General features: G+C 62.7%; 51 protein-coding genes, 6 tRNA genes and 2 pseudogenes (1 of these 59 cut by a window edge). 23 read left to right on the top strand and 36 right to left on the bottom strand.

Going from position 1 to position 55885, the window contains the following annotated elements:
• The 3 genes in view from RYH74_RS12570 to greB (RYH74_RS12560) are tightly spaced (at most 29 nt apart) and all read left to right on the top strand, a layout consistent with a single transcriptional unit that may run on beyond the window.
• On the top strand, positions 1-1725 hold the 3' portion of the coding sequence (locus RYH74_RS12570) for a VPA1269 family protein (protein WP_110994340.1). Its footprint begins 2028 nt before the window's first position; only the last 1725 of its 3753 coding nucleotides appear in the window; its start codon lies beyond the left edge, outside the window; its stop codon occupies positions 1723-1725.
• A 4-nt stretch (positions 1726-1729) separates the two neighbouring features.
• Positions 1730-2320 carry a gamma-mobile-trio protein GmtX gene (gmtX, locus tag RYH74_RS12565; protein ID WP_135192570.1) on the top strand — a complete coding sequence of 197 codons (591 nt, stop codon included), beginning with the start codon at positions 1730-1732 and terminating at the stop codon, positions 2318-2320.
• A 29-nt stretch (positions 2321-2349) separates the two neighbouring features.
• Complete coding sequence (gene greB / locus RYH74_RS12560) at positions 2350-2853, top strand: transcription elongation factor GreB (RefSeq protein ID WP_110994341.1); 504 nt, start codon at positions 2350-2352, stop codon at positions 2851-2853.
• A gap of 147 nt (positions 2854-3000) precedes the next feature.
• Here greB (RYH74_RS12560) and greB (RYH74_RS12555) read toward each other — a convergent pair.
• From greB (RYH74_RS12555) to RYH74_RS12540, 4 genes and pseudogenes are all read right to left on the bottom strand, one after another.
• A pseudogene (greB, locus tag RYH74_RS12555) lies at positions 3001-3147 on the bottom strand (transcription elongation factor GreB); the annotation flags it as partial.
• An 11-nt stretch (positions 3148-3158) separates the two neighbouring features.
• The gene (locus RYH74_RS12550) at positions 3159-3467 is read right to left on the bottom strand and encodes a hypothetical protein (protein ID WP_075044540.1); all 309 of its coding nucleotides are present in this window, start codon (positions 3465-3467) and stop codon (positions 3159-3161) included.
• A 223-nt stretch (positions 3468-3690) separates the two neighbouring features.
• Complete coding sequence (locus tag RYH74_RS12545) at positions 3691-4128, bottom strand: DoxX family protein (protein ID WP_015269705.1); 438 nt, start codon at positions 4126-4128, stop codon at positions 3691-3693.
• Positions 4129-4241: 113 nt separating this feature from the next.
• Positions 4242-5648 carry a transglycosylase SLT domain-containing protein gene (locus RYH74_RS12540; RefSeq protein WP_317409490.1) on the bottom strand — a complete coding sequence of 469 codons (1407 nt, stop codon included), beginning with the start codon at positions 5646-5648 and terminating at the stop codon, positions 4242-4244.
• A gap of 159 nt (positions 5649-5807) precedes the next feature.
• Between RYH74_RS12540 and RYH74_RS12535 the strand changes: the two genes are divergently transcribed.
• From RYH74_RS12535 to RYH74_RS12525, 3 genes are all read left to right on the top strand, one after another.
• Positions 5808-6605: a TatD family hydrolase gene (locus tag RYH74_RS12535; RefSeq protein WP_317409489.1), complete on the top strand. Its 798-nt coding sequence runs from the start codon at positions 5808-5810 to the stop codon at positions 6603-6605.
• A 217-nt stretch (positions 6606-6822) separates the two neighbouring features.
• A complete protein-coding gene (locus RYH74_RS12530) occupies positions 6823-8301 on the top strand; it encodes a methyl-accepting chemotaxis protein (protein ID WP_317409488.1) in 1479 nt (492 codons plus the stop codon).
• 75 nt (positions 8302-8376) lie between these two features.
• On the top strand, positions 8377-8745 hold the full coding sequence (locus RYH74_RS12525) for an Mpo1-like protein (protein ID WP_038409214.1): 369 nt from the start codon (positions 8377-8379) through the stop codon (positions 8743-8745).
• 136 nt (positions 8746-8881) lie between these two features.
• On the opposite strand, the gene RYH74_RS12520 is transcribed toward RYH74_RS12525, so the two are convergent.
• From RYH74_RS12520 to RYH74_RS12510, 3 genes are all read right to left on the bottom strand, one after another.
• Positions 8882-9679, bottom strand: a complete 798-nt coding sequence (locus tag RYH74_RS12520; protein ID WP_025338423.1) for an acyl-CoA thioesterase — start codon at positions 9677-9679, stop codon at positions 8882-8884.
• A gap of 77 nt (positions 9680-9756) precedes the next feature.
• Entirely contained in the window at positions 9757-10536 is a 780-nt protein-coding gene (locus RYH74_RS12515) for a CHAD domain-containing protein (RefSeq protein WP_317409487.1), read from the bottom strand.
• Between the two features lie 17 nt (positions 10537-10553).
• On the bottom strand, positions 10554-10832 hold the full coding sequence (locus RYH74_RS12510) for a hypothetical protein (RefSeq protein WP_003259403.1): 279 nt from the start codon (positions 10830-10832) through the stop codon (positions 10554-10556).
• 178 nt (positions 10833-11010) lie between these two features.
• On the opposite strand from RYH74_RS12510, the gene RYH74_RS12505 reads away from it, so the two are divergent.
• Positions 11011-12051, top strand: coding sequence for a patatin-like phospholipase family protein (locus RYH74_RS12505; RefSeq protein ID WP_025338421.1), 1041 nt, complete (start codon positions 11011-11013; stop codon positions 12049-12051).
• Between the two features lie 177 nt (positions 12052-12228).
• On the opposite strand, the gene RYH74_RS12500 is transcribed toward RYH74_RS12505, so the two are convergent.
• From RYH74_RS12500 to RYH74_RS12470, 7 genes are all read right to left on the bottom strand, one after another.
• On the bottom strand, positions 12229-14100 hold the full coding sequence (locus RYH74_RS12500) for a SurA N-terminal domain-containing protein (protein WP_317409486.1): 1872 nt from the start codon (positions 14098-14100) through the stop codon (positions 12229-12231).
• 183 nt (positions 14101-14283) lie between these two features.
• A complete protein-coding gene (locus RYH74_RS12495) occupies positions 14284-14556 on the bottom strand; it encodes an HU family DNA-binding protein (protein WP_003259401.1) in 273 nt (90 codons plus the stop codon).
• A 152-nt stretch (positions 14557-14708) separates the two neighbouring features.
• Positions 14709-17105, bottom strand: coding sequence for an endopeptidase La (gene lon / locus RYH74_RS12490; protein ID WP_015269697.1), 2397 nt, complete (start codon positions 17103-17105; stop codon positions 14709-14711).
• A 163-nt stretch (positions 17106-17268) separates the two neighbouring features.
• Complete coding sequence (clpX, locus tag RYH74_RS12485) at positions 17269-18552, bottom strand: ATP-dependent Clp protease ATP-binding subunit ClpX (protein ID WP_025338419.1); 1284 nt, start codon at positions 18550-18552, stop codon at positions 17269-17271.
• Between the two features lie 108 nt (positions 18553-18660).
• Entirely contained in the window at positions 18661-19302 is a 642-nt protein-coding gene (gene clpP, locus RYH74_RS12480; RefSeq protein WP_003259400.1) for an ATP-dependent Clp endopeptidase proteolytic subunit ClpP, read from the bottom strand.
• 91 nt (positions 19303-19393) lie between these two features.
• On the bottom strand, positions 19394-20707 hold the full coding sequence (gene tig, locus RYH74_RS12475) for a trigger factor (RefSeq protein WP_317409485.1): 1314 nt from the start codon (positions 20705-20707) through the stop codon (positions 19394-19396).
• A gap of 247 nt (positions 20708-20954) precedes the next feature.
• The gene (locus RYH74_RS12470; protein WP_025338418.1) at positions 20955-21254 is read right to left on the bottom strand and encodes a DUF6388 family protein; all 300 of its coding nucleotides are present in this window, start codon (positions 21252-21254) and stop codon (positions 20955-20957) included.
• A 206-nt stretch (positions 21255-21460) separates the two neighbouring features.
• Between RYH74_RS12470 and RYH74_RS12465 the strand changes: the two genes are divergently transcribed.
• The gene (locus RYH74_RS12465; RefSeq protein ID WP_075044534.1) at positions 21461-21817 is read left to right on the top strand and encodes a type II toxin-antitoxin system RelE/ParE family toxin; all 357 of its coding nucleotides are present in this window, start codon (positions 21461-21463) and stop codon (positions 21815-21817) included.
• Positions 21814-22116, top strand: coding sequence for a Fis family transcriptional regulator (locus RYH74_RS12460; protein WP_317409484.1), 303 nt, complete (start codon positions 21814-21816; stop codon positions 22114-22116). Before RYH74_RS12465 ends, RYH74_RS12460 begins: the two co-directional genes overlap by 4 nt.
• A gap of 72 nt (positions 22117-22188) precedes the next feature.
• Here RYH74_RS12460 and RYH74_RS12455 read toward each other — a convergent pair.
• The 6 genes from RYH74_RS12455 to RYH74_RS12430 form a co-directional block, all read right to left on the bottom strand.
• Positions 22189-22264: transfer RNA gene (locus tag RYH74_RS12455), tRNA-His, on the bottom strand.
• Positions 22265-22308: 44 nt separating this feature from the next.
• Positions 22309-22393, bottom strand: a tRNA-Leu gene (locus tag RYH74_RS12450).
• A gap of 52 nt (positions 22394-22445) precedes the next feature.
• Positions 22446-22521: transfer RNA gene (locus RYH74_RS12445), tRNA-His, on the bottom strand.
• Positions 22522-22565: 44 nt separating this feature from the next.
• Positions 22566-22650, bottom strand: a tRNA-Leu gene (locus RYH74_RS12440).
• A gap of 52 nt (positions 22651-22702) precedes the next feature.
• Positions 22703-22778 (bottom strand) — tRNA-His (locus tag RYH74_RS12435).
• A gap of 41 nt (positions 22779-22819) precedes the next feature.
• Positions 22820-22896: transfer RNA gene (locus RYH74_RS12430), tRNA-Arg, on the bottom strand.
• Positions 22897-23167: 271 nt separating this feature from the next.
• Here RYH74_RS12430 and folD point away from each other — a divergent pair.
• Positions 23168-24022, top strand: a complete 855-nt coding sequence (gene folD / locus RYH74_RS12425; RefSeq protein WP_025338415.1) for a bifunctional methylenetetrahydrofolate dehydrogenase/methenyltetrahydrofolate cyclohydrolase FolD — start codon at positions 23168-23170, stop codon at positions 24020-24022.
• 186 nt (positions 24023-24208) lie between these two features.
• Here the strand turns inward: folD and RYH74_RS12420 are convergent, their stop codons facing one another.
• The 6 genes from RYH74_RS12420 to RYH74_RS12395 are packed head-to-tail and all read right to left on the bottom strand — an operon-like array spanning position 24209 to position 30140.
• Positions 24209-25948, bottom strand: coding sequence for an ABC transporter substrate-binding protein (locus tag RYH74_RS12420; protein WP_013971878.1), 1740 nt, complete (start codon positions 25946-25948; stop codon positions 24209-24211).
• A gap of 39 nt (positions 25949-25987) precedes the next feature.
• A complete protein-coding gene (locus RYH74_RS12415; RefSeq protein ID WP_075044532.1) occupies positions 25988-26260 on the bottom strand; it encodes a DUF2160 domain-containing protein in 273 nt (90 codons plus the stop codon).
• Between the two features lie 12 nt (positions 26261-26272).
• Complete coding sequence (locus RYH74_RS12410) at positions 26273-27073, bottom strand: carbohydrate ABC transporter permease (protein WP_013971876.1); 801 nt, start codon at positions 27071-27073, stop codon at positions 26273-26275.
• Positions 27074-27076: 3 nt separating this feature from the next.
• Positions 27077-27940: a carbohydrate ABC transporter permease gene (locus RYH74_RS12405; protein ID WP_013971875.1), complete on the bottom strand. Its 864-nt coding sequence runs from the start codon at positions 27938-27940 to the stop codon at positions 27077-27079.
• Entirely contained in the window at positions 27937-29046 is a 1110-nt protein-coding gene (locus RYH74_RS12400; RefSeq protein ID WP_317409482.1) for an ABC transporter ATP-binding protein, read from the bottom strand. The genes RYH74_RS12405 and RYH74_RS12400 overlap by 4 nt, the downstream gene beginning before the upstream one ends.
• Complete coding sequence (locus tag RYH74_RS12395) at positions 29046-30140, bottom strand: ABC transporter ATP-binding protein (RefSeq protein WP_317409481.1); 1095 nt, start codon at positions 30138-30140, stop codon at positions 29046-29048. The genes RYH74_RS12400 and RYH74_RS12395 overlap by 1 nt, the downstream gene beginning before the upstream one ends.
• Positions 30141-30364: 224 nt before the next feature.
• On the opposite strand from RYH74_RS12395, the gene RYH74_RS12390 reads away from it, so the two are divergent.
• The 7 genes from RYH74_RS12390 (at position 30365) to RYH74_RS12360 (ending at position 38813) form a co-directional block, all read left to right on the top strand.
• Positions 30365-32113 (top strand): sigma-54-dependent Fis family transcriptional regulator, encoded by a 1749-nt coding sequence (locus RYH74_RS12390; protein ID WP_317409480.1) that lies wholly within the window; start codon positions 30365-30367, stop codon positions 32111-32113.
• Between the two features lie 452 nt (positions 32114-32565).
• Entirely contained in the window at positions 32566-33630 is a 1065-nt protein-coding gene (locus RYH74_RS12385; protein ID WP_317409479.1) for an ornithine cyclodeaminase, read from the top strand.
• A gap of 182 nt (positions 33631-33812) precedes the next feature.
• Entirely contained in the window at positions 33813-34292 is a 480-nt protein-coding gene (locus RYH74_RS12380; protein ID WP_286101387.1) for an Lrp/AsnC family transcriptional regulator, read from the top strand.
• Between the two features lie 435 nt (positions 34293-34727).
• The gene (locus RYH74_RS12375; RefSeq protein ID WP_003260726.1) at positions 34728-36038 is read left to right on the top strand and encodes a C4-dicarboxylate transporter DctA; all 1311 of its coding nucleotides are present in this window, start codon (positions 34728-34730) and stop codon (positions 36036-36038) included.
• A 44-nt stretch (positions 36039-36082) separates the two neighbouring features.
• On the top strand, positions 36083-36787 hold the full coding sequence (locus tag RYH74_RS12370; RefSeq protein WP_025338408.1) for a FadR/GntR family transcriptional regulator: 705 nt from the start codon (positions 36083-36085) through the stop codon (positions 36785-36787).
• 16 nt (positions 36788-36803) lie between these two features.
• Entirely contained in the window at positions 36804-37472 is a 669-nt protein-coding gene (locus RYH74_RS12365) for a GntR family transcriptional regulator (protein WP_025338407.1), read from the top strand.
• Positions 37473-37739: 267 nt separating this feature from the next.
• Complete coding sequence (locus RYH74_RS12360; RefSeq protein WP_317409478.1) at positions 37740-38813, top strand: hypothetical protein; 1074 nt, start codon at positions 37740-37742, stop codon at positions 38811-38813.
• Between the two features lie 124 nt (positions 38814-38937).
• Here the strand turns inward: RYH74_RS12360 and RYH74_RS12355 are convergent, their stop codons facing one another.
• Positions 38938-39366, bottom strand: a complete 429-nt coding sequence (locus RYH74_RS12355) for a PACE efflux transporter (RefSeq protein WP_075044526.1) — start codon at positions 39364-39366, stop codon at positions 38938-38940.
• Between the two features lie 102 nt (positions 39367-39468).
• On the opposite strand from RYH74_RS12355, the gene RYH74_RS12350 reads away from it, so the two are divergent.
• From RYH74_RS12350 to RYH74_RS26495, 3 genes and pseudogenes are all read left to right on the top strand, one after another.
• Positions 39469-40347: a LysR family transcriptional regulator gene (locus tag RYH74_RS12350; RefSeq protein WP_075044525.1), complete on the top strand. Its 879-nt coding sequence runs from the start codon at positions 39469-39471 to the stop codon at positions 40345-40347.
• 97 nt (positions 40348-40444) lie between these two features.
• Positions 40445-41521 (top strand): annotated as a pseudogene (gene mcpA / locus RYH74_RS26500) (methyl-accepting chemotaxis protein McpA); the annotation flags it as partial.
• Between the two features lie 114 nt (positions 41522-41635).
• Positions 41636-42376, top strand: coding sequence for a methyl-accepting chemotaxis protein (locus RYH74_RS26495; protein ID WP_370290711.1), 741 nt, complete (start codon positions 41636-41638; stop codon positions 42374-42376).
• A gap of 112 nt (positions 42377-42488) precedes the next feature.
• On the opposite strand, the gene RYH74_RS12340 is transcribed toward RYH74_RS26495, so the two are convergent.
• The 3 genes from RYH74_RS12340 to RYH74_RS12330 form a co-directional block, all read right to left on the bottom strand.
• Positions 42489-43553, bottom strand: coding sequence for a hypothetical protein (locus RYH74_RS12340; RefSeq protein WP_075044523.1), 1065 nt, complete (start codon positions 43551-43553; stop codon positions 42489-42491).
• 243 nt (positions 43554-43796) lie between these two features.
• The gene (locus tag RYH74_RS12335; protein WP_075044522.1) at positions 43797-44174 is read right to left on the bottom strand and encodes a RidA family protein; all 378 of its coding nucleotides are present in this window, start codon (positions 44172-44174) and stop codon (positions 43797-43799) included.
• A gap of 12 nt (positions 44175-44186) precedes the next feature.
• Positions 44187-45323, bottom strand: coding sequence for an NAD(P)/FAD-dependent oxidoreductase (locus RYH74_RS12330; RefSeq protein WP_286101384.1), 1137 nt, complete (start codon positions 45321-45323; stop codon positions 44187-44189).
• A 114-nt stretch (positions 45324-45437) separates the two neighbouring features.
• On the opposite strand from RYH74_RS12330, the gene RYH74_RS12325 reads away from it, so the two are divergent.
• Together RYH74_RS12325 and RYH74_RS12320 are read left to right on the top strand one after the other, a co-directional pair.
• Positions 45438-46031: an XRE family transcriptional regulator gene (locus RYH74_RS12325; protein WP_317409477.1), complete on the top strand. Its 594-nt coding sequence runs from the start codon at positions 45438-45440 to the stop codon at positions 46029-46031.
• Between the two features lie 227 nt (positions 46032-46258).
• Complete coding sequence (locus RYH74_RS12320) at positions 46259-47044, top strand: sulfite exporter TauE/SafE family protein (RefSeq protein ID WP_013971855.1); 786 nt, start codon at positions 46259-46261, stop codon at positions 47042-47044.
• A 3-nt stretch (positions 47045-47047) separates the two neighbouring features.
• Here the strand turns inward: RYH74_RS12320 and RYH74_RS12315 are convergent, their stop codons facing one another.
• The 5 genes from RYH74_RS12315 to RYH74_RS12295 form a co-directional block, all read right to left on the bottom strand.
• Complete coding sequence (locus RYH74_RS12315; protein WP_274078724.1) at positions 47048-47587, bottom strand: histidine phosphatase family protein; 540 nt, start codon at positions 47585-47587, stop codon at positions 47048-47050.
• A gap of 99 nt (positions 47588-47686) precedes the next feature.
• Positions 47687-48019 carry a DUF3325 domain-containing protein gene (locus RYH74_RS12310; RefSeq protein ID WP_317409476.1) on the bottom strand — a complete coding sequence of 111 codons (333 nt, stop codon included), beginning with the start codon at positions 48017-48019 and terminating at the stop codon, positions 47687-47689.
• Positions 48016-49530 carry a PepSY-associated TM helix domain-containing protein gene (locus RYH74_RS12305; RefSeq protein WP_317409475.1) on the bottom strand — a complete coding sequence of 505 codons (1515 nt, stop codon included), beginning with the start codon at positions 49528-49530 and terminating at the stop codon, positions 48016-48018. Before RYH74_RS12305 ends, RYH74_RS12310 begins: the two co-directional genes overlap by 4 nt.
• Positions 49527-49814, bottom strand: coding sequence for an iron transporter (locus RYH74_RS12300; protein ID WP_075044517.1), 288 nt, complete (start codon positions 49812-49814; stop codon positions 49527-49529). Before RYH74_RS12300 ends, RYH74_RS12305 begins: the two co-directional genes overlap by 4 nt.
• A 356-nt stretch (positions 49815-50170) precedes the next feature.
• Positions 50171-52405 carry a TonB-dependent siderophore receptor gene (locus RYH74_RS12295; RefSeq protein WP_075044516.1) on the bottom strand — a complete coding sequence of 745 codons (2235 nt, stop codon included), beginning with the start codon at positions 52403-52405 and terminating at the stop codon, positions 50171-50173.
• 299 nt (positions 52406-52704) lie between these two features.
• Here RYH74_RS12295 and RYH74_RS12290 point away from each other — a divergent pair, with 299 nt between their 5' ends.
• Entirely contained in the window at positions 52705-53934 is a 1230-nt protein-coding gene (locus RYH74_RS12290; RefSeq protein ID WP_317409474.1) for an MFS transporter, read from the top strand.
• Here the strand turns inward: RYH74_RS12290 and RYH74_RS12285 are convergent.
• Positions 53931-55739, bottom strand: a complete 1809-nt coding sequence (locus tag RYH74_RS12285) for an ABC transporter ATP-binding protein/permease (RefSeq protein ID WP_317409473.1) — start codon at positions 55737-55739, stop codon at positions 53931-53933. The genes RYH74_RS12290 and RYH74_RS12285 overlap by 4 nt on opposite strands.
• Between the last annotated feature and the right edge of the window lie 146 nt (positions 55740-55885).

The following is a 55885-nucleotide window of genomic DNA, read 5'->3' as shown; positions in this document are numbered from 1 at the left end:
ACCCTAGTTTCGGTCCCCTCCAGAGGTAGACAAATTGCATACTGCGACTCAGGGGAAGGCGATGAGTACATCCCAATTCATAATGACTGCAAGGTTTTCTGGGCTAAAAATGAAGGTCCGCTTTCAGGCATAACAAAAAATCAAGGCTTCATAAAACGATATCCTGGCGATCAATGCGGAATGTTTGTTACTAGCAACAAGACCAGTATTGGGTATAGCGGCTACAGTGTGCCATGGATACCCCCTCATTTGCTCCCATGGATAATTAAGCTCCGTCAGTGGCAGGCAAAATATAACCCAATAATTCGCCCTATGCCATGGATTGAATGTATTCGCACCAACCTGAATGAAAGCCAGCGTCATGCCAAAGGTGCTAATTGCTTCTTGTTTCGTCTCTTCGGGGCTGAAGAACCTGGATCCCCAACAAATATACTAACCCCTCGACTCGCAGCCGCACTTTATTACTCACAACCTCGGGACTTACCATTAGCCACGCTGACAGGCCCCAGAGAGAAACTAAGTTGCTATTCGTCTATTTATACTCCACACAGCATGAGGGTAAGCCTTATCACGGCATACGTCCATGAGTTTGGGCTACCCATTGAAATCACCATGAAGATTGCTGGGCACAGTTCAATCGTGATGAATTTGTACTATGTAAAAATCGGAGGAATTGAATTACAACGTCGATTTTCAGAAGGTGAGAAGCGCGCGCTTCAGAATCAAGTATTTGTTGCACAGAGCATGATCGAACAGGGCAGAATCGATCAAATCCAAGGGCAATTAGTCGCAAACAACCAAGATGCCCTCGAGCTGATATATAGGCAAAAATCTCCGGGCAGCTATTTATTTCGAGACTACGGCTTTTGCCCATATGCAGGTGCTAGGTGTGATGACGGAGGATCGCTCGGTAAAGGTGATATTTGGTTGCCGGTGCCAGGCGGGTATCTAGGCAGTCAGAACTGCATAAGATGTCGCCACTTCGTAACCGGCCCTGCATTCATAGGTGGCCTGCTAGCTCTAGGTAATGAAATATCGCTAGAAGTAAATCTTCAATTCACAAAATACGACGAACTCCAAGCCAAAGCTGAAGAGTTAAGATCCGAAATTGACAGTCGGGATGAGCGAGAGTATGAATTAAGCAAGTACGGAAAAGACATTGAAGCCCGAGACCTAAGTCTAGAGGCTAAGCATCGAAAACTGCTAGCCGAAGCTGAGAGTGCAGCTAAAAAACTTGATGTATTGATTTGTGATGTGCAGGCTAGCGCAAGCCTAATAAAGCAAATCGAGCAGGCTACCCTTACAAAATCCAAGTCCGAGCCTCAAGACTCACTCATGCTTATTGTGCAAGAGGGTCATGAGCTTAGGCTCGCGCTAGAAGAAACCACTCACTTTCATCAGTTAAGCGAGGTATGTGAAAATGCCGAGATATATGAATGCGCTTCTGCCCACTCTGCCTTGGCCGCAAGATCCCAGCTGTTGGACAAAATGCTTGAAGACAATAATTCCCCGCAGCGAATGTTCAGGCTAAATAAGGAGCAGCAGCTTTTAGTTGGCAATCAGATCGCAAGACTCTTGATATCACGACTCAGAAGCTGGGAACGTATCGACTCACTAATTGAAGGGAAATTCAGGCTGGCCGAACTGGTTGGACTTGAGAGCATCTCTCTTAAAGAAATCAGCGATGCCTTTATAAATAACGCAAGAAACTTGCCTCAGGTTTAAAATCATGACGCCATCTGAAACCCTGAGTAAACTAAAGAAAAATTGCAGCTTAAAAAAACAGCATACTCTGGACGCAGTGTACGAGGTATGCAATGAGATGCTATCGAACGGCGAAAAGAACTTTTCATTTTCAGCCATTGCACGCCTAGGCATTGATTGTGGAGTACCAAACGCTCAAAGCATGCGAAATAGTTCGGGCCAAGCATATCGCGTGCTAATACAGGCATTCAAAGAGGCGGCAGGTCCGGCCCACCATGACCGAGCACCGTCAGATTGGATAGACGCGATAAAAGATGGTAAGGCTAAATTTTTGGCGCGAGCCCAAGAGGCTGAGAATCATCGCCTCCGAAGACTGCTGAGAGAAATTACGCCGCCCAATCTCGAAATCCGGGTTGATGATCGCACTCCGTTTTCATCCGAGAATAAATTATCAGAAATAGAACGCAGAGCTCTTTTGTATTTAATGTCAGAAGAGTTCAGGCTACAATGGGGCTGCACACTGGGCAAGCACGGCGACTTGATTGACAAGAAGGGAGCAAAGGTGTTTCGCCCAGGAACCCTTGATGCAATACAGAAGGCTCTCAGGGCATTGTGACCGCTCTTTGAATTAAAAACAGGCATAAAATGGCTACCAATCTCATTACTGAAGCTGGCTATCAGTCCTTGAAAGATGAACTAGATTGGCTCTGGCGCGAAGAGCGACCGGAGATTACCAGAAAAGTCACTTGGGCTGCGTCTTTGGGCGACAGAAGTGAAAATGCTGACTACCAGTACAATAAAAAGAGGCTAAGGGAAATAGATCGGCGCGTAAGATACCTCCGTAAGCGTATCGAAGACCTTCGGGTAGTCCCTTATTCCCCTACTCAGGAAGGCAAGGTATTTTTTGGAGCTTGGGTAACTATTGCCAACGAGGATGATACAAGCAAGAAATTCCGCATTGTAGGTGCTGATGAAATTTACGATAGGAAAGACTTCATCTCAATTGATTCCCCGATGGCACGCGCATGCATTGGCAAGTGTGCAGGTGATGAGATTGTTGTTCGGACTCCAACTGGCGATGCCTACTGGGAAGTCACCGAAATTGAGTACAGGGAGGCGGAAGACGCACCCCGGTTCATTAAACCCTGAGGTGCCTCCAAATCGGCCACCACTATGTCAAAACCAGCTACAGTGATGGCCGACAATGAATAGTACGACGCAAAAGTACAGTACTATTCCGAAAAACCAGCAAAATCAATGTGTAAGACCAAATAGTACACGAGCTTGGGGTTCTTCCTTCCAGTCGGCATTCTCGCTGCGGTCGCCCAGCGATGCCGCCCAGGTAACCTTCTGGGTAATCTCCGGGCGGTATACCCGCCACAGGTGGTCCAGTTCTTTCTTCAGCGCCTCATGGCCTTCCGTGGTGATGATGTTGGTACTCAACAGCGCGCTCCTCAGCGGCGGGTAATCAGGCCTTGGCGCGCGATACGGGTGAGGTGGCCGATGATTTCGGCGGCCTCGTCCGATGCCGGGGCCTGGATCACGGCCAGGTCGAAACGGTCATTGCCATACTGTGCGAGGTGGCAGCCGGTATCGGCGAACTGGATCAGAAATGCACGCGCCTGGCCCTTGCGCCGGGACAGGCCTTCAAGGTGACGTAAAAGAGTGGGTTGATGCTGGCCGCCGAGCAGGATGCGCGGTGTGCGGGACGCCTGGCTGGCAGGCAAGGGGCTCAAACAGACACTGGTACGTGGGCAACTCATGGAGCTTCTCTCCGCCTCGCGAATCCCGCTGGGCAGCGGTGGGAGGCGTCACCGAACCAGCGCTTTAGCGGTATTTCGGATGACCCGGAGAGGGGCTTTCCTGCGCCCCGCAAGTAGCTGTTTAAATCGGCGCAGACGGTATGCTAGAGCTACAAGCGGCAAGATACAAGCCTCAAGCCGAAAGTGATCGGCCTGAGGCTTGTATCTTGGCATTTGCGGTGTATCAGCGGGCGATCAGGCGGTCCAGCGAGAAGCGGCCAGCGCCTTCGATCAGTACCGCGACGGTGCCAGCCAGCAGGGCCAGGCCGAACTCATAGCCGTTGTTGGACATGAACAGGCCGTTGCCGATATGCACCGAGAGGATCGCCACCACCAGGGTCACCGCCAACACCAGGGCCGCCGGGCGGGCCAGCAGGCCGATCACCAGGGCCAGGCCGCCGAAGAACTCGGCACTACCGGACAACAGGGCCATCAGGTAACCCGGGGCCAGGCCGATGCTTTCCATCCACTGGCCGGTACCTTCCAGGCCATAGCCACCGAACATGCCGAACAGTTTTTGCGCGCCATGCGCAATGAAGATGATGCCGACCAGGATACGGATGACGCTCAGGCCAGCACCGGCGCGGGTGGAGAACAGAGCGTTGAGGGTAGCGTTGTTCATGTCGAAGACTCCTTGAAGCGGGGAAGTTGTGTTGGGATGGGCGCCATCATAATCGATTAGATAGATATTAAAATCGCAAAAAACCCAACATAACAATCGACAAAATCGATTTGTTAGCGTTTAGCCACACGCTCCAGCGCGGCACGCTCCCGGTTGAACGCTACAAAGTACTTGTTGACGCTATTGACGAAGTTGACTGGCCCCATGCCCACCTGCTCCATGGCGATACGTTCGGTCTGAAAGAACCACTGGTCGCCATTCAACCCGCGTCGCCGCGCTTCGGCGCGCATGGCCTGGACGCGCTCGGGGCCCAGGTTGTAGGCCGCCAGCACGAAGGCCATGCGCTCGCGCTCGTTGATCTTGGCGCTGGCAAAGAACTTGCGCCGGATCAGCGCCAGGTAACGGGCGCTGGCCTGGACATTGCCATCCACCGTGGCGGTGTTGCTCACCCCCACACGCTGCGCCGCCGAAGGGGTGATCTGCATCAGGCCATGGGCCCCTCCGGTGCCGCGCGCGGCCGGGTTGAGCGTCGACTCCTTGAAGGCCAGCGCGGCCAGGTTGAGCCAGTCGATCTGCTGCGCCTCACCGTGTTTCTGCAGCACCGCCCGCAGCGCGCTCAGGCGCTGGCGATTCTTGCTGGCCAAGGGGTCGTGCACCCGGTACTGGCGGCGGTAGATGCGCTCGAACGCGGCGTCCTGGTTGTCCGGCGCGCGGTAGCCCTGCAGAAAGCGATCGACCGTGGCCAGCAACTGCGGCGCATCGGGCCTCACATACCAACGCATGGCTTGCGGCGCCCCCAGTTTCACGCGGCTGTCCAGGCGCAGGCGCGGCATCACCCGGGCCCAGCGCCGGGCGATCGGCTGCTCGACCACGGTCAGGTGATAGATGCCGGCCTGGACCATTTCCAGCACATCCTCCACCGCCAGGGTCGAGTCGACCCACTCCACCTTGATCGGCGCGCGCTTGCGCAGCGCCAGCTGCTGGTTGACCTGCTGGATCAACGGGCCGGCGGCACTGGCGCTGGTCAGGGCCACGGTACGCCCGGACAACTGCTCGACATGGCTGAAGCTGCGTTCGCCCTTGCGCCCCACCAGCAGCAGCGGCACCTGGTCGAGCACCGGCGCGCTGCTACTGACCCCACGCACCACGGCGGGGTCGAGCAGTTCACCCGGCGCGGCCAGGTCACCCTCGCCCCGGGCCAGGGCGCCGAGCAACTGCTCCTTGGCCCGCGGGATCAGCTTGAGCTGGATCTCCTGGCCGTCGGCGGCGCGGGCATTGAGGTAATGCTCCAGGGCACGCAGGCGATAGTATTCGATACCGACCGGCTCGCCCTTGACCTCACCGGAGCTGTTGCGGCTCTGGTTGACCAGCACCCGCAGCACCTGGCTGGTGCGAATCTGTTGCAGGTCACGGACCTTGGCCGGCGCGATGTTCTGCTGCGGTCCCGGCACGCGCGCGTGGGCAGGCCCGGTCAAGGTCAGCCCAAGCGTCAGCAGGAAAATGGGCCAGCATCGCTGCATGCGAAAACGTGTCCGTGGTCGGTGGGCGGCATCCATGGGGTTGCACCGCCAAGAGAGAAATGACGGTAAAAGACCACGGCAACAGCATGAAGTTCTTGGTTTTTTTCAGAAAAACACGGTTTTTGCTATGCTGGCCGCCCCGCGGCACGAGATAGCACCATGCAACTGATCGATATCGGCGTCAACCTGACCAACAGCAGTTTCCACGACCAGCAGGCGGCAATCGTCGAGCGCGCCCTTGAGGCCGGGGTCACGCAGATGGTGCTGACGGGCACCAGCCTGGCGGTCAGCGAACAGGCGCTGGAGCTGTGCCAGCAACTGGATGCGAGCGGCGCGCACCTGTTCGCCACGGCAGGCGTACACCCTCATGATGCCAAAACCTGGGATGCCGGCAGCGAGCGCCAGTTGCGCCAGTTGCTGAATGAAACACGCGTGCGCGCCGTGGGCGAATGCGGCCTGGACTTCAACCGCGACTTCTCCCCTCGCCCGCTGCAGGAAAAAGCCCTGGAGGCACAGTTGGCACTGGCTGCCGAACTGCATCTGCCGGTGTTCCTGCACGAACGCGACGCCAGCGAACGCCTGCTGGCGATCCTCAAGGATTACCGCGACCACCTGACCGGCGCAGTGGTGCACTGCTTTACCGGCGAGCGCGACGCGCTGTTCGCCTACCTGGACATGGACCTGCACATCGGCATTACCGGCTGGATCTGCGACGAACGCCGCGGCACTCACCTGCACCCGCTGGTAGGCAACATTGCCGAGGGGCGGCTGATGCTGGAGAGCGATGCGCCTTACCTGCTGCCGCGCAGCCTGCGGCCCAAGCCGAAGAACGGGCGCAACGAACCAGCGTTCCTGCCAGAGGTGTTGCGTGAAGTAGCCTTGCACCGGGGCGAGTCGACCGAACAGACGGCGGCGCATACCACGGCAACGGCGCGGGCGTTTTTCCAGATATCCTGAAGCTGTAATGGCCCTATCGCCGGCAAGCCAGCTCCCACCTCGACTACATCGGCCTCGAGCCATACGCTACCCCCTGTGGGAGCTGGCTTGCCGGCGATAGGGCCATTACAGGCGGCGGAACTTTCTTGATGCACATCAAGAAAGGCCCTGGCTTGCGCAGGCACAATGATGGCACCTTGCCAATATTGTTCCCGCTCAACTCAGAGAAGACCTGCCCATGGGTGCCTGGCTTAGCAATGTTTCCCTGAAGTACAAGTTCTGGGCCGTCAACGCGGTGGCCTTTGTCACGACCTTGCTACTGGTGCTCTATGCCGTGCACCTGGAGCAGCGCGCCCGCGCCGAGGCCGCGCAGGCCCAGGCGGCCGCGCAGGCCCAACTGCTGGCTGCCTGGCCGGCCGGCCAGCCGCTGCCCCGCCCGGCCAACGTCATCAGCTGGTCAGCCGGGCAAACGCCCACCTTCGCGGGTGAACCCCTCGAGGCCCTGCGCAATGCCCAAGGCTGGGTCGAACTGCCCGCCGCCCGGCTCTTGGGCAACAACCCGCTACAGGGCGCGCAGGTGCTGCGCAACGGCGATCAGCAAATGGCCGTGCTGGCCCAGTCGCCCAGCCTGCGCCAGGTGTTCCTCGACCGCTTCAGCAACTACGCGGTATGCGTGCTGGTCCTGATGCTGGCCATGCTCGGCGCCTCGCAGCTGCTGATCCGCTTCCTGCTCAGCCAGCTCAACACGCTCAAGGACGTGATGTTGCACGTGGAAAAAACCGGCGACCTGTCGGCCCGCGTACCGCTGGCCTGTGGCGACGAGGTCGGCCAGATGGCCGGGGCCTTCAATGCCATGCAGGCGACCTACCACCGCGTGGTCAGTACCGTCGCCCACACCGCAGCGCAACTGGACTCCGGTGCCGCGCGCCTGGCTGCGAGCATGAGCGACGTGCGCCACGGCATGCTCGGCCAGCAGAGCGAGACCGACCAGGCCGCTACCGCCATCAACGAAATGTCGGCGACGGTGCACCACATCGCCCAGCACGCCGGCGCCACCCGTGACCTGTCACAAACCGCCGACACCCTGGCCGGTAGCGGCCAGGAGGTGGTCAGCCGGGTGCAGGACTCGATTTCCGGGCTGTCCAGCGGCGTTCAGCAAACTGCCGAGATGATTCGCCAGCTGGCCGAAGACAGCCAGAGGATCAATGGCGTGGTCAGTGTGATCCACAGCATCGCCGAACAGACCAACCTGCTGGCGCTCAATGCCGCCATCGAAGCAGCGCGCGCCGGCGACCTCGGCCGCGGCTTTGCCGTGGTGGCGGATGAAGTGCGCAACCTGGCCAAGCGCGTGCAAAACTCCACCGACGAGATCACCACCATGGTCTCGGCCCTGCAGTCGGGCACCCGCGATGCAGTGGATTTCATGCAGGAAAGCTCGTACAAGGCCGACGACTGCGTCAGGCAGGCCCAGGAGGCCGGCGAAGCACTGGCCGAGATTACCGGAGCCGTGGCGCAGATGCGCGAAAGCAACACCCAGATTGCCGTGGCAGCCGAGCAGCAAAGCCAGGTGGCCGAGGAAATGAACCGCGCCGTGGTGAGTATTCGCGATGTCACCGAACAGACCGTGCAACAGACCGTGGGCTCGGCGACCACCAGCAGCGAACTGGCGACCCTGGCCGGTGAACTGAACAAGGCCATTGGCCAGCTCAAGCTATAGTCACCATAGCCAGCCTCGATTGGCCCCCGCCTGGGGGGCGCACTAAGCTTTGGGCATGACCGAGAGGAAATGCCCATGAGCAAACGCCTGCCCAACCTGCCCGCCTGGCAATGGCGCGGCTACCACCACAACCACCGCCACCCGACCAACCTGGTGCTGCACCTGATCGCCGTGCCGTTGTTCATCCTTGGCGCGTTGCTGATTCTGTCCGGCCTGTTCGGCCTGGATCTGGGCCAGATTGCCGTTGGCATCATTGCCTTGATCGCCGGCCTGGGCCTGCAGCGCCAGGGCCATCGCCTGGAAGCCGAGCAACCCGAGCCCTTCGCCAACCGCAAGGATGCCGTGCAACGTCTGCTGACCGAGCAGTTCATCACCTTTCCGCGCTTCTTGCTGAGTGGGGCCTGGTGGAAGGCCTGGCGGGAACGACACAAGCATCGGCGCTGATGCCATTGGGGCTGCTCTGAAGCCCAATCGCGACGCAAGGCCGCTCCCACAAGAACCGCGCATGTCCTGAAATTTACGCGATCCTGTGGGAGCGGCCTTGTGTCGCGATAGGAGCGCAACGCGCTCCCAGGCTCGGTCAGGCAAACACGGTAACCGTCTGCCGGCTCAAGGCCAGCAATTCGCCCTGCGCCGTCCTCAACGCAGCGGCAGCGTGCCCGTAACCATCCCGCGCATGCTCGGTTTCCACGCAATAACGGCACCAGTCCAGGGTCGACAGCTGCGCCCTGGGCTGCATGAATTCGATGGTCCAGGTCAACGTGCTGCCGGCAGCCGGCTGCTTGAGAAACGGCATCAGGCTCGGTGGCCAGGCATCGACCAACGCCAGCAGGTGCGCCTCGTTGACCGGCTCTTCCTCCACCCCGCGCAAACGTACCCAGCCGCCCATCTGGCGCGACTGATTGCCACTGAACGGCAACCCACCCACCGCCCAGCGCAAGGCCACATGCTGCATGAACTCCGGGGTAACGCCTTTGATATGGGGCAACTCGGGGGCTGCGTCTTCGAGCGCTTTCATTTCCGTGGCCGGCAACGCCGGCACATCGACCACCGATGGCCGCCCCGCACCGAAATTGCCCTGCACCAGGGTCACCACCTGGCCGTCTTGAACGGCACGGCCCAGCAAGGTGCTGACTGCCTTGCCTTCACGCAGCACCTCCACGTCGAAGCGGATTGGCACATCCGCCGCGGCCGGCGCCACAAAGCTGATGGCCAGCGAACGCACGGGGCGGTCATCGGAGATTTTCTGGCGCATGGCTTCATACACCATGGCCGCCATTAGCCCGCCAAAGGCGGCGCGACCCTGGGCCCAGCTTGGCGGGACGCTCACCGCTTCGGGGTTGGCCCGCACGGCGTCAAGCAGTTGGTTGAAATTCATTGGCCGGCTCCTGCCTGCAGCGAAAAAGGTCTGTCCATCCTAGCCAGCAACCCCCTGTCGATCAGCCCGCATATCGGTCATTTTTCGGGCTTTCGCCGCGCCAGCGCCTGCTGCAGTGCATCCAGCGTCACATCCGAATGGCGCTCGGCCTCGTGCAACTCCTGCTCCCAGGCGGCCTTGCACGGTGCCAGGTCGGCATGGTCGCGCGCCTGCAACAGCCATTGCAGGCGGTCATGCCAGTCACCCAGGTCGCCCTGGGCCTGCTTCAGCAAGCGCCGCAACTGCTTGCCCGCATGGTCGAGCTGCGGGTATGCCTCATCACCGTAGCGCGCACGCTTGATCAGCAAACGCAGGCGGTGGCGGTCGTGGGCCGGGTCCTGCAGCGCTTTGTGCAACTTGCGCCACTGTTTGACCAAGCGTTTGTCGATACGCTTTTCCAACGCCTTGACCAGGCCCTCGCGGCCAGCTGCACGCAGGAACAGCGGAAACGCGTCGACAATCGCCAGCACCCGGGTCAGCTGCGGGCTGGCGGCAACACTGGCAAAGGTACTGCCACGCCCTTCCAGGCGCCGCTGCCCGGCCTCGGCAAAACCACGCCCGATCAGTTCGGCCGCCAGCACCTCACGGTCACGCAACGGCGTGGTCAGTGTACCCAACGACTTGGCGGCGTCCTCCAATTGCTCCACCCCCGGCAGCCCACGCAGCGGCCGCAGCAGGCTGCGCAGGCGCCGCAGGGTGGTGCGCAGGTCATGCAAGGCCTCACTGTCGGTATCGGCAGCCAGGCGCTCGCGGCAGGCCAGCAGGCGCACCTGCAAGGCCACTATCTGGGCAACCACATGATCGAGCATGGCAGACATCGAAAGACGCTCCTTGGTCAGCGCCCGGCGCGAGACTCACGAATGTAGAAACGGGCCTTTTCGGCTTTTCTGGTACAGCTTTCATAACCTTCGAACTGCTGCTGGGTCTTGGCCCCGGTCAGCAATGACAAGGCCTTGGAGTAGCTCACGGCACCGGCAAAGCCTTCGGCCTTGGCCAGGTCCAGTTCCTTCCAGGCGGCATCCAGTTGGGTCGCGCAACTCTCGCGGTAGGCCGTCTTGCCCGCGCAGCCAGCAAGGGCCAAGGCGATCAAGGGAAGGCAGATCCAGGCTTTCATCGGTAATACCTCAAAAGAAAAAACGTTGGCTTTTTGACGCCTCGGCAGCTGAAAAGTGCCCTGCCCAGCCAGCTTGGCCCAGCCAGTTTTATTACAGTAGCTCAGCGCGATGCACATTGAAGCACAGGTGGCGATGGGTGCATTGTAGGACCATGGTTGCACTGGCCGGGGAATGTTCATGAGCAAACGCGTGGCACTGGTACTGGGATCCGGCGGAGCCCGGGGGTATGCACATATCGGGGTGATCGAGGAAATCGAGCGCCGTGGCTACGACATTGCCTGCATCGCCGGCTGCTCCATGGGCGCGGTGATCGGCGGCATCTATGCCGCCGGCAAGCTGGAAGACTACCGCAACTGGATCGAGAGCCTCGACTACCTGGATGTGTTGCGCCTGGTCGATGTCAGCTTTCGCCTCGGCGCAATTCGCGGCGACAAGGTGTTCGGGCAAATCCGCAAGATCGTCGGCGAGATCAACATCGAGCAATTGCGCATCCCCTACACGGCGGTTGCAGCCGACCTCACCAACCAGCAGGAAATCTGGTTCCAGGAGGGCTGCCTGCACCAGGCCATGCGCGCCTCGGCGGCCATCCCCAGCCTGTTCACCCCGGTGATGCAAGGCAACCGCATGCTGGTCGACGGCGGCATCCTCAACCCGCTGCCGATCGTGCCGGTGGTGTCCAGCCACTGCGACCTGATCATCGCGGTCAACCTCAACGCCACCAACCAGAAGCAGTACCAGTTACCGGTGATCGAACGCCCGGCGGCGTTCAAGATGCGGTTCGATGCCCTGCTCAGTTCGCTGGGCTCGCGCTTGCCGTTCCGGCGCAAGCCGGCGGAGGAGCTGATCCGCATCGAGCAGGAAATCGTCGCCGAAGGGCTTGCGCCGCCAAACCCATGGCTGGCCGATGCCGCCAACCCGGAAGGCCAGCAACCGGCGGCGGCGCCGGAGCGCGAAGGCGCACCGAAGTCGGCGACCGGCTCGTTCATCATCGACAACGTGGGGCCCGCTTCGCTGCTGGACTTGATCAACCAGAGCTTCGAAGTCATGCAGACATCGTTGGCGCAGTACAAGATCGCCGGCTATCCGCCGGATGTACTGATCAACGTGCCCAAACGGGTATGCCGGTTTTTCGAGTTCTACAAGGCGCCAGAGCTGATTGCCCTGGGGCGGGAGATTGCGCGGGATACGCTGGATAACTATGAAGGGGTGAAACGCTAGGCCTTGTACTGCCTGTAATGGCCTCATCGCCGGCAAGCCAGCTCCCACAGATACCCCGCAATGCTTGAGGCAAGTGTGATACCTGTGGGAGCTGGCTTGCCGGCGATGAGGCCGGAACAGGCAGCAGAAACGAAACAGGCCGCACTGGGCGGCCTGTTCGTTCATGCATCCATCACCTTAGTAACGGGTGATGTCCGCCTTGGCTTCCAGCTGCTTGCGGTACGCCGCGAAGTCTTGCTGGCCAGCACGCGACGCGAGGTAGCGGCGGATCTGCTGCTTCTCTTCGTCGGTGGCAGTAGCGCCTTCGTTGACACCCTTGAGCTGCAGTACCACCAGGCTACCGTCACGCAGCACGACGCTGCCATAAACCGGCTTGTCCTTGGCCTGTGGCTTGCCCAGGCGGAACAGTGCCTGCAGCTCGGCCGGGTCGATACCGTCCTCGCCGCGGGTAACTGCTTCATAGGCCTTCCAGCCCTGCCCTTCGTGCACACTGCCCGCTGCGATGGAGCCGTCACGCAGGCCGGCAATCAGCTTGTCCGCCTTGGCCTTGAGCTCGGCAGTCGCCTTCTCCTTGGCCAGGTGTTCGCTGATGTTCTTGGCCACGGCTTCCAGCGGCAGCTGCTCAGGCTTGCGGTGCTCCTTGACGCGCAGTACCACGGTGGTTTCCGGGTCGAGCTCGATGGCGGTGCTGTTGGCACCCTCCTCCAGCACTTCTTCGGAGAATGCGGCCTGCACGACCGAACGGTTGGCAGTGATGCCTTCACCACCCTCACGGCCGAAGGCTGCGGAGGTTTGCACCTTCAGGTTCAGGTCCTGGGCCGGCTGGGCCAGGTCGGAAGCCTCGTAGGCGGCATCCTGCAGCTGCTTGCTGGCATCTACGTAACGCTGCTCGACCAGCGGGATCTTCAGGTCACGGGTCAGCTTGTCCTTCAGGCTGGCGAAGCTCGGCACTTCGGGCGCCTGCACGCCCAGCAGCTTGATCAGGTGGTAGCCGAACTCGGTGCGCACCGGCGCCGAGACCTGGCCATCCTGCAACTTGTACAGCGCATCTTCGAACGCCGGGTCGTAAACGCCCGGGCCGGCGAAGCCAAGGTCACCGCCGCTGTTGGCCGAACCCGGGTCCTGGGAGAACTCCTTGGCCAGCGCGGCAAAGTCTTCACCCTTGGCCAGACGCTGCTCGATCTCTTCGGCGCGGGCCTTAGCCTGGGCGTCGGTGACCTTGTCGTTGACCTCGATGAGGATGTGCGCGGCATGGCGCTGCTCGGCGAGGTTGGCGACTTCCTTCTCGTACTGGGCCTTGAGCTCTTCGTCGGTCACCTTGACCTGGTCGAAGAACACCGACTTCTTCAGCTCGATGTAGTCGATCACCACCTGGTCTGGCGACATGAACTCCTTGGCATGCTGGTCGTAGTGCGCCTTGATCTCTTCATCGCTGACCTTGACCGCGGCCGGGTCGGCCTTGAAGGTCAGGGAAGCGAAGTCACGGGTCTGCTTCTCGAGGCGGGCAAAGGCATCGACCTGCTGGTCGGTGACGAAGCTGCTGCCGGCCAGGCCGGTGCGCAGCTGGCCGATGAGCATTTCCTCGGCGAGCATGTCGCGGAACTGCATGCGGCCATAGCCCATCTGGCGAATGACCTGGTCAAAACGGTCGGCACTGAACTTGCCGTCCACCTGGAATTCCGGCGTCTGCAGGATCACTTGATCCAGCGCGGCCTCGGAGAAGGCGAATTTGGCATCTTCGGCGCCTTGCAGCAGCAGCTTGCGGCTGATCAGGCCTTTCAGTGCCTCTTCGCGCAGCAATTTGTCGTCCAGCAGCGCCGGGTCGAAATCCTTGCCCAACTGTTGCATCAGCTGACGGCGCTGCATGTCGGCCGCCTGGCTCAGCTCGTTCTGGCTGATGGTCTGGCCGTTCACCTTGGCGGCGTCCTGGCTATGTGTGGCGGCCTGGAAAATGGCTTCGAAGCCGGTCAACGCCATCAACACGACGATAAGGCCGATGATGGTCTTGGCAATCCAACCTTGTGAATTGTCCCTGATATTTTGCAGCATGCGTCCCCCAGAAACGGCTGTACCACTGCGTCGACAACCGCGGAGCGTGGGTAGAAACCTGATAAAAGAAAGGCGCATCCGAGGATGCGCCTTTTCTTAGCAAACGTGTCAGGCGGGAACGTTTGCGCCCCGCCATCACCGTGCTCGGACCTGGCCAGGCCGGGTCCGGCTGAAAGAGACGACTTAGTTGACGGCGTCTTTCAGGCCTTTGCCAGCCTTGAAGCCTGGAACCTTGGCGGCAGCGATCTTGATCGCGTTACCGGTTTGCGGGTTGCGGCCGGTGCGCTCTGCACGCTCCTTGACCGAGAAGGTACCGAAGCCAACCAGTACCACATCGTCACCTTGCTTCAGGGCGCCGGTGACGGATTCGATGACTGCGTCCAGCGCACGGCCGGCTACAGCTTTCGGGATGTCAGCAGATGCGGCGATAGCGTCAATCAGTTCCGACTTGTTCACTCTAAGTCCCCTTATTTCTCTATTGAGTTTGTTTCTAAGTATGTAATGAAAAGCTTATGAAACGTGCGCTGGGTGGCCTGATGACAATAGCGTGCCGCTTTATAGCAAGGCCCCGAAAAAACTGTCAAGGAAAGCCCCCCAGCCAAAAACTACTAGTGCGTGCTAATTCTTTCCTTAGCATCGCCGTCGCGCTTTTCATCTTTCGCGACAATCTCCGGAGCCACATCTGGCAAGGGCTCCGGGGCGTATTGCAGCGCAATTTGCAGGACTTCGTCAATCCATTTGACCGGTTTGATCTGCAGATCCTGTTTGATATTTTCCGGAATCTCCTTCAGATCGCGAACATTCTCCTCGGGAATGATCACCGTCTTGATCCCGCCACGGTGTGCCGCCAGCAGTTTTTCCTTCAACCCGCCAATGGCCAGCACCTGGCCACGCAGGGTGATTTCGCCGGTCATGGCCACGTCGGCACGTACCGGAATCTGCGTCAGCGCCGACACCAGCGCGGTGCACATGCCGATACCGGCACTTGGGCCGTCCTTCGGCGTGGCGCCTTCCGGCATGTGGATATGCACGTCGTGCTTCTCGTGGAAGTCGGCGGCGATACCCAGGCTGCGGGCACGGCTGCGCACAACGGTCTGCGCGGCGGTGATCGACTCGACCATGACGTCGCCCAGCGAGCCGGTCTTGATCAGCTGGCCCTTGCCGGGGATGACCACGGCTTCGATGGTCAGCAGTTCGCCGCCCACCTGGGTCCAGGCCAGGCCGGTAACCTGGCCGATCTGGTCCTGCTGCTCGGCCAGGCCGTAGCGGAACTTGCGCACACCCAGCAGGTGTTCCAGCTGCTCGCTGGCCACCTTGACCTTGACCTGTTTCTGCCCGGTATGTTCCTTGACCACCTTGCGGCAGACCTTGGCGATTTGCCGCTCCAGGCCACGCACACCGGCTTCGCGGGTGTAGAAGCGGATGATGTCGCGGATCGCCGAGACGTCGACTTCCAGCTCGTCCTTCTTCAAGCCGTTGGCCTTGACCTGCTTGGGCACCAGGTACTTGACCGCGATGTTGATCTTCTCGTCCTCGGTGTAGCCCGGCAGGCGGATGACTTCCATCCGGTCGAGCAGCGCCGGCGGGATGTTCATCGAGTTCGAGGTGCACAGGAACATCACGTCCGAGAGGTCGTAGTCGACCTCCAGGTAGTGGTCGTTGAAGTTGTGGTTCTGCTCCGGGTCGAGCACTTCGAGCAGTGCCGAGGCCGGGTCGCCACGCATGTCGCTGCCCATCTTGTCGATTTCGTCCAGCAGGAACAGCGGGTTGCGCACCCCCACTTTGGTCATCTTCTGGATCAGGCGGCCAGGCATGGAACCGATGTAGGTACGGCGGTGACCACGGATCTCGGCCTCGTCACGCACACCACCCAGGGCCATGCGCACGAACTTGCGGTTGGTGGCAGCGGCGATCGACTCGGCCAGCGAGGTCTTGCCGACGCCAGGCGGGCCGACCAGGCACAGTACCGGGCCGCGGATTTTCTTGACGCGCTTTTGCACGGCAAGGTACTCGAGGATGCGTTCCTTGACCTCTTCCAGGCCGTAGTGGTCGGCATCGAGGATTTCCTCGGCCTTGGCCAGGTCCAGGCGCACCTTGCTCTGGGCCTTCCACGGCACCTGCACCAGCCAATCGAGATAGGACCGGACCACGGTGGCCTCGGCCGACATCGGCGACATCTGCTTGAGCTTGTTCAGCTCGGCCTGGGCCTTGGCCAGTGCGTCCTTGGGCAGGCCAGCGGCTTCGATGCGCTTTTTCAGCTCTTCGACTTCGTTGTGGCCTTCGTCGCCATCGCCGAGCTCTTTCTGAATGGCCTTCATCTGCTCATTCAGGTAGTACTCGCGCTGGCTGCGCTCCATCTGTTTCTTGACCCGACCGCGAATGCGCTTTTCGACCTGCAGCAGGTCGATTTCGGCATCCAGCAGCGCCAGTACGTGCTCGACACGGGTCGGCAGGTCGACGATTTCGAGAATTTCCTGTTTCTGCTCGATCTTCAAGGCCATGTGTGCGGCCATGGTATCGACCAGGCGCCCTGGCTCTTCGATGCTGTTCAGCGACGACAGCACTTCGGCAGGGACTTTCTTGCCCAGCTGCACGTACTGCTCGAACTGCGACAGCAGCGTGCGCACGAACACTTCCGACTCGCGCTCGGCGGCGTCGACTTCGTCGATCAGGGAAACTTCGGCACGGATGTGCCCTTCTACTTCGCTGAAACGCTCCACGGCGCCGCGCTGCTCGCCCTCGACCAGCACCTTGACGGTGCCATCGGGCAGTTTCAACAATTGCAGCACGGTGGCAACGGTACCGACGCGGTACAGGGCGTCTTCGCCCGGATCATCGTCGGCCGGATTTTTCTGGGCCAGCAGGAGGATCTGCTTTTCGCCCGTCATCGCCGCCTCAAGGGCTTCGATGGACTTTTCGCGCCCCACGAACAGCGGGATGACCATGTGCGGGTAAACAACGACATCGCGCAATGGCAAAAGAGGCAAGTCGAGGGTGGTCTTCATGATTTCGCCTCTACAGCGGCCTTATGGCCGGAAACCGGTGGAAATGATGCTTGGACCTAATGTGGGGGCACGCTTGGGAAATTACAAGCGCTAGCGCAGGAAAAGCAGAAAGGGGCCCGTAGGCCCCTTCTTGCTTGCAACCGTCAACCGGCCATTGCCTGGATCAGGCGTCCGGTGCGGCCTTGGCTTGCGGCTCGCTGTTCTCGTAGATCATCAGCGGCTGCGAGGTACCATCGATGACGCTCTCGTCGATCACCACCTTGCTGACATCCTTCTTCGAAGGAATCTCGTACATGGTGTCGAGCAGCACGCCTTCGAGGATCGAACGCAGGCCACGGGCGCCGGTCTTGCGCTCCAGGGCCTTGCGCGCCACGGCCTTGAGCGCATCGCTGCGGAACTCGAGGTCGACGCTTTCCATCTCGAACAGCTTGGCATACTGCTTGGTCAGGGCGTTCTTCGGCTCGGTGAGGATCTGCATCAGCGCAGCCTCGTCCAGTTCGTCGAGGGTTGCCAGTACCGGCAAGCGACCGACGAATTCCGGGATCAGGCCAAACTTGACCAGATCGTCCGGCTCGACCTCACGCAGGGACTCGCCAACCTTCTTGCCCTCTTCCTTGCTGCGTACTTCGGCGCCAAAACCGATGCCCCCCTTGGTGGAGCGGTTCTGGATGACCTTTTCCAGGCCCGAGAAGGCGCCACCGCAGATGAACAGGATGTTGCGGGTATCGACCTGCAGGAATTCCTGTTGCGGGTGCTTGCGGCCGCCCTGCGGCGGAACCGAGGCCACGGTGCCTTCGATCAGCTTCAGCAGTGCCTGCTGCACGCCCTCGCCCGAGACGTCACGGGTGATGGACGGGTTGTCCGACTTGCGCGAAATCTTGTCGATCTCGTCGATGTAGACAATGCCCATCTGGGCCTTTTCCACGTCGTAGTCGCACTTCTGCAACAGCTTCTGGATGATGTTCTCGACGTCCTCACCCACGTAACCGGCTTCGGTCAGGGTGGTGGCGTCAGCAATGGTGAACGGTACGTTCAACAGGCGTGCAAGGGTTTCGGCGAGCAGGGTCTTGCCCGAGCCGGTTGGCCCGATGAGCAGGATGTTGCTCTTGCCGAGTTCGACTTCGTCACCCTTCTTGTCACGCTGGTTCAGGCGCTTGTAGTGGTTGTACACCGCTACGGCAAGCACCTTCTTCGCGCGTTCCTGACCAATGACGTACTGGTCCAGGATACCGCTGATTTCTTTCGGCGAAGGCAATTTGTGCGCGCTGCTCTCGGCCTGGGCTTCCTGCACCTCCTCACGGATGATGTCGTTGCACAGGTCGACGCACTCGTCGCAGATAAATACCGAGGGCCCGGCAATCAGTTTGCGCACTTCGTGCTGGCTTTTGCCGCAGAAGGAGCAATAAAGCAATTTGCCGCTGTCCTCGCCGTTACGGGTGTCAGTCATTCGATCGATCCAATCCGGTAGGCTTGCAACACAAGATGAAGGCAATTGCGGGCTTTTTCAAGTCCGCAGGTAGGCGCTTTCCGCGCCTACCTGCTCTGGCACCCCGGTTCAGGAGGCCAGTTGCCGCTTGTCGTAGACCGAGTCGATCAGGCCGTACTCGGCCGCGCGCGAGGCGCTCATGAAGTTGTCACGTTCGGTGTCGCGCTTGATGGTCTCGAGATCCTGGCCGGTGTGGTAGGCCAGCAGCTCGTTCAGGCGTGCCTTGATATTGAGGATTTCCTGGGCGTGGATTTCGATATCGGTGGCCTGACCCTGGAAGCCGCCCAGCGGCTGGTGGATCATCACGCGCGAGTTCGGCAGGCAGTGACGCTTGCCCTTGGCACCTGCAGCCAGCAGGAAGGCGCCCATGCTGCAGGCCTGGCCGATGCAGATGGTCGAGACGTCCGGCTTGATGAACTGCATGGTGTCGTAGATCGACATGCCGGCGGTGACGGAACCGCCCGGCGAGTTGATGTACAGATGGATATCCTTGTCCGGGTTTTCCGCTTCAAGGAACAGCAGTTGCGCGACGACGAGGTTGGCCATGTAGTCCTCTACCGGGCCAACCAGGAAGATCACACGCTCCTTCAACAGGCGCGAGTAGATGTCGTAAGCGCGTTCGCCACGGGCGGACTGCTCGATAACCATCGGGACCAGGCCGCCTGCGGCCTGGATGTCAGAGCTCTGCTGAATATAAGAATTGCGGGACATGTCCTGCGCTCACTCCCAAATAGTCATGGCTTGAATACGCACAAGCCAGCTCGAAGGCTGGCTTGTGGGGGTTTCCTACGAGAGAAGCCTGTTACTCAGCGGCGGCTGGAGCCTGTGCTGGTTTAACGGCATCTTCGTACGAGACCGACTTGTCGGTCACAGTCGCTTTCTGCAGAACAGTATCTACAACTTGTTCTTCCAGCACAACCGAACGGACTTCGTTCAGTTGCTGGTCGTTCTTGTAGTACCAGGCGATGACCTGCTCAGGCTCTTGGTAAGCCGAAGCCATTTCTTCGATCATTTCGCGAACCTTGCCTTCGTCCGGCTTCAGCTCGAACTGCTTGACCACTTCGGCCACGATCAGGCCCAGGACCACACGGCGCTTGGCTTGTTCTTCGAACAGCTCGGCCGGCAGTTGCTCAGGCTTGATGTTGCCACCGAACTGCTGAACAGCCTGCACGCGCAGACGGTTGACTTCGTTTTCCAGCAGGGCCTTAGGCACTTCGATCGGGTTGGCAGCCAGCAGACCGTCCATGACCTGGTTCTTCACCTTGGCCTTGATGGCCTGGCGCAGTTCACGCTCCATGTTCTTGCGAACTTCGGTGCGGAAGCCTTCCAGGGTCGATTCCTTGATGCCGAACTGGGCGAAGAACTCTTCGTTCAGCTCTGGCAGCACAGGAGCAGCAACGCTGTTGACGGTGATGGTGAACTCGGCGGCTTTGCCAGCCAGGTCCAGGTTCTGGTAGTCCTCAGGGAAGGTCACGTTGACAACGCGCTCTTCGCCAGCCTTGGCGCCAACCAGGCCGTCTTCGAAGCCTGGGATCATGCGGCCGGAGCCCAGTACCAGCTGGGTGCCCTTGGCCGAACCACCGGCGAACACTTCACCGTCGACCTTGCCGACGAAGTCGATGTTGACCTGGTCGTCGTTCTGCGCGGCGCGCTCGACGGCCTCGAAGCGGGTGTTCTGCTTGCGCAGCACTTCCAGCATGTTGTCCAGGTCGGCGTCAGCCACTTCGGCGCTCAGGCGCTCGACGTTGATCGACTCGAGGCCGCCAACAGTGAACTCCGGGAACACTTCGAAGATGGCGACGAATTCCAGGCCCTTGCCCTTTTCGAAGGACTTCGGCTCTACCGCAGGGGCGCCAGCCGGGTTCAGCTTCTGCTCGACGATGGCTTCGTAGAAGGAAGCCTGGACCAGGTCACCGAAAGCCTCTTGACGGGCATCGGCTTCGAAACGCTGACGGATCACGCTCATCGGCACTTTGCCTGGGCGGAAGCCGGCAACCTTGGCGCGCTTGGCAGTCTGTTGCAGACGCTTGTTGACTTCGTTCTCGACGCGCTCGGCCGGAACGGCGATGGTCATGCGGCGCTCGAGAGCGGAAGTGTTTTCAACAGAAACTTGCATGGATATTCCTCGTTGCACAGACGTTAGCCGGCGTTAGCCCGACTCCAGAATCAAGGGCAAGCATTCTAGTGAGTCGCGCAGCAGAAGTCACCCCACTCGGGACGACGGGAAACCACGCCGGTCGATTAACTTTCAAGGCCCGCACGACATAACGCCGGGCCTGCTTCAATGGGGGCCGCACGACGCCCGGGGCGACCTGCAGCCGAAATACCTTGTCAAACAACTACCAGGAACGAATTCGCTGCCTTTATTCAGGATCGATTTCGTTGAACTGGCAGTACTCCTCCCACTCCATCCCCAGCGCCTCGGCTACCTCGCGGTGCGTCTCCAGGCGCATGGCCTGCAGCTGCTCGGGGGTTTCGGCGATCAGTTGCAGGGCCAGCTCCCAAGGCTGGATACCCTGCTCCTCGGCCGCATCCTCGAACGCCCACTCGATCTGCTGGGCCTGCTCGCGCGCATCCAGCTCACGGATCTCTTCGAGCAGCTGCGGGTTGGCCTCGGCAAAGCGCTGTAGCGCCAGGGCCTGACGGGCTTCTTTTGCGATCATCGGGCTGTTCCTCTGCCGGCCAAATGGGCCGGTGTTTCAACCGGCTGAAATCTAACAGCTTTTATTGGGATGTCACCAGAGGATTGCAAGGGCCGGGATCGATTGATTTGCAACCCGGCGAACACTCCTACAGCACTGCGGGAAACACGCTATGGCACAAGCGATTGCCCTGCGCTTGAATGGAGCACCTTTTTTGGTACACTTCCATGGACAGGAACGCAACAACACTAGATGTCCGCTTCTTTCGCACCGAAGCCGGCAATGAGCCTGTACGCGAATGGTTGACCTCACTCCCCCGCACCCACAAACACCTGATTGGAACCGAGATCAAGACAATACAAATCGGATGGCCGCTAGGCATGCCCATTGTCAGGAAGCTCGGGAAAGGCCTATGGGAGGCCAGGGTCAATCTTGAAAACACAATCGCCCGGGTACTTTTTACCGTGGATGGAAACACCATGGTCCTGCTTCACGGCTTCATCAAGAAGAGCCAGAAAACACCAGCGCCGGACCTGGCCGCCGCCAGGCAGCGCCAAGCCGCCATAAAGAGGCACAAGCAATGACCACACATATCGGCTCCGACTTCGACGACTTCCTGACAGGCGAGGGCCTTGCAGAGGAGGTATCCGCAGCCGCCCTGAAGCGCGTGATCGCCTGGCAGATCGCCGATGCCATGAAAGCGCAGAAGATCAGCAAGAAGGCATTGGCCGAGCGCATGCACACCAGCCGCACTGCGGTTGACCGGGCGCTCGACCAGAACGACCCAGGCATGACACTGGCAACCCTGGCCAGCGCAGCGCGCGCCCTCGGGCATCGCGTAGAGGTGCGCCTAGTACCGGAAAACAGCCCTGCCCTCGCCTGAGCGCAGCGCGCCAGATCAGGGCGCAAAACAAAAAGGCGCCCGATCTCACGATCAAGGCGCCTTCGAAGAATATGGGGTGGACGATGGGAATCGAACCCACGACAACTGGAATCACAATCCAGCGCTCTACCAACTGAGCTACGCCCACCATATTGCGGTCTTGCGATGTTGCGGTACAGCCTTACAGAAGCATGGTGCGGACGAAGAGACTCGAACTCTTACAGCTTGCGCCGCTGGAACCTAAATCCAGTGTGTCTACCAATTTCACCACGTCCGCGTAACGCTTAAAACAAAGGCGCCAGATGCTATCGAGGCGCCTTCGAAGAATATGGGGTGGACGATGGGAATCGAACCCACGACAACTGGAATCACAATCCAGCGCTCTACCAACTGAGCTACGCCCACCATATTGCGGTCTTGCGATGTTGCGGTACAGCCTTACAGAAGCATGGTGCGGACGAAGAGACTCGAACTCTTACAGCTTGCGCCGCTGGAACCTAAATCCAGTGTGTCTACCAATTTCACCACGTCCGCGTAACGCTTAAAACAAAGGCGCCAGATGCTATCGAGGCGCCTTTGAAGAATATGGGGTGGACGATGGGAATCGAACCCACGACAACTGGAATCACAATCCAGCGCTCTACCAACTGAGCTACGCCCACCATATTGCATTACAGCCTACTTGCTTGCCAAAGCTGCCTAATGGCGCACCCGGCAGGACTCGAACCTGCGACCATCCGCTTAGAAGGCGGATGCTCTATCCAGCTGAGCTACGGGCGCTTAAGCTTGAAGCCTAACCGAACGAGACCTTAACAGGTAACTGCTAAACCACTCATTCTGCCCGACTTAGCCAACCAGTGCTAGGCTGTGCCCGACAAGTGCGGCGAATCTTATAGGCGGGCCTGATAGTCGTCAACACCTTTCTCAAAAAAATTTAAATTATTTAAGGGCTTAGGGGATTTGCCCGACCACCCGCCTTTGCCCTTGGCCCATGTCGTGCGAGAATGCGCCCTCTTTAATTGTTTCCTTCTCGATGGTTAATCACGCGTCTATGACTGCACACCTAATCGATGGCAAGGCGATCGCCGCCAGCCTGCGCCAGCAGATCGCTCAACGTGTCGTGGAGCGTCGCCAGCAAGGCCTGCGTACGCCGGGCCTGGCGGTGATCCTGGTCGGCACCGACCCCGCCTCCCAAGTCTATGTCTCGCACAAGCGCAAGGACTGCGAAGAGGTCGGCTTCATTTCGCAGGCGTTCGACCTGCCCAGCGAAACCACGCAGCAGGCCCTGACCGAGCTGATCGACCGCCTCAATGACGACCCGGCCGTCGACGGTATCCTGCTGCAGTTGCCGCTGCCGGCGCACCTGGACGCCTCGCTGCTGCTCGAGCGCATCCGCCCGGACAAGGACGTGGACGGCTTCCACCCGTACAACATCGGCCGCCTGGCCCAGCGCATCCCGCTGCTGCGCCCGTGCACGCCGAAGGGCATCATGACCCTGCTGGAAAGCACCGGCCAGGACCTGTACGGCATGAACGCGGTCATCGTCGGCGCCTCCAACATCGTTGGCCGCCCGATGGCCATGGAGCTGCTGCTGGCCGGCTGCACCGTGACCGTCTGCCACCGCTTCACCAAGGACCTCCCCGGCCATGTCGGCCGCGCCGACCTGGTGGTAGTGGCCGCAGGCAAGCCGGGCCTGGTCAAGGGTGAGTGGATCAAGGAAGGTGCCATCGTCATCGACGTGGGCATCAACCGCCAGGAAGACGGCAAGCTGGTCGGCGACGTGGTCTACGAGACCGCCCTGCCGCGCGCCGGCTGGATCACGCCGGTGCCGGGCGGCGTCGGGCCGATGACCCGCGCATGCCTGCTGGAGAACACGCTGTATGCGGCGGAAGAGCTGCACAAGTAATACCGCGTGAGATGAAAACGGCACCTCTGGCAGGTGCCGTTTTTTTTGCCCGTGATCAATGCATTGGCTTCACCGGCCTCTTCGCGGGTGAACCCGCTCCCACAGGTTGCGCGCCGTCCCAGAAGATGGCGATATCTCTGTGGGAGCGGGCTTACCCGCGAAGAAGCCGGCGCGGTATTCAGCCGGTCACTTCCTGGCCGCCTCCCACGACTTCAGCAGTTCGTTGTAGCTGACCGTCTCGCCCTTGGGCTTTTCGTTGGCCAGTTTCGGTTTCGGCGCCCCGGGCTGGTCGAACCAGTACTGGGCGTCCTTCTCCGGGTTCAGCTTCGGTGCGCAGGTGGCCTGGGCGTTGGACCGCTGCAACCGCTCCATCATCCGGTCCTGGTCGCGGGCCAGGCCGTCCAGCGCTTCCTGCGGGGTCTTCTCGCCACTGGCCACTTCGGCGATGTGGCTCCACCACAACTGCGCCAACCGCGGGTAATCCGGCACGTTGGTGCCGGTCGGTGTCCACTGTACCCGCGCCGGGCTGCGGTAGAACTCCACCAGCCCGCCCAGCTTGGGCGCCAGTTCGGTCATGGCCTGGGAATTGATGTCCGACTCGCGAATCGGTGTGAGGCCGACGATGGTCTTTTTCAGCGACACGGTCTTGGAGGTGACGAACTGGGCGTACAACCACGCAGCCAGGCGTTGCTTCTCGGGGGTGGACTTGAAGAAGGTCCACGAACCGGTGTCCTGGTAGCCCAGCTTCATCCCCTCCTCCCAGTACGGCCCCTTCGGCGAAGGCGCCATGCGCCACTTCGGCGTGCCGTCAGCGTTCACCACCGGCAAACCGGGCTTGGTCATGTCGGCGGTAAACGCGGTGTACCAGAAGATCTGCTGGGCGATATTACCCTGGGCCGGCACCGGGCCGGCTTCGGAGAAGGTCATGCCCTGGGCTTCCTTGGGCGCATAGGCACGCATCCAGTCCACGTACTTCTGCGTGGCATACACGGCGGCCGGGCCGTTGGTGTCGCCGCCACGGGTCACGCTGGACCCCACCGGGTGGCAGTCCTCCACGCGAATACCCCATTCGTCCACCGGCAAACCATTGGGCAGGCCTTTGTCGCCGCCACCCGCCATGGAGAACCAGGCATCGGTGAAGCGCCAGCCCAGCGACGGGTCTTTCTTGCCGTAGTCCATGTGGCCATAAACGCGTTTGCCGTCGATTTCCTTGACGTCTTCGGTGAAGAACCTGGCAATGTCCTCGTAGGCCGACCAGTTCACCGGTACGCCCAGCTCGTAGCCGTACTTTTCCTTGAACCTGGCCTTCAGCTCGGGCCGCTCGAACCAGTCGGCACGGAACCAGTAGAGGTTGGCGAACTGCTGGTCGGGCAGTTGGTAGACCTTGCCATCCGGCGCGGTGGTGAAGGAAATGCCGATGAAGTCCTTCAGGTCCAGGGTCGGCGAAGTGTAGTCCTTGCCTTCGTTGGCCATCAGGTCGGTGATCGATTCCACCTTGCCGTAGCGAAAGTGCGTACCGATCAGGTCGGAGTCGTTGACCCAGCCGTCATAGATGTTCTTGTCCGACTGCATCTGTGTCTGCAGCTTTTCCACCACGTCGCCTTCCTGCAACAGGTCGTGGGTCAGCTGTATACCGGTGATCTCGCTGAAGGCCTTGGCCAGCACCTTGGACTCGTATTCATGGGTGGTGATGGTTTCCGACACCACGTTGATCTTCATGCCGCGGAACGGCTCGGCTGCCTTGATGAACCACTTCAACTCGGCCAGCTGCTGTTCAGGGGTAAGGGTCGAAGGCTTGAACTCACTGCCGAGCCACTTCCTTGCCGCATCCTCGTACTGGTCGGCCCAGGCTGTGCCCTGCACGCTGGCCAGTACCAGCAACGCGGCCAGGGTCAAATGTCGCCTGTTGTACTTGTTGTCGAACATTGTGATCTCCCGTTTCAGTTATCCCACAGGGCCGCTCGCTCAGCCCCAGCGCAGCACCACCACCAGCCACGCCAGCGACAGCAGCGAGGCCACCCACAATGGCCACTCGCTGACGCCAACCACCAGCAAATGCAGGTAGGCGCTGGCCAGCAGGCCGATGAACAAGCGGTCGCCACGGCTGGTGACCAGCGGCAGGAAGCCGCGTCGCTCCACGCAGGGGCGGCTCAGTTCGAGCAGGGTCATGCCCAGCAGCAGCACGCCAACGGCGGCGAAGAACAGCGCCGTCGGCAAGGTCCAGGCCATCCACTCCATGCCTTGCCCTCCTCACACCCGGCCCAGGGCGAAGCCCTTGGCCACATGGTTGCGCACGAACCAGATCACCAGCATGCCCGGCAAGATGGTCAGTACCCCCGCCGCCGCCAACACGCCCCAATCGATGCCCGAGGCCGACACGGTACGGGTCATCACCGCGGCGATCGGTTTGGCATTCACCGAGGTCAGAGTGCGCGCCAGCAGCAACTCGACCCAGGAGAACATGAAACAGAAAAACGCCGTCACGCCGATGCCGGAGCCAATCAGCGGGATGAAGATCTTCACGAAGAAGCGCGGGAAGCTGTAGCCGTCGATGTAGGCTGTTTCGTCGATTTCCTTCGGCACACCAGACATGAACCCCTCGAGGATCCACACCGCCAGCGGCACGTTGAACAGGCAGTGGGCCAGGGCCACGGCGATATGGGTATCGAACAGGCCGATCGACGAATACAGCTGGAAGAACGGCAGCAGGAACACCGCCGGTGGCGCCATGCGGTTGGTCAGCAGCCAGAAGAACAGGTGCCGGTCCCCGAGGAAGCGGTAACGCGAGAAGGCATATGCCGCTGGCAGCGCCACCAGCAGCGAAATCAGCGTGTTCAGGCACACGTAGTACAGCGAATTGATGTAGCCGCTGTACCAGCTGGCATCGGTGAAAATCACCCGGTAGTTGTCGAGGGTGAACGCCTGTGGCCACAGGGTCAGGCCGCCGAGGATCTCGGTGTTGCTCTTGAACGACATGTTCAGCAGCCAGTAGATCGGCACCAGCAGGAAGAAGAAGTACAGCAACAGGGCCAGCGATTTGCGCGTGCTCATGGACTAGTCCTTGTCGGCATGGGTCATGGCTGTGTAGAACAGCCACGAAACCAGCAGGATGATCAGGAAGTACACCAGCGAGAATGCCGCCGCCGGGCCCAGGTCGAACTGCCCCACGGCCATGCGCGTGAGGGTCTGGCTGAGGAAGGTGGTGGCGTTGCCGGGCCCGCCACCGGTCAGCACGAAGGGCTCGGTATAGATCATGAAGCTGTCCATGAAGCGCAGCATCACCGCGATCAGCAGCACGTTCTTCAGCTTGGGCAACTGGATATGGCGGAACACCGCCCAGCCCGAGGCGCGGTCGATGCGCGCAGCCTGGTAGTACACGTCGGGGATGGCGCGCAGCCCCGAATAACAGAGCAACGCCACCAGCGATGTCCAGTGCCACACGTCCATCACCAGCACGGTCAGCCAAGCGTCGAACGGGTCGCCGGCGTAGTTGTAGCTGACCCCGAGCTTGGCCAGAGTGGCGCCGAGCAGGCCGATGTCGGCCCGGCCGAAAATCTGCCAGATGGTGCCGACCACGTTCCACGGGATCAGCAACGGGATGGCCATGACGATCAGGCACACCGAGGCCATGCGCCCCTTGGTCGGCATGGTCAGGGCAATGGCGATGCCCAGCGGGATCTCGATCAACAGCACGCAGGCGGAATAGATGAACTGGCGCAGCAGCGCATCGTGCAGCGCCGGGTCGCGCAGCACCTGGCGGTACCAGTCGGCGCCGACGAAGTAGCGGTTGGACTGGTCGAAGATGTCCTGCACCGAGTAGTTGACCACCGTCATCATCGGCACCACCGCACTGAATGCCACCAGCAGGAACACCGGCAGCACCAGCCACCAGGCCTTGTTGTTCGGCACCTTGTTCATGGCCCGACCTCCAGCAGCACATCGTCGACGTACAGCATCAGCCACTGCGCCGGCAGGCTGACCCAGGCCTGGGCCACCGGCAGCGGGCGGTCCTCGCCCAGGCGCGCCTTGAGCGCGACACCGCCCAGTTCGAGGGTGACGATGCGGTAGGTGCCCAGGTCCTCGACGTCCAGCACCCGTGCCGGGTAGGCGTCATCGAACGGGCTGTCCCACAGCTGCACGAATTCCGGGCGGATGCCTACCTGCAGGCGTCCACCGCCTGTGGCCGCCAGGCGCTCTCGCAGGTGCTCCCGCAGTTGCCCGGGCAGCACCAGGTGAATATCGCCGAACACCACCCCATCCGCTTCGGCGCGTACCTCGATCAGGTTCATCCCCGGGCTGCCGATGAAGTAACCGACGAAGGTATGCCGCGGCCGCTCGAACAGTTCACGCGGGGTGCCGAACTGAACGATGCGCCCGCCGTGCATCACCGCGATCTTGTCGGCGAACGTCGAGGCCTCCAACTGGTCGTGGGTGACGTAGATCATGGTGATGTTGAACTGCTCGTGGATCTGCTTGAGCTTGCGCCGCAGCTTCCACTTCAGGTGCGGGTCGATCACCGTCAGCGGCTCGTCGAACAGGATCGCCGACACGTCATCGCGCACCAGGCCACGCCCCATGGAGACCTTCTGCTTTTCGTCGGCACTGAGGTTGCGCGCCTTCTTGCGCAGCACGGCCGACAGGTCGAGCACCTCGGCAATTTCCTCCACCCGGGCCTGCACCCGGGCTTCATCCAGCCCCTGGTTGCGCAAGGGAAACGCCAGGTTGTCGAACACCGTCATGGTGTCGTACACCACCGGGAACTGAAACACCTGGGCGATGTTGCGCGCCTGTGGTGACAGCTGGTTGACCGACTTGCCGTCGAACAGCACCTCGCCGTGGGACGGTGTCAGCAGCCCGGAGATGATGTTGAGCAAGGTCGACTTGCCGCAGCCCGACGGCCCGAGCAAGGCGTAGGCACCGCCCTGCTCCCACACATGCTCCAGCGCGTGCAGGGCATAGTCCGCCTCGCTGGCGGGCTGGCGGCTGTAGCTGTGCGCCAGTTGGCGCAGGCGGATCTCGGCCATCACCCTCTCCTTGCCTGGCGCAGCCCAGGGGCCTGCACCAGCGCCCCGGCGCTGTCGAACACGAACAGCTTGTGGGTGGGGATGAACACGCGGATCGGCGTGTCCACCTGGTATTCGTGCACCCCTGGCAGGTGCAGGATCATGCGCCAGTGTTCGTTGCGTACATGCAGGAAGGTCTCTGAACCACTGATCTCGGCCAGTTCCACCAGCACCGACAGTTCCAGGTCGTCGTCGTGGGCCGGCACCAGGCTGATGTGGCTGGGCCGCACGCCAAAGCGGTAGTCACCCTCGGCAAGCGGCTGCAAGTCGGCATTGCGGGCGAAGTGCACGGCCTGGGCCAGGCTCACGTCGTTGCCGCTGATACGGCCAGGCACCAGGTTGATCGGCGGCTCGGAAAACAGCTCGGCAGCAAGCACGCTGCCCGGGCGCTGGTAGACCTCGGCGGTAGGCCCGCTCTGGACGATACGGCCCTCATGCACCAGGGTGGTGGTGCCGCCCAGAGCCAGCGCCTCGTTGGGCTCGGTGGTGGCATACACGGCAATGCAGTGGCGTGCCGCGAACAGTTCGCGCAGTTCCTGGCGCAGGCCCTCGCGCAGCTTGTAGTCGAGGTTGACCAGTGGCTCGTCGAACAAAATCAGCGAGGCATCCTTGACCAGCGCCCGGGCCATTGCCGTGCGTTGCTGCTGGCCACCGGACAGCTCCAGCGGCAGGCGCTGCAGGTAGGCTTCGATGCGCAGCATTTCGGCGGTTTCCTGCACCCGTCGGCGAATCTGGGGCTCGTCCATGCGTGCCTGGCGCAGCGGTGACGCAATGTTCTCGTACACGCTGAGGGTCGGGTAATTGATGAACTGCTGATACACCATCGACACATTGCGCTGGCGCACCGGCATGCCAGTCACATCCTGGCCATCCATCAGCACCCGCCCCCGGTCCGGGCGATCGAGCCCGGCCATCAGGCGCATCAGGCTGGTCTTGCCGGCCAGGGTGCGGCCCAGCAGCACGTTGAACGAGCCGGGTTCGAAACGCAGTGAGGCATCGACGATCCAGGCCTGGTTGTCGACGCTGCGGCTGACCTGTTCCAGCACCAGGGACATGGCGTGGCCTTCTTGTGGTTTTTGTCTGCCGGGCACAGCCAGTTTCGTGCCAGTTGCACCGCGACCGTCTGGCCCGGGGCCTTGCTGGCAACACCGGCCAATCGCAGGTTCACAAGTGAACACAAGCACTGAACAACTGAACACTTGCCGGTTTGACATTGAACAACCGTGCACGACACTGAACAGCGGTCGGCCCCATGACAACAATCACACAGGACAGGCCCATGGCCGCATCCGCTTCGCCCCATGCCCAACTGATCCAGGCCTCCTGGGCCCGCTGCCGCGACCACGGCCTGCAACCCCAGCACGCCCCGGACTTCGACTGCCTGACCCGCGCCGAGCTGAACGCCCTGCTGGAGCGGCGCCAGGCCCTGCTGCGCCTGACCCGCGAAGCGGTGCTGCCGCAATATGCGCACCTGCTGGGCAATGCCAGCTACCTGGTGATGCTGGCCGATGCCAGCGGCTGCCTGCTCGACAGCTGGGGCTCGCGGCGGTTCATCGAGCCGCGCCAGCAGCATGGTTTCAGCGCCGGTGCCCACTGGCACGAGCGCGGTGTCGGCACCAATGCGCTGGGCACCGCGCTGGTCTGCGCCGAGGCGATTCACGTTGGCCAGGACGAGCACTTCCTGCGCCAGAACCGCTACATGTCCAGCGCCGCCGCGCCGCTGTTCGACGCCGAGCGGCAGCTGGTCGGGGTGCTCGATGTGGCCAGCGACGGCTACCTGCCCGCCAGCCAGACCCTGGGCCTGGTACGCATGATGGGCCAGAGCCTGGAGAACCGCCTGATCCTCGCCAAGCATGCCGACCAGCACGCGCAACTGATCTTCAACAGCGCCTCCGACAACCTCGACAGCCCCTGGGCCGGCCTGCTGGTGTTCGATGAGCACGGGCAGGTGCTGGCCGCCAATCACCGGGCCGACACCCTGCTCGGGGGCAACCCGCTGCAACAGAACATCGCGCAACTGTTCCAGTTGCCCCTGCAACAGCTGCTCAGCCATCCCCGGCAACAGCCCTTCGCCCTGCAAGCCACCGGGCGCAACCGCTTTCATTGCCATTGGCAGCCGCCGCGCGAGCCCCCCGGCCGCCCCGCCGCCAGCAGCGCCGAGCCACGCCTGGAGAAGGCCTTGGCGCAGGCCGGCCTGCTGCTGGAAAAGGACATCCCGGTGCTGGTGCAGGGGGAGACTGGCGTAGGCAAGGAGGTATTCGTCGATACCCTGCACCGGGCCAGCAGCCGCGCCAGCCAGCCGCTGATCGCCGTCAACTGCGCGGCGATCCCGGCCGAGCTGGTGGAGTCGGAACTGTTCGGCTACGACAAGGGCGCGTTCACCGGCGCCCACCAGAAGGGCAACCCGGGGCTGATCCGCAAGGCCCACCACGGCATTCTGTTCCTCGACGAAATCGGCGACATGCCGTTGCCCACCCAGGCCCGCCTGCTGCGCGTGCTGCAGACGCGCAGCATCCAGCCATTGGGCAGCGGCGAACCGGTGGCGGTGGATATCCGCGTGGTGTCGGCGAGCAACCGCGACCTGGCCGAAGAAGTGCGCGCCGGGCGCTTTCGCCAGGACCTGTATTACCGCATCGCCGGGCTGGCGGTGGTGTTGCCGCCGCTGCGCGAGCGCAGTGACCGCCGGCAACTGATCGAGCAGGTGCATGCGCGCTACCGCGACCCCGGGCAGCCTGCGCGGCTGCCTGCGGCCATTATCGAACTGCTCGATCGGCACCCCTGGCCGGGGAATATGCGTGAGCTGGTGAGTGTGCTGCAGGTGGCGCTGGCCTTGGCGGGCAATGGGCCTGTCGGCGTCGAGCACCTGCCTGCAGGATTTCTGGCCGAATTGCAGACCCCCGTGCTGCATGCCACTGAGGAAGCGGACCTGCACGCGCTGGTGGAGCAAGCCAACGGCAACCTGTCGGCGGTGGCGCGCGGGCTTGGGATCAGCCGCACCACGCTATACAAGCGGCTGCGTGAGCGATGATTGCCTTTGCCTGTGCGGGCCTCATCGCCGGCAAGCCAGCTCTCATAGAACTGCACATAAGTCATTGAGTTAGCAGGGACCCTGTGGGAGCGGCTTTAGCCGCGAACACCGGCGCAGCCGGTGCCATGCACCGCGTTGGATTCTTCGCGGCTAAAGCCGCTCCCACAGGGTACGAGGATCGCTCGCGAATTCAGTTATCTGTGCGACAGCACGGCCCAAAGGGCTGGGCTATCTCCTACAGCGCCGCTCTCAAGGCCTGTGATATCCCTGTGGGAGCCGGCTTGCCGGCGATAGGGCCGGCCCAGGCAGCCACAGCCGATTCGGCTGCCAGCGCAGCGAAATCAGCCAAAGCCGCTGCCGCCACAACCCATTACAGCCAGCTTTACCTCCCCACCCGCCGCACAATGAAACCAGAGCCCACTCTGGAAGCGTCGACCGCAGGGAGACCCCTCATGACCCGCTATATTGATGTGCAAGACCTGGCCCGTCTGGTCAACCGCAAAGGCCTGCCCACGTGCCTGCTGGAAATGGCCGAGTACATCCGCCAGGACTACCTGCGCTGGCCCGCCTTCGAAAAGTGTGCCCGGGTGGCCAACCATTCAGCGGACGGCGTGATCGAGCTGATGCCAATCTCGGACGCCAGCCGCTACGCCTTCAAGTACGTCAACGGCCATCCGAAGAACTCTCGCCATGGCCTGCCCACGGTGATGGCCTTCGGCGCCCTGGCGAGCGTCGATACCGGTGCACCGTTGCTGCTGAGCGAAATGACCTTGACCACCGCCATCCGCACTGCCGCCACCTCGGCCCTGGCCGCCCGCTACCTGGCGCGCGAAGACAGCCGCAGCATGGCGTTGATCGGCAATGGTTCGCAAAGCGAGTTCCAGGCCATCGCCTTCAATGCCCTGCTGGGCATCGATGAAATCCGCCTGTACGACATCGACCCGGCCGCCTCGGCCAAATTGGTCGCCAACCTGGCCAACCGCCCCGGCCTCAAGCTGAGCATCGCCAGCTCCGTGGCCGAAGCGGTACGCGGGGCCGATATCGTCACCACGGTGACCGCCGACAAGGCCTGCGCCACCATTCTCACACCGGAGATGATCGAGCCGGGCATGCACCTGAACGCCGTGGGCGGTGACTGCCCAGGCAAGACCGAGCTGCACCGGGCGATTGTCGAGCGGGCCCGGGTGATCGTCGAGTACGAGCCGCAGAGCCGGGTGGAAGGCGAGATCCAGCAGATGCCGGCGGACTCGCCAGTGACCGAGTTCTGGCGCGTGGTTGCCGGGGAGGCCAAGGGGCGTGAGCGCGCCGAACAGGTGACGCTGTTCGACTCGGTGGGGTTTGCCCTGGAGGATTACTCGGCCTTGCGCTATGTGCTGGATACGGCGCAGGCACTGGGTATCGGCATGGATATCGGGCTGGTGCCGGTGCTGGAGGATCCGAAGGATTTGTATGGGTTGTTGCAGCCGCGGGTGGTGGAGTTTCGGGCAGTAAACAAGGCTAACTCCGTCTGTGCCTGATAGACCTTGGGGCTGCTGTGCAGCCCTTTCTGCGACACAAGGCCGCTCCCACAAAAGTCCGCCGCCATTTCGAATGGATGCGCGATCCCTGTGGGAGCGGCCTTGTGTCGCGATGGGCCGCGCAGCGGCCCCCTTTACCGCCTAACCTGTCCCATGCCCTCTTCCGAACGAAGCCCAAGCGCATGGACACCAAGGACGCCAACGCCCACCCCCTCGACCGCATCGACGAAGCGATCATCGACATCCTGCGCCATGACGGCCGCATCACCTTCGAAAAACTCTCCAGCCTCGTCAACCTCACCCCCCGCCCCTGCCTGGAGCGTGTACGCAAGCTGGAGCGCCGTGGCGTGATCCGCGGCTACGGGGCGATCATCGACCAGCAGAAGGTGGCGCCTGGGGTGTCGCTGCTGGTGCTGGTCGCCCTGTCCAACCAAAGCGGGCGGGCCGCGCAGAAGGCCTTCGAAGCCACCCTGCGCAACTGCCCGGAAGTGCACGAGTGCCAGCTGATCAGCGGCCACTTCGACTACAGCCTGCGCCTGCGCTGCCGCGACATGGAACACTACCGGCTGCTCAGCGAAAGCTGGATGAACGACGACACCCTGCACATCGACAAGCTGGTCGCGCACCCGGTACTGGCCGAGGTCAAGCCAATGGCTCGCTGACGCGCTATCAAGAGTCGCGCCATTGCGCCGGGCGCGGATTCTACGAGGTCATCCGCATAATGCTAACCCTTATGAATCATAGTGTTATCGAAAATATGGAAGTCGGCATGGCGCTTGGCAAGCTGATTGCAACGGTGCCCGAGGCACTGGCCAAAGCCTGATCTGATTCATGTGCGCACGCGGTTCGCCGCAGCGCTTCACCTGCGAACGGCCGCACTACGGCCCGATCAACCAGACGCACCGAATTAGAGCGAGGCAGGCTGGATTGCCCCACAACTGGTCAGACCGGTAAGGCCAAAAATCCTTGCAATGTCGGATTTTTCGCGCTTTCATGGCTTCGCGCTGAACAAACCGGTAAGACCACAATAATTAAGTCCTGCGCTCTTTCGCCCCGTGCGGCTACCGAAGCAAGGACACCGATCAGAGATCCCTCCCATGCTCAAATGGTGCTCGCGTTCGATCTTCCTTCAAGTCGTGCTCGGCCTTGCCCTCGGCATCGCCTGCGGTCTCAGCTTCCCCGACCTTTCCCTGCAACTCAAACCCCTTGGCGACGGCTTCATCAAGCTGATCAAGATGCTCATCGGCCTGATCGTGTTCTGCGTGGTGGTCAGCGGTATCTCGGGCGCCGGCGACCTGAAAAAGGTCGGTCGCATCGGCCTGAAGTCGGTGATCTACTTCGAAGTGCTGACCACCCTGGCGCTGGTGATCGGCCTGGTGTTCGCCTTCACCAGCGGCATCGGCAGCGGCGCCAACATCCACCTGGACCAACTGTCCAGCGCCGACGCCAGCAGCCTGGCCGAGCGCGGCCAGCACATCCACGGTGCCACGGCATTCTTCATGGACCTGATCCCCACCTCGGTGATCGGCGCCTTCGCCGACAACAACATCCTCCAGGTGCTGCTGTTCTCGGTACTGTTCGGTAGCGCGCTGAACCTGGTGGGTGACTCGGCAGCCGGCATCTCGCGGCTGATCAACGAACTGAGCCACGTGATCTTCCGCATCATGGGCATGATCGTGCGCCTGGCACCGATCGGCGTGTTCGGTGCCATCGCCTTCACCACCAGCAAGTACGGCCTGGAATCGCTGCAACACCTGGGCGGGCTGGTGGCGCTGTTCTACCTGACCTGTGCCGGCTTCGTACTGATCGTGCTGGGCACGGTCATGCGCCTGTCGGGCCTGAAGCTGCTGCCACTGATCAAGTACCTGCGTGAAGAGCTGACCATCGTGCTGGGCACCGCCTCGTCCGATGCCGTACTGCCACAGATCATGCGCAAGCTCGAGCACCTGGGCATCGGCAGCTCCACCGTCGGCCTGGTGATCCCCACCGGCTATTCGTTCAACCTCGATGGTTTCTCCATCTACCTGACCCTGGCCATCGTGTTCATTGCCAACGCCACCGGCACGCCACTGGCAATGACCGACCTGCTGACCATCCTGCTGGTATCGCTGGTGACTTCCAAGGGCGCTCACGGCATCCCAGGCTCGGCGCTGGTGATCCTTGCCGCTACCCTGACCGCCGTGCCGGCGATCCCGGTGGTCGGCCTGGTACTGGTACTGGCGGTGGACTGGTTCATGGGCATCGGCCGGGCGCTGACCAACCTGATCGGCAACTGCGTGGCCACCGTGGCCATCGCCCGCTGGGAGAAGGACATCGACCTGGAACGCGCGCACAACGTGCTCGACGGCAAACCCGGCTTCGCCCCCACGCCACGCAAGCAGCCCAACCCCCATCAACAGGAATTCTGAGCGAACGTGGCCGGCACTGATGCCGGCCCTTCCAGGAGCGAACCGTGATCAGCTCATCTACCGTCGTCAACTCAGTGGTGGAAAAACTGCGCCAGGCCCTCGCCCGAGGCCAATGGCGTACCGGCGACATGCTGCCAGGCCAGCGCGAGCTGGCGGAACAACTGGGTATCAGCCGCCCCAGCCTGCGCGAAGCGGTGACCGTGCTGGAAACCCTGGGCCTGGTGCGTTCGCTGCCGGGCAAGGGCGTGCTGGTGCTGGATGCCGATGCCGCCGCCCAGGAACCGGGCGTGGACACCAGCGCCGCAGCCAGCCTGGCCGACGTGCTGGAGCTGCGCTACACCCTAGAGCCCTTCATCGTCGGCCTGGTGGCGCAGTCGGCCAACAGCCAGGACATCGGCCAGCTGCGCCTGACCCTGATGGACATGCGTGAAGCGCTGGAGGCCGATGACAGCGAAGCCGGCGTCAGGGCCTACATCGCCTTCCATGAAGCGCTGTTCGCCCTGACCACCAACCCGATCTTCCAGAGCGTGGTGCAACAGACCGGCAATGCCCTAAAGCAGAGCGCCGACATGCTGCGCAATTCGCCAGAGCACCTGGCCGCGCGGCTGAAGGAAAACGAAGCGGTGGTGCGCGCCATACGTGAGCGCAGCAGCGCCCAGGCCAGTGCCCAGATGCGCCAGCACATCCTGGCCGAAGGGTTGCGCATGGGCATCCCGTTGAACATCCCGGACGAACACCCGCATCCATGACCCCAGGAGAGCGACCATGAACGCCGCCCCTCACTTGCCGGCCCTGCTCGCGGCCGGCGAAACCCGCCTGTCGGCCGAGCAGATCTACCCGCGGCTGTTCGATGCCATTCTCGAACAGCGCCTGCCACCTGGCAGCCTGTTGCCCGAACAGGCGCTGGGCCACGCCTTTGGCGTCAGCCGTACAGTGATCCGCCGCGTGCTCGGGCGCCTGTCCGACCAGCAGGTGGTGGTGCAGCGCCCCAGCCACACTGCGCATCTGGCCGCGCCCGACCCGGAGCAGGCCCGCCAGGTGCTCAGCGCCCGGCGCCTGGCCGAAACCACGCTGATCACCCTGGCCGCGCAACGCGCCCGGCCTGTACAGATTCGCCAGCTGCGACAACTGGTGGAGCGCGAGCGCCAGCACCATGAGAACGGCGAGCGTTGTGCGGCGATCCGCCTGGGCGGCGAGTTTCACCTGAAACTGGCACAGGTGGCCGCCAATGCGCCACTGGCACGGTTCCTCAACGGCCTGGTGCCGATGACCTCGCTGATCATCGCCCGCTACGAGTCGCCATGCTGCGACCACTGCGCGTGGCAGGAACATGCGGCGATCATCGATGCCGTGGAGCACGGCGATGCCGAGGCGGCACTGGGGCTGATGCACAAGCATCTCGACCGCCTGGAAGAAAAGCTCGACCTGGAATGACCCACGCTCTTTCTGGTGAACGCGGCCCCTGTGGGAGCGGCCTTGTGTCGCGAAAGGGCTGCGAAGCAGCCCCCGGATTTCGATATTTCTGCTTAAACTGCCGGGGCCGCTTTGCGGCCCTTTCGCGACACAAGGCCGCTCCCACAATGACCGCGTTCACGCAGAAATCTGCGTTGATCCTGAACGGCCGATAGGCTGCACGACAGCCCTTCACTCCCCACCCTATACTCCGAGAACCACCCCAGCCTCTATCAGGGAGGCGGTTGCGTGAGCACTCGAGTCCTCCTGCTGCTGTGCCTGCTGCTGGCCCTGGCCGGCTGCGCAGGCAAGCCCCCACCTGTCCCGCCACCACCGGTGGTGCTCACCCCCGCCGCCTGGCAACGCATCGACCAGGAACTGATCGAAGCCTCGGTCGGCGCCGCCAGCTCGGCCAACGACTATGCCCGGCGCTCCATGCGAGTGTGGAAGGAACAGGTACAGCAGCGCACCGAAAGCGACTTCGTCCCCTGGTTCACCGGCTACTGGACCCAGCAGTGGCTGACCCTCAAGGTGGCCTGGTACAAGATCGACAGCGGTGAAGGCCGGGAGCCGGCGGAAAAGCGCCTGGCGCTGTACCTGCAGGAGCAGTACCACAAGCGGGTGATCGAACCGGTGGCGGAGCAGATCAACCCCGAAGGCATCCGCGACCGTGCCAGCGAGCTGTACCTGCAACTGCTCGGCCAGCAGCTGCCGGCCATCATCAGCCGCTACAACGCGCCCCCCGAGCAGTTCAGCCAGCGCCTCAACCGCATTCCTGCCATCGCCCTGGGGCCGCCGGATGCGCGCAATGCCAGCCTGTACCAACTGCTACGGGCCAAGTCGCTGGCCCAGCAACCGGCCTGGCAAGCCATGCGCCAGCACCTGCACCAGCAGGCCAGCAAAGGCCCCGGGAGGACCGATGTCGGGCTGAACTCGGTGGCCAACCAGGCCAGCGAAAAGCTCGGCGCCACCCTGGCCCCGCGCGGCATCGCCAGTGCCGTGGCGTCGGCGGTGGGCAAGGTGGCGGGGGCGATGATTTCGATTGCGGCGGCCGGTTACGGGATGATGACCCATGACCGCGAACACCCGCAGATGGTCGAGCAGTTGCGGGTGATCCTCAACGTGGCGCTGAACCAGGAATGGCAGGAGCTGATGGAGAACCGCCAGAGCGGGGCCATGTCGGGGGTGTACTACCTGTCGGGGCAGGTCGAGGACAGCTTGCTGGCCAGTGCGCCGCGGCCGGCGGAACAACCGGTTGAGCAGCAGGTGAAGCAGCAGGTGAAGCAGCAGCAGGAGCCTTTGATCATACGCCTGCCGCCTTAGTGGTTGACTGTTCCGGCCTCTTCGCGGGTAAACCCGCTCCCACAGGGTCGCCCACTGCCTTCAAGGCCTGTGATATCCCTGTGGGAGCGGGTTTACCCGCGAAGAGGCCGGCACAGGTAACGCATCAGGTCGTAGCCAACGCAGAACTGGGCAAGCCAAAGATCCGGTCGAACGCCCAGTTGTAGGCAAAGGTGTAGCACGGCACCAGCACGATAAACGCCATGTCCACCAGCAACGCCTCCAGCAATGTCATGTCCAGCCACCAGGCAATCAGCGGGATCAGGTACACCACCAGGGTCAGCTGGAAGCCGATGGCATGCGCCACCCGCCGAGCCACACTGCGCCCGCGCTTGGCCTGGCGACTCTCCCACCACTCGAACAGGGTGTTGTAGATCAGGTTCCAGAGCATGGCGATGGTGGTGATCATCACCGCCAGAGGCCCGGTATGCGACGCTTGGGTGTCCGACAGGTAGGCCAGTCCGAGGGTCGACATGCACAGCCCGATCAGTTCATAGAAAGTCACGTAGACCAGTTTGCGTTTGAGTCCCTGCACCCGGGGTTACCTCCAATGACAAAAGCGATGGGGCGCGATCATGCTTCATCATGCTTGACAGCAAAAGTCAGCAGCTGTCAGATCTACTGACAGGAGACTGCCATGAACTTTTCCAGCGACAATATCCAGCTGTTTCTCGCCGTGCTCGACCGCGGTTCGTTTTCCGCCGCCGCGCGCGCCCTGCAGCGGGTGCCTTCGGCCGTGAGCATGGCCATCGGCAACCTCGAGGCCGAACTGGGCTACCCCCTGTTCGAACGCGGCCCGCGGGAAGTCCGCCCGACCGCCCAGGCCATGGCGCTGGAACCCCATGCCCGGCTGATCGCCGAGCAGTTGGGGCTGCTGCAGGTGCATGCCCTGGAGCTGTCCCAAGGGCTGGAGAGCAGCCTGACCCTGGCGGTGGTGCCGGACATCGACCACCGCCCGCTGCTGGCGGCCATCGCTCGCCTGGGTGAGCGGCACCCGCTGCTGGACATCGCCCTGCTCAGCGCCCCGCAGGAAGAGGCCGTGCACCTGCTGGACAGCGGCCGCGCCGACCTCTGCGTGGCCTTTGCCGGGCTGCAGGTCGATGCCCGGCGCGGCTTCCAGCACATCGGCATGGAGTCGCTGGTGGCCACCCTGTCGCCCGCCCACCCGGCCTTGCGCGAGGGGCGTATCCACTACCTCGAAGACCTGACCCGGGTGCGCCAGATCCTGGTACGCAGCCGTGACCTGCCGCTGGCCGACCCACGCCCGTTGATAGGCGCCACGCACTGGTCAACCGACAGCTTCGACCTCGCCCTGCAGATGGTGGAGGCCGGCCTGGGCTGGGGCGACCTGCCGCTGTCGCGGGTCGCGCCACTGCTGGCCAGCGGGCGCCTGGTGCGCCTGGATTTTCGCAACACCCGCAACGAGCTGCAGTTGCCGGTACACATCTTCTGGCGCAAGCAACAACCGTTGCAGCAGGCTGCACGCCTGTTGATCGAGCAGTTGTGTAGCCAGTGAATGCCGTCCGTCGAAATGACCGTAAGAAATTTCTGTAAGCACTTCAATCTTTTACCCCTTGAGCCGATATCCCGAACGATAGGTTGCGCAATGCGTCATGAGCGCGATGCGCCCTCCCCTCATTGGCCCAAGGTCTCGAAACATGAACCTGAAATTTCGCCACAAGATCCTGCTCAGCGCCTGCGGCGTCGTGGTCCTGGCATTTGCCCTGTTCACGCTCTACAACGACTACCTGCAACGCAACACCATTCGCCAGAACATCGAAGCTTCGGTGCAGCAGTCCGGCGCACTGACCGCCAGCAGCGTGCAGAACTGGATGAGCGGGCGCATCCTGGTCCTGGAAAACCTGGCCCAGGACATCGCCCAGCAAGGTGCCGGCGACACCCTGGCCGGGCTGATCGAGCAGCCGTCCTATACGCGCAATTTCCTGTTCACCTACCTGGGCCAGGCCAACGGTGTATTCACCCAGCGCCCCGATACACAGATGCCGGCCGGTTACGACCCACGTCAGCGCCCTTGGTACGGCGCCGCGGCAAGCGCCGGGCAGACCGTGCTGACTGCCCCGTACCAGGGTGCTGTCGGCGGCCTGATGGTCACCATCGCCACGCCGGTGAAAAGCAAGGGCAATGGCGAGCTGATCGGTGTGGTCGGCGGTGACGTCACCCTCGACACCCTGGTCGAGATCATCAACTCGGTCGATTTCGGCGGCATCGGCCACGCCTTCCTGGCCGACAGCAATGGCCAGGTGATCGTCAGCCCCGACAAAGACCAGGTGATGAAGAACCTCAAGGACATCTACCCCGGCAGCAACCTGCAAGTCGCCGCCGGCATGCAGGATGTCACCCTCAATGGCCAGGACCGCATCATCTCCTTCGCCCCGGTGGCCGGCCTGCCTTCGGCACAGTGGTACATCGGCCTGTCGATCGACAAGGACAAGGCCTACGCCGCGCTCAGCCAGTTCCGCACCTCGGCGATCATCGCCATGCTGATCGCCGTGGCGGCCATCGCCGGCCTGCTCGGCCTGCTGATCCCGGTGCTGATGAGCCCGCTGACCACCATGGGCCGCGCCATGCGCGACATCGCCGAGGGCGAAGGTGACCTTACCCGCCGCCTGACCGTGCAGAACAAGGACGAGTTCGGCGAACTGGCCACTTCGTTCAACCGCTTCGTCGAGCGCATCCATGCCTCGATCAGCGAAGTGTCCTCGGCAACCCGCCTGGTGCACGACCTGTCGGAAAAGGTGGTCAATGCCTCCAATGCGTCGATCACCGGTTCCGAAGAGCAAAGCATGCGCACCAACAGCGTGGCCGCAGCGATCAACGAACTGGGTGCCGCCACCCAGGAAATCGCCCGCAACGCCGCCGATGCCTCGCAGCATGCCAGCGGTGCCAGCGAGCAGGCCCACGGTGGCCGTGAAGTGGTCGAAGAAGCGATCAGCGCCATGACCGCCCTGTCGCAGCGCATCAGCGAGTCCTGCGCGCAAATCGAAACGCTCAACGCCAGCACTGACGAAATCGGCAAGATCCTCGACGTGATCAAGGGCATCTCGCAGCAGACCAACCTGCTGGCGCTGAACGCCGCCATCGAAGCGGCCCGTGCCGGTGAGGCCGGCCGTGGCTTTGCCGTGGTGGCCGACGAGGTACGCAACCTGGCGCACCGCACCCAGGAGTCGGCGGAAGAAATCCACCGCATGATCACCAGCCTGCAGGTAGGCTCGCGCGAAGCGGTGCACACCATGAACACCAGCCAGGTTTCCAGCGAGCAGACCGTGCAGGTGGCCAACCAGGCCGGCGAGCGCCTGGCCAGCGTGACCCAGCGCATTGGCGAGATCGATGGCATGAACCAATCGGTGGCTACCGCTACCGAAGAGCAGACCGCCGTGGTCGAGAGCCTCAACCTGGACATCACCCAGATCAACGCCCTGAACCAGCAAGGGGTGGAGAACCTCAACGAGACCCTGCGCCATTGCGACCAACTGGCCCAGCAGGCCGGGCGCCTGAAGCAGCTGGTAGGCAGCTTCAGGATCTGATGGCCCAGGGGGGCGCTCTGCGCCCCAATCGCGACGCAAGGCCGCTCCCACAGGTGCCATGCGATCCTTGTGGGAGCGGCCTTGTGTCGCGATCGGGCTGCGCAGCAGCCCCCTACGCCACCGCCGCTTTAACCACTTTGCTCCGCCGGACCCAGGCCAGCAGCACCGCCGCCATCAGCACGAAGCCCAGGTAGCCGAACAGCGGGTACACCTCACCCACCAGACTGATGAACCCCACCAGGCTGCAGCCGAACGCCACCACCCCGGTCACCACCGAGCCCCAGCGAAACTTCGCCGTCCCCGCCGGCATCAGCCGCGAGAGAAACGAGAACAACGTACCCACCGCGGTGTTGACGATCATCCCGAAGATGATCAGGCACATTACCAGCCCCAGCAGTGGCGATACTTCGTTGGCGATCGACAGCATCGGCATCGGCAGATCAGCCACGCTGTCCAGGCGCGACAACAGCCCGGCACTCATCACCAGCATCAGTCCGCCCAGTGCTGCACCACCGAGCAACCCACCCCATACCGCCGTTCTCTCGCCCTTGGCCGAGCCGCCCAGGATGGCCAGGATCGGCGCGCCGGCAACGATGTTGTACGACACGTACAGGAACGCCCCCAGCAGCCAGTGACGGGTGCCCGCCTGTTGCTGGCTGGCCAGCTGGTCGAGCTGGGCGAAGCTCTGCTCCCGGCTGAACACGGCGTACAACGCAATCGCCGAGGCCACCAGGATCAGCAACGGCGTGATGGCACCAATGGCGAGGATCACCTTGCGCACATCCAGGCACACGATGCCCACCACCACCAGCGTCACCATCACGCTGCCGGCCAGCGCCGGGATGCCGAACTGCTGCTCCAGCAAGGCACCACCACCGGCCAGCATGACCACGGTGACGGCAAACATGAAAAAGGTGATCAGCCAGTCGACGAACAGGCCCAGGTGACGGCCGCAGATGGCCTGAATCACGTCCTTGTGCGAAGTGGCCTGCTGGCGATTGCCCAGCCCCGCCAGGGCCATGCCGAGGAAGGTGAACAAGGCTGCGCTGACCAGCGCACCGACCAGCCCCCACACACCGAAATCGACAAAGAACAACAACAGTTCCCGCCCCGAAGCGAACCCCGCCCCCACGATCACGCCGACAAACGCGCCGGCAATCTTCAGCTGCTCTTGCATGTGAACCTCTGGATTTATTGTTGTTTTGCTTTTTGGCGGGCAATTCAGGCCGCCGCTCCTACAGGTAATCCACCGTCCTTGAATGCAACGCTGGCCCTGTGGGAGCGGGTTCACCCGCGAAGCAGGCACCGCGCTGCATGGCACCGGCTACGCCGGTGTTCGCGGGTGAACCCGCTCCCACAGGGCCAGGCAATCTTGCAGGTTTTGCGCAAGACAGTTGTTCATGCGCAGATTTCTGCCCGGTCAGGTGTCGCCGACAAACGCCTGCACTTCGATCTCCACATCCACCCCCAGCGCCAATGCCGAGGCCACGGTCGAGCGCACCGGCAGCGCTGCGCCGAAGAACTCCTTGTACACCTCGTTGAAGCCGGCGAAGTGGCTCATGTCCGACAGCCACACCGTGGCCTTGACCACCTGGTCGAAACGCGCGCCGCAGGCCGCCAGGCTTTCGGCGATGCGCTCGCAGGCGGCGCGGGTCTGGGCCTGGATGTCACCGCGCACCACTTCGCCGCCGGCACTCATCGGCACCTGGCCGGACAGGAACAGGAAGCCGCCGGCTTTCACCGCACGGGAGAACGGGAACGGCAGGCTGCTGGGGAAACGCTGGATATCATTGCTCATGGGATGCTCCTTTCAGAATTGCTGGAAACGGGCCGGGGACAGGCGCTCGGGCGCCACCCCCTGGCTGACAAGGCCAGGACACAGGGGCTGGCCCAGCAGCAGGTCGGCAGCCAGGCGCGAGGCGCCCGCAGCCGACTGGATGCCATAGCCACCTTGTGCCGCCAGCCAGAAGAACGCTGGCGCGTGCACATCGAAACCGATCACCAGGTCGCCGTCGGCGACGAACGAGCGCAGCCCGGCCCAGGTGTGGCTCGGCCGGCGGATCGCCAGGGTGGTCATGGCCTCGATGTTGTAGATGCCCAAAGCCACGTCGAGCTCCTCGGGCGCGGCGTCCTGGGGTTCGACCGGGTCGGCATTGGCCGGCGAACCCAGCAGCTGGCCGGCGTCGGGCTTGAAGTAGAAGCTTTCGTCTACGCCGATTACTGCCGGCCAGCGGGCGAAGTCCTGGTCTGCCGGGCCGGGGAAGGTAAATGCACTGCGCCGGCAGGGTTGGAGGCCGATACGCGCCACGCCGCACTGCTCGGCCACACGGTCGGCCCAGGCGCCAGCGGCATTGACCAGCTGGCGCGCCTGCACGCGGCTGCCATCGCCCAGCTGCACCTGCCACAGGTCATCCAGATACCAGGCCTGGACAAGCTCGGCGTTGCAGCGCAGTTCGCCGCCAGCGGCGCGATAGCCACGCAAGAAGCCTTGGTGCAGGGCATGTACGTCCAGGTCCATGGCCCCCGCCTCGAGCACCGCGCCGGCGAGGTTCTCGCCACGCAGGCTCGGCACCAGGGCCAGGGCGGCGTCGCGGTCGAGCAGGCTGACCTCGGTGCCGTTGGCCAGGTTCTGCGCATGGGTCTGCTCGAGCAGCGTGCGCTGTTCCAGGCTGGCGACGTACAGGCAGCCACGCGGTTCCAGCAGCGGGTGCTCGCAGAAACCCTGCGGTGGTGCTTCGTAGAAGGCCCGGCTGGCGCGGGTCAACGCCTGGATCTGCGGGGTGCCGTAGGCCTCCATGAACATGGCTGCCGAACGCCCGGTGGAATGGTAGCCAGGCTGTGCCTCGCGCTCGAGCAGCAGCACCTTCTGCTGGCCGGCCAGGCGATAGCCCAGAGATGCACCGGCAATGCCGGCGCCGATGATCAGGGTGTCGTAGATCGGGGTCATGCACGCTCCTGCCAGGCTAATTATCATTTATGAGAATTCTAATATATGAGAATTTACGAATACGCAAGGGTCCAAGGTAAGATGCCCGACCAACGCCGTATGCCGAGACCCCGAATGCCCGCTGCCCTACCCCTGCTGGACCGTGCCGTAGTCGGCAAGCGCCTGCGCCAGGTGCGCAAGGCGCGCCAGATGACCCTCAAGAAATTGTCCGAAGCCAGCGGCGTACCGCTGTCCACCTTGTCGAAGATGGAACTGGCGCAGGTCTCGGTCAGCTATGAAAAACTGGCCGCTGCCGCCCGGGCACTGAATGTCGACATTGCCCAGCTGTTGCGCGCCAGCGGCACGGTCACGGCACCGGCACCGGTGACCGTGGTGGTCGATTCACTGCCGGCGGCGGCGGGCTACTCGACCGGCACCTATGACTACCACCCGATCGCCGGCGACTTCCCCGAACGGCGCATGACCCCCGCCTATGCCCGCATCATTGCCCGTGAACGCGGCCAGTTCGACGATTTTATCCGGCACCCCGGGCAAGAGTTCGCGTTGGTGCTGAGCGGGCGCGTTCGTATCGAGTTCGAAACCGGCGAAGCGGTGAGCATCGGGCCGCAGGAGACGGCGTATTTCGACAGCCAGGTGGGGCATATCTACCTGTCGGAAAGTGACGATGGCGCAGATGCACATGTGATGGTGGTGATGACTGATCGCTGACTCGGTGCTGCCTGCCAGGGCCCTATCGCCGGCAAGCCGGCTCCCACAGGTACTGCACAGGCCGTGAGGTTGATGCGGTCGGTGTGGGAGCCGGCTTGCCGGCGATAGGGCCCTGGCAGGCAAGCACCCGGTTATAACCTAATAACGAACAAGTCTATTTGGCTATAAAAAAATCTATATGCTGGGCTGCATCCGATAACGGGCAAAGTTGGGCAGTCGAGTAGCGTATGGATGTAGGTTCTTTCGGTTTCACCATTGCGGGCCTGGTCGTGGGTTTCATCGTCGGAATGACCGGCGTCGGTGGCGGCTCGCTGATGACCCCGATCCTGTTGTGGTTTGGCATCAGCCCGGCAACAGCCGTCGGCACCGACCTGCTCTACGCCGCCATCACCAAGGCCAGTGGCGTCTGGGTGCATGCGCGCAACAAGAACGTCGACTGGAAGATCACCGGCCTGCTCAGCCTGGGCAGCGTGCCCGCTGCGGCGCTGACCCTGTGGTTCCTCAGCACCCTGCACACCGACACCTCGGCGCTCAACGCCGTCATCAAGCAAGGCCTGGCGGTGGTGCTGATCCTGACCGCGCTGGCGATCCTGTTCAAATCGCGCCTGCAGGCCTTCGCCAGCCGCCATGCCGGTGACCACTACCACCTCAGCGACCGCAGCCTGAACACCCTTACCGTGCTCACCGGCGTGGTGCTGGGGGTGATGGTCACCCTCACTTCCATTGGTGCTGGCGCACTGGGTACCGTGGCGCTGTTCCTGCTGTACCCGTTCCTGGTCACCCGCCGCCTGGTCGGTACCGAAATCGCCCACGCCGTGCCACTTACCCTGGTGGCGGGCCTGGGCCATGCCGGTATGGGCAACATGGACTGGTCGCTGCTGGGCTACCTGCTGCTGGGCTCGCTGCCAGGCATCTACCTGGGCAGCCACCTCACCGGGCGGATATCCGACCGCGTGCTGCGTCCGTGCCTGGCGGCGATGCTGCTGCTGATCGGCTACAAGCTGGCGTTCTGACCTTCAGCCCAGGCGCAGGCGCCACTGCCCGGTAAAGCTCAGCTCCAGGCGCGACAGCGGCAACACGTCGACCCGCTGACTGGCGCTCATCGGGCAGCCAAGTACGTGCACCAGCGCGGCGCGCATGACCATCGGGTGGGTAACCGCCACCCATTCACCCGGCCTGTCGAAGGCCCCCAACCAGGCGGCGATGCGCTGGCAAAGCACGGCGAACGACTCGCCGCCGTGCACATCACTGGCCGGGGCCTGCAGCCATTCGGCCATCGCCTGCGGTTGCTCGGCCTGCAATTGCTTCAGCGTCAGCCCTTGCCAACGCCCCAGGTCGCAATCGGCCAAGGCCGGCTCGACCTGCACCGGTCCCGAAAACCACGCCGCCGTCTCGCAGGCTCGCCGCTCTGGTGCCGTCAGCACCGGCACACCGGAAAGGTCGGCGAAAGGCTGCTGGCCCAACGGCAGGATGCCATCGTCGGCACGGTGCAGGCGCCCGGTCTTCTGGGCCTGGGTAAGGGCGTGGCAGATCAGGGTCAGGCGGACGGCTTTCACCGGGTTTCTCTCGCAGCGGGTCGGGGCGCAAGGTTTAACATGCCTTGGCACTTTTTACCGCAACAACCTGGCACCGGCTGCGCCGACGATGGGGCCTGGTCAGATCATCAGCAGCATCAGTCCCCAAACCGGCACCGCTGCCACCAACCCCACCGCCAGCCGCGGCCAGTATGGCAGCAGCAATACCAGCACCATCCCCGCCAGCGACATCACGGCAAACCAGGCCATCGGCCCCATGGCCCAGCCCCAGGCCTGGGCACACAGCACCAGACTGGCCAGCAACGCCAGCCAGCCGGCCGCGCGCAAGCCGACACGCAGCACCGGCGGGCAGGTGCGGTTCCATACCTGCTTGTAATGCCGCTCCAGCCCCTGGCACAGCCCCAGCATGCCAGCGTAGGCGAACAACACGCTGCCCATGATCCACATCATCATGCCCCGGCCTCCATCCGCCGCCCTGCCCTGGCCTTCTGCGGCACCCACTGCGCCTGCCATACGCGCCAGGCCAGCAGCCCGAGCAATACACCCAACACCAAGGCACAGGCCACCACCCCCAGGCGCATGGCGTCGCCCAAGCCACCCAACGCACCCAGGCCAATGCACAGCAACGCGGTCAGCAGCAGTTGCTCGACCCAGGCCCGGCGTACCGGCCTGATACCGGCATGCAACAGCGCCAGCAGCCATACACCAAAGAACGCACGAACCTCCCAGCTCTCCCGCTGCGCCAGTTCCACCGGCAGCACACGGCTGGCCCACAGCAACCCCACGCACGCCAACAACAGGCCACTGACGAAGCCCACGTTGCATACCTCCGCCAACCGGTACCAACGCCGCACCGAAGCCTCGGCGCTGGTGTACTTGCGCCCACGCTTCACGCAGAACAGCACCAGCCCGCTGGCGATCATCAGGCAACTGACCAGCCCGCAGACGAAATACAGCCAGCGCATCGGGTAGCCGCCAAACTGGGCGAAATGCAGGCCGGCCATGACCCGCTGGGTCAATGGTGCCGCACGCCATTCGGCGACGTCGCCGAGCAACTGCCCGCTGACACCATCGAAGACCATGGCCTGGCCCTTGGCCAAGGCAATGCGGTTGCCCAGCCCGGGGCGTATTTCGATACGCGCCGCCGCCGTGTTGGGGTTGCGGATATTCAGGCCACCAATCGGCCCCAGGCGCGCCTCGGCCTGGGCCAGCAATGGCGCGACATCGACCAGCGCGGCCGGTTGCCTGTCCAGGCCGCGGGGCTGCTCCAGGCGGGCATTGCCCTGGGCCTGAAAGTAGGCACGATTGTCGCCGGCGAACAGCGCATCGACCCCGGCCGGGATGTAGATGAGCATGAAGATCACCAGGCCGGTGTAGGTGATCATCAGGTGGAACGGCAGCAACAGCACCGCGCTGGCGTTGTGGAAATCCAGCCACGAGCGCTGGCCCTTGTTCGGCCGGAAGGTGAAGAACTCCTTGAAAATCTTCTTGTGGATGACGATACCAGTGGCCAGCGCCGCGAGCATCACCAGCGCCAGCGCGCCGACCACGAAGATGCCCCAATTGCGTGGCAGGTCGAGGGTGAAATGGAAGCGGAAGAAGAAGTTGCCACCAACACTGTCCCGCACCTCGATGGCCTCGCCAGTGCGCGGGTCGAGCTGTACGGTGGGGCCATGGCGACGCTCGCCGGTGGACACGCGCAACCCGGGCGAGCGCTCGCTCGGCAGGCTGATGCCCCAGTTGCCAGCCTGCGGCTCGTGGGCCTGCAGGTAGGCAATGGCGCGCCGCGCGGCGTCGGCCTGGGGTACCTCGGTGGCCGGGATTTCCGGTTGCATCCAGTGGTCGAGTTCCTTGTCGAATACCGCCAGGGTGCCGGTGACGAAGATGGCGAACAGCAGCCAGCCGAAAATCAGCCCGGCCCAGGTGTGCAGCCAGGCCATCGATTGGGTGAAGGTGTTCTTCATGCCAGCCACTCCAGTGCCTGCGGCCAGAAGCCGATCAGGGCAAGCGGTACGGCCACAGCCAGCGGGGCCCAGGCACGCAGGGCATCGCTGCAGGCGAAGGCCCAGAGGATGGCGGCGGTGTAGAAGATGAAGGCCGGCAGGGTCGCGACGATGACCGCATCGGCGGCAGCCAGCGGCAGGATGCGGGCCAGGCAGGCGCTGGCGGCGTAGCTGAGGGCATAGCCGCCGAGCAGTGCGGCACAGCTGCGGGAGAGGATCTGCAGCCAGGCGGGGGCTTTGATCATCGGGGGGCTCCTTGGCGTTGATCGGAGGCATCCGGGGCTGTTTTGCAGCCCATTCGCCGGCAAGCCAGCTCCCACAGGGATTGCACAGGGTTCGAATACTGTGTGGTACCTGTGGGAGCAACTGTCTTGCTCAAATTCCAAACGTTGGCGCGATCCCTGTGGGAGCGGCCTTGTGTCGCGAAAGGGCCGCAACGCGGCCCCCGGATTGATGCGCAACAGTTGAAATTGCTGGGGCTGCTTTGCAGCCCTTGCGCGACACAAGGCCGCTCCCACAGGTACAGCGACTACCTCGAGAGCAACGCTGTACCTGTGGGAGCTGGCTTGCCGGCGAATGGGCCGCGCAGCGGCCCCTTGGATCAGAAGTTGATGTTCAGCGCAGCGAACACCGCCCTGCCCGGCTGGTTATAGGTATTAGCGCCCGAAGTACTGGCGTTGCCGCCACGCAGGATCTGCTTGTCGAACACGTTGTTCACCCCCACCCGCACGTCGTAGTTGGCGTTGAACTTGTAACCAGCGCTCACGTCCACCAGGCCGTAGGCTTCCACGTCCTGTTGCGCGGTCTTGTCGTAGCCTTGCTGGGTGCGTTCGTTGAAGGTCGGCGACTTCTGCTTGCCGAAGTAGGTACCCGCCACCTGGAACGACAGCTTTTCGGTGGCGCGCCAGTCGAGGGTGGTGTTGACGGTGTATTCCGGGATCACCGACAGCGGCTCGCCGGTCTCGCGGTTGTCGTTGTCGAGCATCCAGGTCAGGTTGGTGTTCCAGTCCAGGGCCGGGGTAAGTTCGATGAACAGGTTGCCTTCGATACCTTCCACCCGCGCCTTGCCGGCGTTGTCCCACTGGGTCACGCGGCTGCCGGTGCCGATGGTGTACAGCACATCGGTATCACCGACGATCTTGTTCTTGTAGTCGTTGCGAAAGTACGTGGCACTGGTGCGCCAGGTACCACGGTCGTACATCAGGCCGATTTCCTTGTTGACGCTGATCTCGGGCTTGAGGTCGGCGTTGCCCTGCAGGTAACAGCCACCATTGTTGGTCTGCTGCACGCTGCAACCGTTGCCGCGGCTGTACAGCAAGTAATTGGGATTGGACTGGTACAGGTTCGGGGTCTTGTAGGCGCGCGCGATACCGCCTTTGACCGACAGTGCTTCGGTTAGCTTGTGCGACAGGTTCAGGCTGGGGCTGAAGTTGTCGCCGAAGGTTTCGTGGTGGTCGAAACGCAGGCCCGGGGTAATGGTGGTGTCGCCGACAATGATGTTGTCCTCGACGAACAGCGCATAGCTGCGGGCGGTCATCTTCGAGCTGCTGCGGTCGAAACCGACCAACCCGTCGTTACCGGTAGGGTCCGAGCTTTGCGGGCGCAGCGAGCCCTGGTCATTGAGCGCTTCGTACAGGTACTCGCCGCCCAGGGTCAGCACATGTTCGGTGCTGCCCATGGCGAATGGCAGGTTCACTTCGCTGCTCAGGCGCGTGTTGCGCAGGCGCGACATGGCGGCGCCTTCGGCATTGGGGGCACCTTCGGTACGGCCTGCCAGGCCCTCGTTGAGGCGCCAGTTGCGCACGTACTCGTAGGCCAGCACGGTCTTGCTGGTACCCCAGGTGAAATCGCCCAGGTGGGTCAGGTCGTAGGTACTGCGCTGCATCACATTGGTTTCGTGGCCATACAGGCTGGACACGAACTCGACGTCACCACCGCCGTTGCTGTTCATGGTGTCGCCGGCAAAGATATTGCCCTGGCGGCTGTAGCCGGCACTGGCCTCGAGGCGGTGCTCGTCGTTCAGCTTCCAGCTCAGCAGGCCATTGATGTCCTTGTTGCGTACGCCTTCGCGACCCGCCACCAGCGCACTGGTGGCATGCCCGGCGTTGATGTCCAGGTCGTCGGCATCGGTCTTGGCCAGGCCGCCGTACAGGCGGAAGCCGAGGTTGTCGGTCAGGCCGCCGCCCAGGTTGAAGTTGGCCCGACGGCTGGCGCCCTCGGCGCTGTCTTCCGGCAGCTGGGTGTACAGGCTGACGCTGCCCTTGAGTTCGTCGGTGGGCCGCTTGGTGATGATGTTGACCACCCCGCCCATGGCGCCGGAGCCGTAACGTGCGGCCGCCGGGCCACGCAGGATCTCGATGCGCTCGACCGCTTCTGCCGGTACCCAGTTGGTTTCACCGCGGGTATCGCGGTCGCCGTTCCAGCCATAGCGCACGGCGTTGCGTGCGCTGGATGGCTTGCCGTCGATGAGGATCAGGGTATTTTCCGGGCCCATGCCGCGCAGGTCGATCTGCCGGTTGTTGCCACGCGCGCCGCTGGCGCTGTTGCCGGTCAGGTTGACCCCGGGCTCGCGGCGGATGATGTCGGACAGGTCATTGGCCGGCGGATGGCGCTTGATGTCTTCGGCGGTGATGATCGACGTACCCAGGGCCTGGCGTGCCTCGCGCTCGGCGGTGACCAGGGTGTCCTGGATCACCAGCGCGTTGTCGGCGACCGGCATCTCCAGCACCTCACCCGTACGCTGTTCTTCGGCCTGGGCCGCGGTGGCCACCATGGCCGGTGACGCCAGCGCGACGAACGCCAGGGCCAGGCTGTTGGGTGAAGTCTTGCACTGCATGGGTACATCTCCTGCGATTCATGAGCGAAACGGCACATCCCTGTCGGAAACCGGGAGCCCTCGCCCACCGGCCTCACAAACACAGTTTGGTGGCCAACAGGGATGGTAAATATAGAGATTCGCAAATGAGTTTAAATCTTATTTACGAAGTTTACATGTTTGTAACGGAACTTTGCTGACACGACAGCGTTGCCGACGCAGCCCGGCTATTCGCGCTGTTGCTTGCATACACCTGTCCGATTTGCATCCTGCGTGACGGCTCCTACAGTTTCGAACGTAGCCCTCTGCCGAGCCTCCTGATGCGCAGCCACGAAGAAAGCCACGCCACGAACGCCACCAGGTCTCTGTCGAAGATCCCTCGCAGTGTCTGGGCGCTGGGCTTCGTGTCGATGTTCATGGACATTTCCTCAGAAATGATTCACGCCCTGCTGCCGCTGTACATGGTCACCGTGCTCGGCACCTCGGTAGTGGCGGTGGGCTTTATCGAAGGTATCGCCGAGGCGACCGCCTCGATCACCAAGGTGTTTTCCGGCGCCCTCAGCGACCGGCTGGGCAAGCGCAAGCTGCTCACGGTGCTGGGCTATGGCCTGGGTGCGTTGACCAAGCCGGTGTTTCCCATGGCCTCCGGGCTGGAGTGGTTGACCGCAGCACGCTTCGTCGACCGGGTAGGCAAAGGCATTCGTGGGGCGCCGCGCGATGCGCTGGTGGCCGACGTCACACCCGCAGAACTGCGTGGTGCAGCCTTCGGCCTGCGCCAGGCGCTGGATACCGTGGGCGCCTTCCTTGGGCCGTTGCTGGCGATCGTGCTGATGTGGCTGACCGCGAGCCATTTCCAGACGGTGTTCTGGGTGGCGGTGCTCCCGGCGTTCGTGGCGGTGTACATCCTCATCGCCTTCGTGCACGAACCTGAAACGCCGGCCACTACCCGGCCGGTGCGCTCACCGCTGGCCCTGCACGAGCTGGCCCGCCTGGGCCCGGCCTACTGGCGGCTGATCGGCCTGGCCACGCTGTTCACCCTCGCCCGCTTCAGCGAGGCGTTTCTGCTGCTGCGCGCCCAGGACATGGGTCTGGCGCCGCTGTGGGCGCCGGCAGTGCTGGTGCTCATGGCCCTGGCCTACTCGCTGTCGGCCTACCCAGCGGGGGTGCTGTCGGACCGCGTAGGCCGCCGCGGCGTGCTGATGACCGGGCTGGGGCTGCTGGTCGCCGCCGACCTGCTACTGGCCCTGCTGCCGGGCTGGACCGGGCTGGCCATGGGGGTGGCTGCCTGGGGCCTGCACCTGGGCTTCAGCCAAGGCGTCTTTGCCGCCATGATCGCCGACAGTGCCCCCGCCGAACTGCGCGGTACAGCCTTCGGCCTGTTCAACCTGCTGACCGGCGTGGCGCTGCTGGTGGCCAGCGTGGTGGCCGGGCTGCTGTGGGACGGGGTCGGCTTCAAGGCGACATTCCTGCTTGGCGCAGCGTGTGCCGGCAGCACCCTGGTCGGGGTCGCATTGCTCAGGTCAGGCCCGATCACCGGCAAGCCGCACTAGGCCAGCGCTGGCTGCTGCTCCAGTAGAGACCAGCCGCCATGCCCATCCACCTCCAGCCGATGGGTATGGAAACCTGCCAGCGTGCTGCGGTGCCCGACACTCACCAGCAACGCCCCCGGCATTTCCGTGCGCAACAGTGAATACAGGGCATGCTCGAGCCCTTCGTCCATGGCCGAAGTGGACTCGTCGAGAAACACCACCTGCGGCCGGTTGAACAGCACCCGGGCAAATGCCAGGCGCTGCTGCTCACCGACCGAGAGAATGTGTGACCAGTCACAGCTGACATCCAGTCGCTCGGCCAGGTGGGTCAGGTTGACCTGGCGCAAGGCCTGCTGCATCCGCGTTTCGTCCTCAGGCCTGCTGGCCGCCGGGTAGGCGATGACGGCGCGCAGATCACCCAGCGGCAGGTACGGCCGCTGCGACAGGAACAGCGCCTGGTGGCCCAGCGGGCGCCTGACCTCACCCTCTGCATACGGCCAGAGGCCCGCCAGCGCACGCAGCAGCGTGGTTTTGCCGCTGCCCGACGGCCCCTTGATCAACAGCGCCTGGCCGGCGTGCAGCTCAAGGTTCAGGTCGGCGATAAGGGCATGCCCGTCCGGGCGCAGCACCTGCAGGCGGCTGATCGCCAAGGCATGCTCCTGGTCCTCGGTGATGACGCGCGGCAAAGCGCTCGCCTGCTCGTTGGCATCGAGGAAGCCGGTCAGACGGTCGAGGGTAGCCCGGTACTGGGCAAACGCATCATACGACTCGCGGAAGAATGACAACGAATCCTGCACCTGGCCAAAGGCCTGGGAGGTCTGCATGACGTCGCCCAGCTTGATCGCCCCGCTGAAGAAGCGCGGTGCCTGCAGAATGAACGGGAACACCACTGCTACCTGGCTCACGCCCAGGTTAAAACCACTGAATTTCAGGTTTCGGAACACCAGCGCCCAGGCATTCACGATCAAGGCACCAAAGCGGCCCAGCAAGGTGCCCCGCTCGACCTGCGCGCCCTGGTAGAAAGCGATGTTCTCGGCGTTCTCGCGCAGGCGCATCAGCGCGTAACGGAAGTTGGCGGTGAGCTTTTCGTTGAGGAAGTTCAGGCGGATCAGCGGCCGCCCGAGGCGGAAGGCGATCCAGGTGGCGACGATGACGTACAGGTACACAGCAAACACCATCGCCCGGGGAATCTCCACACCCGCGACGGCCAGCGGCGCCGACAGCCCCCACAGGATGCCGGTGAACGCCACCAGCGAAACCAGCGCGCTGACCGCGCCCAGGGCGAGGGTCACCGAGTTGCTGACAAAGGCGTTGACGTCCAGTTCGATACGCTGGTCAGGGTTGTCCACCGGCTCGGCCAGGAACTGGCCACGGTAGTAGGCATCGCCGTGCATCCAGTCGTGGGTCAGGCGCTCGGTCAGCCAGACACGCCAGTGGATGCTGAACGCCTGGCTTACATAGAAGGTGAACAGCGAACGCAGCACATGGATCGTGGCCAATACCGCGAAGACGCCGAGCAGGTACCAGAAAGCGGCTTGGTCAAGGCCTTGCAAGGCGCTGTAGAAGCCGTTGTACCAGAACGAGAACAGCACGTTCAGGCGCACCGAGAATAGCGTCAATACCAGCAGCAGGGCGAACACCAGTAACGGCCGCCAACTGCGCCTGAAACTGAAATAGGGCCCGGCAAGCTGCCAGAACTGGCTGCCCCAGCGCGTACAACGTACGGCCAGTGTGGCGGCTGCCGTGAAGCAGACAAGGGTGATGAACGAGGCGATTGCCAGCCAGCTCAGGCTCTCTTGCAGGGCCTGGTGCCAGTTCATTTCCATGATAGGTATCCGTGCTGAGTATTTCCGCGAGCGTAGCATTGACCTGTGATTCGTCAGGCATAAATGACGCACATTTCATGATTGCTTTTCGGAGCTACGCGGGCCCTGTGAGAGCAACTGTCTTGCTCAAATTCTGAAAGTTGGCG

It is taken from the genome of Pseudomonas sp. LSJ-87 (genome assembly GCF_032971465.1).
Taxonomy (GTDB): domain Bacteria; phylum Pseudomonadota; class Gammaproteobacteria; order Pseudomonadales; family Pseudomonadaceae; genus Aquipseudomonas; species Aquipseudomonas putida_Z.
Note: the sequence above shows the minus strand (reverse complement) of the source record. Positions and strands in the feature narration are given on the sequence as shown.

What these genes read in the sequence shown, in the direction of transcription:
- RYH74_RS12295 (WP_075044516.1), bottom strand. Translation starts at nt 52,405, where the DNA reads ATGCAGTGCAAGACTTCACCCAACAGCCTGGCCCTGGCGTTCGTCGCG.
- RYH74_RS12385 (WP_317409479.1), top strand. Translation starts at nt 32,566, where the DNA reads ATGACCCGCTATATTGATGTGCAAGACCTGGCCCGTCTGGTCAACCGC.
- RYH74_RS12395 (WP_317409481.1), bottom strand. Translation starts at nt 30,140, where the DNA reads ATGTCCCTGGTGCTGGAACAGGTCAGCCGCAGCGTCGACAACCAGGCC.
- greB (WP_110994341.1), top strand. Translation starts at nt 2,350, where the DNA reads ATGGCTACCAATCTCATTACTGAAGCTGGCTATCAGTCCTTGAAAGAT.
- RYH74_RS12525 (WP_038409214.1), top strand. Translation starts at nt 8,377, where the DNA reads ATGAGCAAACGCCTGCCCAACCTGCCCGCCTGGCAATGGCGCGGCTAC.
- RYH74_RS12340 (WP_075044523.1), bottom strand. Translation starts at nt 43,553, where the DNA reads ATGCAAGAGCAGCTGAAGATTGCCGGCGCGTTTGTCGGCGTGATCGTG.
- RYH74_RS12365 (WP_025338407.1), top strand. Translation starts at nt 36,804, where the DNA reads ATGAACGCCGCCCCTCACTTGCCGGCCCTGCTCGCGGCCGGCGAAACC.
- clpX (WP_025338419.1), bottom strand. Translation starts at nt 18,552, where the DNA reads ATGACTGACACCCGTAACGGCGAGGACAGCGGCAAATTGCTTTATTGC.
- RYH74_RS12515 (WP_317409487.1), bottom strand. Translation starts at nt 10,536, where the DNA reads ATGTCTGCCATGCTCGATCATGTGGTTGCCCAGATAGTGGCCTTGCAG.
- RYH74_RS12405 (WP_013971875.1), bottom strand. Translation starts at nt 27,940, where the DNA reads ATGAACAAGGTGCCGAACAACAAGGCCTGGTGGCTGGTGCTGCCGGTG.
- RYH74_RS12500 (WP_317409486.1), bottom strand. Translation starts at nt 14,100, where the DNA reads ATGCTGCAAAATATCAGGGACAATTCACAAGGTTGGATTGCCAAGACC.
- RYH74_RS12400 (WP_317409482.1), bottom strand. Translation starts at nt 29,046, where the DNA reads ATGGCCGAGATCCGCCTGCGCCAACTGGCGCACAGCTACAGCCGCCAG.
- lon (WP_015269697.1), bottom strand. Translation starts at nt 17,105, where the DNA reads ATGAAGACCACCCTCGACTTGCCTCTTTTGCCATTGCGCGATGTCGTT.
- RYH74_RS12310 (WP_317409476.1), bottom strand. Translation starts at nt 48,019, where the DNA reads ATGATGATGTGGATCATGGGCAGCGTGTTGTTCGCCTACGCTGGCATG.
- RYH74_RS12380 (WP_286101387.1), top strand. Translation starts at nt 33,813, where the DNA reads ATGGACACCAAGGACGCCAACGCCCACCCCCTCGACCGCATCGACGAA.
- RYH74_RS12465 (WP_075044534.1), top strand. Translation starts at nt 21,461, where the DNA reads ATGGACAGGAACGCAACAACACTAGATGTCCGCTTCTTTCGCACCGAA.
- RYH74_RS12375 (WP_003260726.1), top strand. Translation starts at nt 34,728, where the DNA reads ATGCTCAAATGGTGCTCGCGTTCGATCTTCCTTCAAGTCGTGCTCGGC.
- RYH74_RS12290 (WP_317409474.1), top strand. Translation starts at nt 52,705, where the DNA reads ATGCGCAGCCACGAAGAAAGCCACGCCACGAACGCCACCAGGTCTCTG.
- RYH74_RS12530 (WP_317409488.1), top strand. Translation starts at nt 6,823, where the DNA reads ATGGGTGCCTGGCTTAGCAATGTTTCCCTGAAGTACAAGTTCTGGGCC.
- RYH74_RS12470 (WP_025338418.1), bottom strand. Translation starts at nt 21,254, where the DNA reads ATGATCGCAAAAGAAGCCCGTCAGGCCCTGGCGCTACAGCGCTTTGCC.
- tig (WP_317409485.1), bottom strand. Translation starts at nt 20,707, where the DNA reads ATGCAAGTTTCTGTTGAAAACACTTCCGCTCTCGAGCGCCGCATGACC.
- RYH74_RS12420 (WP_013971878.1), bottom strand. Translation starts at nt 25,948, where the DNA reads ATGTTCGACAACAAGTACAACAGGCGACATTTGACCCTGGCCGCGTTG.
- RYH74_RS12460 (WP_317409484.1), top strand. Translation starts at nt 21,814, where the DNA reads ATGACCACACATATCGGCTCCGACTTCGACGACTTCCTGACAGGCGAG.
- RYH74_RS12330 (WP_286101384.1), bottom strand. Translation starts at nt 45,323, where the DNA reads ATGACCCCGATCTACGACACCCTGATCATCGGCGCCGGCATTGCCGGT.
- RYH74_RS12305 (WP_317409475.1), bottom strand. Translation starts at nt 49,530, where the DNA reads ATGAAGAACACCTTCACCCAATCGATGGCCTGGCTGCACACCTGGGCC.
- RYH74_RS12335 (WP_075044522.1), bottom strand. Translation starts at nt 44,174, where the DNA reads ATGAGCAATGATATCCAGCGTTTCCCCAGCAGCCTGCCGTTCCCGTTC.
- RYH74_RS12350 (WP_075044525.1), top strand. Translation starts at nt 39,469, where the DNA reads ATGAACTTTTCCAGCGACAATATCCAGCTGTTTCTCGCCGTGCTCGAC.
- RYH74_RS12320 (WP_013971855.1), top strand. Translation starts at nt 46,259, where the DNA reads ATGGATGTAGGTTCTTTCGGTTTCACCATTGCGGGCCTGGTCGTGGGT.
- RYH74_RS12550 (WP_075044540.1), bottom strand. Translation starts at nt 3,467, where the DNA reads ATGAGTTGCCCACGTACCAGTGTCTGTTTGAGCCCCTTGCCTGCCAGC.
- RYH74_RS12410 (WP_013971876.1), bottom strand. Translation starts at nt 27,073, where the DNA reads ATGAGCACGCGCAAATCGCTGGCCCTGTTGCTGTACTTCTTCTTCCTG.
- clpP (WP_003259400.1), bottom strand. Translation starts at nt 19,302, where the DNA reads ATGTCCCGCAATTCTTATATTCAGCAGAGCTCTGACATCCAGGCCGCA.
- RYH74_RS12545 (WP_015269705.1), bottom strand. Translation starts at nt 4,128, where the DNA reads ATGAACAACGCTACCCTCAACGCTCTGTTCTCCACCCGCGCCGGTGCT.
- RYH74_RS12505 (WP_025338421.1), top strand. Translation starts at nt 11,011, where the DNA reads ATGAGCAAACGCGTGGCACTGGTACTGGGATCCGGCGGAGCCCGGGGG.
- RYH74_RS12390 (WP_317409480.1), top strand. Translation starts at nt 30,365, where the DNA reads ATGGCCGCATCCGCTTCGCCCCATGCCCAACTGATCCAGGCCTCCTGG.
- RYH74_RS12535 (WP_317409489.1), top strand. Translation starts at nt 5,808, where the DNA reads ATGCAACTGATCGATATCGGCGTCAACCTGACCAACAGCAGTTTCCAC.
- RYH74_RS12325 (WP_317409477.1), top strand. Translation starts at nt 45,438, where the DNA reads ATGCCCGCTGCCCTACCCCTGCTGGACCGTGCCGTAGTCGGCAAGCGC.
- RYH74_RS12415 (WP_075044532.1), bottom strand. Translation starts at nt 26,260, where the DNA reads ATGGAGTGGATGGCCTGGACCTTGCCGACGGCGCTGTTCTTCGCCGCC.
- RYH74_RS12300 (WP_075044517.1), bottom strand. Translation starts at nt 49,814, where the DNA reads ATGATCAAAGCCCCCGCCTGGCTGCAGATCCTCTCCCGCAGCTGTGCC.
- RYH74_RS12285 (WP_317409473.1), bottom strand. Translation starts at nt 55,739, where the DNA reads ATGGAAATGAACTGGCACCAGGCCCTGCAAGAGAGCCTGAGCTGGCTG.
- RYH74_RS12540 (WP_317409490.1), bottom strand. Translation starts at nt 5,648, where the DNA reads ATGCAGCGATGCTGGCCCATTTTCCTGCTGACGCTTGGGCTGACCTTG.
- RYH74_RS26495 (WP_370290711.1), top strand. Translation starts at nt 41,636, where the DNA reads ATGCGCACCAACAGCGTGGCCGCAGCGATCAACGAACTGGGTGCCGCC.
- folD (WP_025338415.1), top strand. Translation starts at nt 23,168, where the DNA reads ATGACTGCACACCTAATCGATGGCAAGGCGATCGCCGCCAGCCTGCGC.
- RYH74_RS12520 (WP_025338423.1), bottom strand. Translation starts at nt 9,679, where the DNA reads ATGAATTTCAACCAACTGCTTGACGCCGTGCGGGCCAACCCCGAAGCG.
- gmtX (WP_135192570.1), top strand. Translation starts at nt 1,730, where the DNA reads ATGACGCCATCTGAAACCCTGAGTAAACTAAAGAAAAATTGCAGCTTA.
- RYH74_RS12510 (WP_003259403.1), bottom strand. Translation starts at nt 10,832, where the DNA reads ATGAAAGCCTGGATCTGCCTTCCCTTGATCGCCTTGGCCCTTGCTGGC.